The 56,553-nt window shown below is 62.4% G+C and carries 53 protein-coding genes, 1 other RNA gene and 1 riboswitch (1 of these 55 only partly in view); of the genes, 22 read left to right on the forward strand and 32 right to left on the reverse strand.

The genetic code is table 11. The annotated features are described in order from the left end of the window. Window positions 1-361: 361 nt before the first annotated feature. The 13 genes from cobT to KO539_RS21830 all read left to right on the forward strand — a co-directional run bounded on the left by cobT (window position 362) and on the right by KO539_RS21830 (window position 13,245). Window positions 362-1,402, forward strand: coding sequence for a nicotinate-nucleotide--dimethylbenzimidazole phosphoribosyltransferase (gene cobT / locus KO539_RS21770; RefSeq protein WP_219311685.1), 1,041 nt, complete (start codon window positions 362-364; stop codon window positions 1,400-1,402). A gap of 4 nt (window positions 1,403-1,406) precedes the next feature. Beyond that, window positions 1,407-2,213, forward strand: a complete 807-nt coding sequence (locus KO539_RS21775; RefSeq protein WP_219311687.1) for an adenosylcobinamide-GDP ribazoletransferase — start codon at window positions 1,407-1,409, stop codon at window positions 2,211-2,213. Between the two features lie 6 nt (window positions 2,214-2,219). Beyond that, window positions 2,220-2,774: a histidine phosphatase family protein gene (locus tag KO539_RS21780; protein WP_219311688.1), complete on the forward strand. Its 555-nt coding sequence runs from the start codon at window positions 2,220-2,222 to the stop codon at window positions 2,772-2,774. A gap of 44 nt (window positions 2,775-2,818) precedes the next feature. Then, window positions 2,819-3,061: riboswitch (cobalamin riboswitch) on the forward strand. A gap of 9 nt (window positions 3,062-3,070) precedes the next feature. Continuing rightward, a complete protein-coding gene (locus tag KO539_RS21785; protein WP_257626398.1) occupies window positions 3,071-5,050 on the forward strand; it encodes a TonB-dependent receptor domain-containing protein in 1,980 nt (659 codons plus the stop codon). Window positions 5,051-5,138: 88 nt separating this feature from the next. Next, complete coding sequence (locus tag KO539_RS21790) at window positions 5,139-6,164, forward strand: iron ABC transporter permease (RefSeq protein WP_219311690.1); 1,026 nt, start codon at window positions 5,139-5,141, stop codon at window positions 6,162-6,164. A gap of 7 nt (window positions 6,165-6,171) precedes the next feature. After that, on the forward strand, window positions 6,172-6,945 hold the full coding sequence (locus KO539_RS21795; protein ID WP_035824908.1) for an ABC transporter ATP-binding protein: 774 nt from the start codon (window positions 6,172-6,174) through the stop codon (window positions 6,943-6,945). Then, the gene (gene cobO, locus KO539_RS21800; protein ID WP_219311693.1) at window positions 6,942-7,568 is read left to right on the forward strand and encodes a cob(I)yrinic acid a,c-diamide adenosyltransferase; all 627 of its coding nucleotides are present in this window, start codon (window positions 6,942-6,944) and stop codon (window positions 7,566-7,568) included. The genes KO539_RS21795 and cobO overlap by 4 nt, the downstream gene beginning before the upstream one ends. Window positions 7,569-7,575: 7 nt before the next feature. Further along, the gene (gene cobU, locus KO539_RS21805; protein ID WP_176388135.1) at window positions 7,576-8,142 is read left to right on the forward strand and encodes a bifunctional adenosylcobinamide kinase/adenosylcobinamide-phosphate guanylyltransferase; all 567 of its coding nucleotides are present in this window, start codon (window positions 7,576-7,578) and stop codon (window positions 8,140-8,142) included. Continuing rightward, entirely contained in the window at window positions 8,136-9,089 is a 954-nt protein-coding gene (gene cbiB / locus KO539_RS21810; protein ID WP_219311695.1) for an adenosylcobinamide-phosphate synthase CbiB, read from the forward strand. Before cobU ends, cbiB begins: the two co-directional genes overlap by 7 nt. Beyond that, window positions 9,082-10,068 carry a threonine-phosphate decarboxylase CobD gene (gene cobD / locus KO539_RS21815; protein ID WP_219311697.1) on the forward strand — a complete coding sequence of 329 codons (987 nt, stop codon included), beginning with the start codon at window positions 9,082-9,084 and terminating at the stop codon, window positions 10,066-10,068. The genes cbiB and cobD overlap by 8 nt, the downstream gene beginning before the upstream one ends. After that, window positions 10,065-10,976 (forward strand): cobalamin-binding protein, encoded by a 912-nt coding sequence (locus KO539_RS21820; protein WP_219311699.1) that lies wholly within the window; start codon window positions 10,065-10,067, stop codon window positions 10,974-10,976. Before cobD ends, KO539_RS21820 begins: the two co-directional genes overlap by 4 nt. Further along, entirely contained in the window at window positions 10,973-11,794 is an 822-nt protein-coding gene (locus KO539_RS21825) for an ABC transporter substrate-binding protein (protein ID WP_219311701.1), read from the forward strand. Before KO539_RS21820 ends, KO539_RS21825 begins: the two co-directional genes overlap by 4 nt. Further along, window positions 11,791-13,245, forward strand: coding sequence for a cobyric acid synthase (locus tag KO539_RS21830; RefSeq protein WP_219311703.1), 1,455 nt, complete (start codon window positions 11,791-11,793; stop codon window positions 13,243-13,245). Before KO539_RS21825 ends, KO539_RS21830 begins: the two co-directional genes overlap by 4 nt. A 66-nt stretch (window positions 13,246-13,311) precedes the next feature. On the opposite strand, the gene KO539_RS21835 is transcribed toward KO539_RS21830, so the two are convergent. Beyond that, window positions 13,312-14,466 carry a hypothetical protein gene (locus KO539_RS21835; protein WP_219311705.1) on the reverse strand — a complete coding sequence of 385 codons (1,155 nt, stop codon included), beginning with the start codon at window positions 14,464-14,466 and terminating at the stop codon, window positions 13,312-13,314. 116 nt (window positions 14,467-14,582) lie between these two features. Then, the gene (locus KO539_RS21840; protein WP_219311708.1) at window positions 14,583-15,554 is read right to left on the reverse strand and encodes a helix-turn-helix transcriptional regulator; all 972 of its coding nucleotides are present in this window, start codon (window positions 15,552-15,554) and stop codon (window positions 14,583-14,585) included. A gap of 168 nt (window positions 15,555-15,722) precedes the next feature. Between KO539_RS21840 and KO539_RS21845 the strand changes: the two genes are divergently transcribed. The 6 genes from KO539_RS21845 to yacG all read left to right on the forward strand — a co-directional run bounded on the left by KO539_RS21845 (window position 15,723) and on the right by yacG (window position 21,143). Then, on the forward strand, window positions 15,723-17,195 hold the full coding sequence (locus KO539_RS21845; protein ID WP_225243832.1) for a DHA2 family efflux MFS transporter permease subunit: 1,473 nt from the start codon (window positions 15,723-15,725) through the stop codon (window positions 17,193-17,195). A gap of 73 nt (window positions 17,196-17,268) precedes the next feature. After that, complete coding sequence (locus tag KO539_RS21850; RefSeq protein WP_219311710.1) at window positions 17,269-18,465, forward strand: type II secretion system F family protein; 1,197 nt, start codon at window positions 17,269-17,271, stop codon at window positions 18,463-18,465. 107 nt (window positions 18,466-18,572) lie between these two features. Next, the gene (locus KO539_RS21855) at window positions 18,573-19,442 is read left to right on the forward strand and encodes an A24 family peptidase (protein WP_219311712.1); all 870 of its coding nucleotides are present in this window, start codon (window positions 18,573-18,575) and stop codon (window positions 19,440-19,442) included. 22 nt (window positions 19,443-19,464) lie between these two features. Further along, the gene (gene coaE, locus KO539_RS21860; protein WP_219311714.1) at window positions 19,465-20,115 is read left to right on the forward strand and encodes a dephospho-CoA kinase; all 651 of its coding nucleotides are present in this window, start codon (window positions 19,465-19,467) and stop codon (window positions 20,113-20,115) included. A 62-nt stretch (window positions 20,116-20,177) separates the two neighbouring features. Further along, the gene (gene zapD / locus KO539_RS21865; RefSeq protein ID WP_035824877.1) at window positions 20,178-20,933 is read left to right on the forward strand and encodes a cell division protein ZapD; all 756 of its coding nucleotides are present in this window, start codon (window positions 20,178-20,180) and stop codon (window positions 20,931-20,933) included. Between the two features lie 18 nt (window positions 20,934-20,951). Then, window positions 20,952-21,143, forward strand: coding sequence for a DNA gyrase inhibitor YacG (gene yacG, locus KO539_RS21870; RefSeq protein WP_034748814.1), 192 nt, complete (start codon window positions 20,952-20,954; stop codon window positions 21,141-21,143). A gap of 13 nt (window positions 21,144-21,156) precedes the next feature. On the opposite strand, the gene KO539_RS21875 is transcribed toward yacG, so the two are convergent. The 6 genes from KO539_RS21875 to secA form a co-directional block, all read right to left on the reverse strand. Beyond that, the gene (locus tag KO539_RS21875; protein ID WP_219311716.1) at window positions 21,157-21,573 is read right to left on the reverse strand and encodes a hypothetical protein; all 417 of its coding nucleotides are present in this window, start codon (window positions 21,571-21,573) and stop codon (window positions 21,157-21,159) included. Between the two features lie 12 nt (window positions 21,574-21,585). Further along, on the reverse strand, window positions 21,586-21,795 hold the full coding sequence (locus KO539_RS21880) for a hypothetical protein (RefSeq protein ID WP_035824872.1): 210 nt from the start codon (window positions 21,793-21,795) through the stop codon (window positions 21,586-21,588). A gap of 122 nt (window positions 21,796-21,917) precedes the next feature. Beyond that, window positions 21,918-22,340, reverse strand: coding sequence for an NUDIX domain-containing protein (locus KO539_RS21885; RefSeq protein ID WP_219311718.1), 423 nt, complete (start codon window positions 22,338-22,340; stop codon window positions 21,918-21,920). After that, entirely contained in the window at window positions 22,337-23,218 is an 882-nt protein-coding gene (locus KO539_RS21890) for an ATP-binding protein (protein ID WP_219311719.1), read from the reverse strand. Before KO539_RS21890 ends, KO539_RS21885 begins: the two co-directional genes overlap by 4 nt. Then, window positions 23,215-24,453: a bifunctional glutamate N-acetyltransferase/amino-acid acetyltransferase ArgJ gene (gene argJ / locus KO539_RS21895; protein WP_219311721.1), complete on the reverse strand. Its 1,239-nt coding sequence runs from the start codon at window positions 24,451-24,453 to the stop codon at window positions 23,215-23,217. Before argJ ends, KO539_RS21890 begins: the two co-directional genes overlap by 4 nt. A gap of 155 nt (window positions 24,454-24,608) precedes the next feature. Continuing rightward, window positions 24,609-27,377 (reverse strand): preprotein translocase subunit SecA, encoded by a 2,769-nt coding sequence (secA, locus tag KO539_RS21900; protein ID WP_035824866.1) that lies wholly within the window; start codon window positions 27,375-27,377, stop codon window positions 24,609-24,611. Between the two features lie 279 nt (window positions 27,378-27,656). Between secA and KO539_RS21905 the strand changes: the two genes are divergently transcribed. Continuing rightward, complete coding sequence (locus tag KO539_RS21905) at window positions 27,657-28,169, forward strand: DciA family protein (RefSeq protein ID WP_092612982.1); 513 nt, start codon at window positions 27,657-27,659, stop codon at window positions 28,167-28,169. 125 nt (window positions 28,170-28,294) lie between these two features. Here the strand turns inward: KO539_RS21905 and lpxC are convergent, their stop codons facing one another. From lpxC to KO539_RS21920, 3 genes are all read right to left on the reverse strand, one after another. Further along, the gene (gene lpxC, locus KO539_RS21910; protein WP_219311723.1) at window positions 28,295-29,230 is read right to left on the reverse strand and encodes a UDP-3-O-acyl-N-acetylglucosamine deacetylase; all 936 of its coding nucleotides are present in this window, start codon (window positions 29,228-29,230) and stop codon (window positions 28,295-28,297) included. Window positions 29,231-29,305: 75 nt separating this feature from the next. Continuing rightward, window positions 29,306-30,148 (reverse strand): DMT family transporter, encoded by an 843-nt coding sequence (locus tag KO539_RS21915; RefSeq protein WP_219311961.1) that lies wholly within the window; start codon window positions 30,146-30,148, stop codon window positions 29,306-29,308. 165 nt (window positions 30,149-30,313) lie between these two features. Next, complete coding sequence (locus KO539_RS21920; RefSeq protein ID WP_219311725.1) at window positions 30,314-31,084, reverse strand: helix-turn-helix transcriptional regulator; 771 nt, start codon at window positions 31,082-31,084, stop codon at window positions 30,314-30,316. Between the two features lie 104 nt (window positions 31,085-31,188). Here KO539_RS21920 and KO539_RS21925 point away from each other — a divergent pair, with 104 nt between their 5' ends. Further along, window positions 31,189-31,956, forward strand: coding sequence for a class I SAM-dependent methyltransferase (locus KO539_RS21925; protein ID WP_219311727.1), 768 nt, complete (start codon window positions 31,189-31,191; stop codon window positions 31,954-31,956). 70 nt (window positions 31,957-32,026) lie between these two features. Here the strand turns inward: KO539_RS21925 and KO539_RS21930 are convergent, their stop codons facing one another. From KO539_RS21930 to rnpB, 17 genes are all read right to left on the reverse strand, one after another. After that, window positions 32,027-32,533, reverse strand: coding sequence for a peroxiredoxin (locus tag KO539_RS21930; RefSeq protein WP_099379775.1), 507 nt, complete (start codon window positions 32,531-32,533; stop codon window positions 32,027-32,029). A 183-nt stretch (window positions 32,534-32,716) separates the two neighbouring features. Then, a complete protein-coding gene (gene ftsZ, locus KO539_RS21935; protein ID WP_034784974.1) occupies window positions 32,717-33,925 on the reverse strand; it encodes a cell division protein FtsZ in 1,209 nt (402 codons plus the stop codon). A 154-nt stretch (window positions 33,926-34,079) separates the two neighbouring features. Beyond that, a complete protein-coding gene (gene ftsA / locus KO539_RS21940; protein WP_010394955.1) occupies window positions 34,080-35,312 on the reverse strand; it encodes a cell division protein FtsA in 1,233 nt (410 codons plus the stop codon). 42 nt (window positions 35,313-35,354) lie between these two features. Next, window positions 35,355-36,167, reverse strand: a complete 813-nt coding sequence (locus KO539_RS21945) for a cell division protein FtsQ/DivIB (protein ID WP_035824841.1) — start codon at window positions 36,165-36,167, stop codon at window positions 35,355-35,357. A 1-nt stretch (window position 36,168) separates the two neighbouring features. Further along, window positions 36,169-37,137 (reverse strand): D-alanine--D-alanine ligase, encoded by a 969-nt coding sequence (locus tag KO539_RS21950; protein WP_369681707.1) that lies wholly within the window; start codon window positions 37,135-37,137, stop codon window positions 36,169-36,171. 1 nt (window position 37,138) lies between these two features. Next, window positions 37,139-38,542, reverse strand: coding sequence for a UDP-N-acetylmuramate--L-alanine ligase (gene murC, locus KO539_RS21955; protein WP_034748872.1), 1,404 nt, complete (start codon window positions 38,540-38,542; stop codon window positions 37,139-37,141). 10 nt (window positions 38,543-38,552) lie between these two features. Further along, window positions 38,553-39,647, reverse strand: a complete 1,095-nt coding sequence (gene murG, locus KO539_RS21960) for an undecaprenyldiphospho-muramoylpentapeptide beta-N-acetylglucosaminyltransferase (RefSeq protein ID WP_219311729.1) — start codon at window positions 39,645-39,647, stop codon at window positions 38,553-38,555. Further along, the gene (ftsW, locus tag KO539_RS21965) at window positions 39,644-40,855 is read right to left on the reverse strand and encodes a putative lipid II flippase FtsW (protein WP_035824835.1); all 1,212 of its coding nucleotides are present in this window, start codon (window positions 40,853-40,855) and stop codon (window positions 39,644-39,646) included. The genes murG and ftsW overlap by 4 nt, the downstream gene beginning before the upstream one ends. After that, window positions 40,855-42,411 (reverse strand): UDP-N-acetylmuramoyl-L-alanine--D-glutamate ligase, encoded by a 1,557-nt coding sequence (gene murD / locus KO539_RS21970; protein WP_219311731.1) that lies wholly within the window; start codon window positions 42,409-42,411, stop codon window positions 40,855-40,857. Before murD ends, ftsW begins: the two co-directional genes overlap by 1 nt. Continuing rightward, the gene (gene mraY / locus KO539_RS21975) at window positions 42,411-43,586 is read right to left on the reverse strand and encodes a phospho-N-acetylmuramoyl-pentapeptide-transferase (protein ID WP_035824830.1); all 1,176 of its coding nucleotides are present in this window, start codon (window positions 43,584-43,586) and stop codon (window positions 42,411-42,413) included. The genes murD and mraY overlap by 1 nt, the downstream gene beginning before the upstream one ends. A 2-nt stretch (window positions 43,587-43,588) precedes the next feature. Beyond that, window positions 43,589-45,019, reverse strand: coding sequence for a UDP-N-acetylmuramoyl-tripeptide--D-alanyl-D-alanine ligase (murF, locus tag KO539_RS21980; protein WP_219311963.1), 1,431 nt, complete (start codon window positions 45,017-45,019; stop codon window positions 43,589-43,591). A gap of 11 nt (window positions 45,020-45,030) precedes the next feature. Continuing rightward, the gene (locus KO539_RS21985) at window positions 45,031-46,539 is read right to left on the reverse strand and encodes a UDP-N-acetylmuramoyl-L-alanyl-D-glutamate--2,6-diaminopimelate ligase (RefSeq protein WP_219311733.1); all 1,509 of its coding nucleotides are present in this window, start codon (window positions 46,537-46,539) and stop codon (window positions 45,031-45,033) included. Between the two features lie 8 nt (window positions 46,540-46,547). Then, window positions 46,548-48,326 (reverse strand): penicillin-binding protein 2, encoded by a 1,779-nt coding sequence (locus tag KO539_RS21990; RefSeq protein WP_219311735.1) that lies wholly within the window; start codon window positions 48,324-48,326, stop codon window positions 46,548-46,550. Further along, window positions 48,326-48,595 carry a cell division protein FtsL gene (gene ftsL, locus KO539_RS21995; protein ID WP_034748894.1) on the reverse strand — a complete coding sequence of 90 codons (270 nt, stop codon included), beginning with the start codon at window positions 48,593-48,595 and terminating at the stop codon, window positions 48,326-48,328. The genes KO539_RS21990 and ftsL overlap by 1 nt, the downstream gene beginning before the upstream one ends. Then, window positions 48,592-49,563, reverse strand: coding sequence for a 16S rRNA (cytosine(1402)-N(4))-methyltransferase RsmH (gene rsmH / locus KO539_RS22000; protein ID WP_099403256.1), 972 nt, complete (start codon window positions 49,561-49,563; stop codon window positions 48,592-48,594). The genes ftsL and rsmH overlap by 4 nt, the downstream gene beginning before the upstream one ends. A 9-nt stretch (window positions 49,564-49,572) precedes the next feature. After that, complete coding sequence (gene mraZ / locus KO539_RS22005; RefSeq protein WP_035824821.1) at window positions 49,573-50,001, reverse strand: division/cell wall cluster transcriptional repressor MraZ; 429 nt, start codon at window positions 49,999-50,001, stop codon at window positions 49,573-49,575. Between the two features lie 662 nt (window positions 50,002-50,663). Further along, window positions 50,664-51,025: RNase P RNA component class A (gene rnpB, locus KO539_RS22010), an RNA gene on the reverse strand. A gap of 198 nt (window positions 51,026-51,223) precedes the next feature. Between rnpB and KO539_RS22015 the strand changes: the two genes are divergently transcribed. Further along, window positions 51,224-52,927: a thiamine pyrophosphate-binding protein gene (locus KO539_RS22015; protein ID WP_219311737.1), complete on the forward strand. Its 1,704-nt coding sequence runs from the start codon at window positions 51,224-51,226 to the stop codon at window positions 52,925-52,927. A 74-nt stretch (window positions 52,928-53,001) separates the two neighbouring features. Here KO539_RS22015 and KO539_RS22020 read toward each other — a convergent pair whose 3' ends face one another. From KO539_RS22020 to KO539_RS22035, 4 genes are all read right to left on the reverse strand, one after another. Further along, complete coding sequence (locus KO539_RS22020; RefSeq protein WP_219311739.1) at window positions 53,002-53,544, reverse strand: hypothetical protein; 543 nt, start codon at window positions 53,542-53,544, stop codon at window positions 53,002-53,004. 151 nt (window positions 53,545-53,695) lie between these two features. Next, a complete protein-coding gene (locus KO539_RS22025) occupies window positions 53,696-54,775 on the reverse strand; it encodes a porin (RefSeq protein ID WP_219311741.1) in 1,080 nt (359 codons plus the stop codon). Between the two features lie 975 nt (window positions 54,776-55,750). Continuing rightward, the gene (locus KO539_RS22030) at window positions 55,751-56,188 is read right to left on the reverse strand and encodes a nuclear transport factor 2 family protein (RefSeq protein ID WP_219311743.1); all 438 of its coding nucleotides are present in this window, start codon (window positions 56,186-56,188) and stop codon (window positions 55,751-55,753) included. Then, window positions 56,185-56,553, reverse strand: the 3' end of a protein-coding gene (locus KO539_RS22035; protein WP_219311745.1) for an SDR family oxidoreductase. It continues 399 nt past the right edge of the window; only the last 369 of its 768 coding nucleotides appear in the window; the start codon falls outside the window, past its right edge; its stop codon occupies window positions 56,185-56,187. Before KO539_RS22035 ends, KO539_RS22030 begins: the two co-directional genes overlap by 4 nt.

Genomic DNA, 56,553 nt, shown 5'->3' on the forward strand with positions numbered 1-56,553 from the left:
TCTTGTGAACATTTGATATTTTAAGTTAGACGCCAATCCGAAGATTGACGCTGCACTTACATCAAATGCCCACACTTATCGACTGTTAATTGTTAAAGAACTGTATTCGGTGCTACTTTCGCGCTATCGACAAAGCGTTGTGTTTGTCAGCTGCGAAGAAGGAAGAGTATGAAGCATTTCGCTAAATCCGTCAACTCCTTCTTTTCTCTCGTCTCACTCGGCATTTGCATGCGTCGTTCAGCGAGGGGGCAAATTATAGCCCTGGCCCGAACTCCCCGCAAGCGCTAATTTGCATCTGGGCAAATATTGCTGTGTGATATCGTAGTGCCGACCATACCCTGCCTCATCCATATAGATTCCCATGCCTATCCCACACATTACCTCTACCGCCAATCCCGCCCTGGCCAGCGCACTCGAACACGCCATCAATAGCAAGACCAAGCCGCTGGGCAGCCTCGGCATGCTGGAAACCCTGGCCCATCAGATCGGCCTGATCCAGCAAGGCACGCAACTGGCATTGCACCAGCCTGCCATCATCGTTTTCGCGGCCGACCATGGCGTCGTCGCGGAAGGCATTTCCGCTTATCCGCAAAGCGTGACCTGGCAAATGGTGGAGAACTTCCTCGGCAACGGCGCCGCCATCAATGTCTTCGCCCGCCAGGCCGATTGCGCTCTCTATATAGTAGACGCTGGCGTGAACCATGATTTCGGCCCGCGCGACGGCTTGCTTGACCGCAAGCAAGGCCCCGGCACCCGCAACTTCGCCCAGGAACCCGCCATGAGCCAGGAACAATGCCTGGCCGCCATGCAGGCGGGCATGGAGCTGGTCGCCACCCTGGATGGCAATGTGCTGGGCTTTGGCGAAATGGGTATCGGCAACACCACCGCTGCCGCGGCACTGATGCACAAGCTGACGGGCACGCCCGTCACCGATTGCGTGGGCGCCGGCACCGGCCTGTCGAAAGATGGCGTGTTGCATAAACAACGAGTGATCGAAGCGGCCGCCGCCCATCACGCGGCAGTCAATGAGCCGCTCGACGTGCTGGCCACCTTTGGCGGCTTCGAAATCGCCATGATGGCCGGCGCCATGCTCAAGGCGGCCGAACGGCGCATGATTTTGCTGATCGATGGCTTCATCGTCAGCAGCGCTTTGCTGGTGGCGGCCCGTTTGCAGCCGGCCATTCTCGATTACTGCGTGTTTTCGCACTGCTCCGATGAAAATGGCCACCGCCAGCTGCTGGAAAGCCTGGGCGCGCGTCCACTGCTGCACCTCGATTTGCGCCTCGGTGAAGGCACGGGTTCGGCGCTGGCCTTGCCGCTGCTGCACGCGGCCGTCAACTTCATGCGCGAGATGGCGACGTTTGCCTCGGCCCAGGTCAGCGAAAAGTCCACGCCAGACTAAGACGATGACCAATCCCGTTTCCGCCGCCATCCACCAGTGCCGATTGTTCTTCATCGCGCTGCAGTTCTTCACGCGCCTGCCAATACCGCGCTGGGTGGGTTTCGAGCCGGCCTGGCTGCAGCACGCCTCGCGCTACTTTCCACTGGTCGGCGTGGTGGTGGCGGCCATCAGTGGCGCCGTGTATCTGGTGGCCAGCTGGCTCCTGCCTTCGGCGGTGGCCGTGCTGCTGGCCGTCGCCGCCGGCATCTACCTGACGGGCGCCTTCCATGAAGACGGTTTTGCCGACATGTGCGACGGTTTCGGCGGTGGCATGACGCGCGAGCGGGTGCTGGAAATCATGAAGGATTCGCGCATCGGCGCGTATGGCGCCATCGGCATCCTCTGCCTGCTGGCGATCAAGTGTGCGGCGCTCGCTTCACTGCCGCCTGCAAAGGTGGTGGCGACATTATTCATCGCCCACCCGCTCTCGCGCCTGGCCGCCGTGTCGCTGATCTGGCTCATGGCCTACGCGCGCGACGAAGGCAAGGCCAAGCCGATGGCGCAAGAGATGAGCACCGCTGAATTCATCATCGCCACCCTCTGCGGCCTGCTGCCCGCCATCGCCTGCGGCCTGCTGGGCATATTTGACTGGGCCACGCTGGTCTTTGCCGTCGTGGCGGCGGCAGCTGCCGCATTCTGGCTGGGCCGCAAATGCCAGCGCCGCCTGCAAGGCTACACGGGCGACTGCCTGGGCGCCGTGCAGCAGGTGGCGGAAGTGGCGATTTACCTGGCCATCCTGTCCAGCTTTCAACCTCCATTGCGCTTCTACTAAACAAGCATGCGCCTGATCCTCGTTCGCCACCCCACGCCGCAAGTCACCAGCGGCACCTGCTATGGCCGCAGCGACGTGGCGGTGGCGCCGCACGAAATGGCCACGGTGCGCGCCAGCCTGCAAGCGACTTTGCCGGCCGGCGTACCGCTCTACGCCAGTCCGCTGCGCCGCTGCGCCGGCCTGGCGACAGCCTTGGCGCAAGACCTGCCTTCCAGCGTCCTGCGCCTTGACGCGCGGCTGGCCGAGATGGATTTCGGCGCGTGGGAAATGCAGCCCTGGCACGCGATTGCGCGCGCGGACATCGATGCCTGGGCGGCCGACCTGGCCTGGTACCGCCCCGGTGGAGGCGAGAATGTGCTGGCGATGGCCACCCGTGTCGATGCGTTTTTAGGCGACCTGTTGCGCGAACAACACGAAACGGCCATCCTCATCTGCCATGCGGGCACCATCCGCCTGCTGTCGGCACTGCAAGCCCGGCTGCCATTGGAGGAAGCGGCTCTGCTGGCCGCCCGTTCCGCCCATAAAATCGCCTACGGTGCGACGGTCGTCGTCGATTTCTGATATCGAATCGTCCAGCCAGCCATTTCAGTCCACGCCTGCTGCACGTATAATGGCGGGGTTTTGGTGCCCGCGTTCATGTCCATGAGCGCAGTTAAACGGGAAACACGATGCCGCAACCGCGGCGAACGTGTGCTGCCCCCGCAACGGTAAGCAAGTGTCGCCCCTCGCAACAGGAAGCGGGCGACAAGCTATCTCTGACAACCACTGTGCTTGCAATCATCGAGCATGGGAAGGTGGGATAGCCGCACTTGCCAGCCCGGATACCGGCCAGGACAGGTGGAAGTGTGCGAACGGGGATGTTCGCGATCCGAATGGCCCATGGCCATCTTCGATCGTCATCTTCAGTTCCCACTTCTGTTCAATCTGGCCTACGGGGACGTCGGCTGGTTGCATATTACTTACTGAAAACTATCATGACCCATGCTGTTTCCCGCCACGCGGCGCTCACGTCGCTCGCGCTAGCCATTGCCGCGCCTACCGCTTTCGCCCAAGCCACGCCGGACACCTTCGATCCCATCATCGTTACCGCCAACCGTTACCCGCAGCATCTGAGCGAAGTATTGAGCGATACGCAGACCATCAGCTCGGAAGACATCGCGCGCTCGGGCGCCGGTACGCTGATCGATCTGCTGCAAAAGCAGCGCGGCATTGAAGTCAATCGCTATGGCGGCCCAGGCACCGATTCGAGCGTCTTCATCCGCGGTGCGAACAGCAACCAGAATATCGTGCTGGTCGATGGTGTACGTATCGGCTCCGCCACATCTGGCACTGCCAGCTGGAGCGCCCTGCCGCTGTCAAGCATCGACCACGTTGAAATCGTCTACGGCCCACTGAGCACCATGTATGGCGCCGATGCGGTCGGCGGCGTGATCCAGATCTTTACCAAGAAAGGCGACGGCGCGACGCGCTTTTCCGCCTTCGCCGGCTACGGCCGCGACAACACCCGCCAGCTGGAAGCCAGCGTTGCCGGCTCTACCGGTGGCAACAACAGTTTCAGCTACGCGCTGACTGCGGGCAAGGAAAAATCGGATGGATATTCCGCCACCAAACCTGGTAATTTTTCCTATAACGGCGATAAAGACGGCTACGACAAGGAAAGCGTCAGCGGCCAGTTTGGCTACCAGATGGCCAAGGGACATGACGTCGGCCTGGTTTTCCTGAACAGCAAACTGGATGCACAATACGATGCGGGCTTGAACTTCGACGCGCGCAACGACAAGAAGCAGGAAAGCATTTCGGTCTTCACGAAGAACCAGTTCTTGCCGAACTGGACCAGCGAGCTGCGCTACGCAGAATCGAAGGACAAACTGACCGCAGTATCCGCCGCAGGCACCTCCGGCAGAAGCCAGTTCGACACCAAGCAAACTGACATCAGCTGGCAAAACGATATTCTCCTCGGCCGCGACACCCTGCAACTGCTGGGTGAATACCGTGACGAAGACGTCGTGAGCTCGCTCGAAGGCCTGTCCGGCGGACGCAATACAAAGTCTTTCGCGGCATCGTACAACCTGGTGCGCGGCGCTCACCTGGCCAGCATCAGCGGCCGTCGCGACGACAGCTCGGTGTACGGGACGCACAACACGGGCAGCGTCGCCTATGGCTACCGTTTCAGCAACGCTTTGCGCGCCAGCGCCAGCTATGGCACCAGCTTCCGCGCACCGTCCTTCAACGATCTGTACTACCCTGATTTTGGCATCCCCACGAACAAGCCAGAAAAAGGCCGCAATGCTGAAATTGGATTGCACTACAACGACGGCCAATCGCAACTGAGCGCGATCTACTATCATAACAAGATTACCGATATGATCAACTACGTAGCGGCTTGCCCAGTTATTGGCTGGAAACCAGGCTATGGCTGCAGCACGAATGTCGACAAAGCTCTGCTCGAAGGCGTGACACTGGCTGGCGCGCATAAATTCGGTGCCTTCAACGTCAGCGGCAATATCGACCTGCAAGATCCGCGCAATGAATCGCTCGACAAGCAACTGGTGCTCCGCGCGAAAAAACACGCCAATTTCGCTGTCGATTACACGACCGGTCGCTTGACCGCCGGTACGGAATGGCAGTTGTCGGGCAAACGTTTTACAGATCCCGCCAACACAAGCACCCTCGGTGGCTATGGCTTGCTGAACCTGTACACCACCTACCAGTTCGCGCGTGACTGGTCGGTGCTGGCACGCTGGAACAACATCACCAACAAAGACTATGAACTGAGCCGTTTCTACGCGACGCCACGCTCGAACCTCTTCGTTGGCGTACGCTACGGCATGAAATAAGCACCTAGTAATGATGTAAGCTGCGGGCGATGGCATGCCGCCGTCGCCAGCAGATGCAGTTCTGCAGTCCCCGTTTTTAAGGCAGTACATGCACCCATTTTTCCGCAATATGCGCCACCGCGCCACCGTGATCCTCACGGTGCTGATCGTGTGCGCGATTGCCAGCCTGATTTTCTCCGGCATGATCGGTTCGATCGCGATCCCGCTCGCCGACCTGCCTTCCGCCCTGCTCCATGTCGTGCAGGGCAAGACCGACACTCTCGCCGCCACCTTGCTTGACCTGCGCCTGGGCCGCGCGCTGACCGCCTTTGTCACGGGCGCGGCGCTGTCGCTGGCCGGCGTCATGATGCAGGCGCTGCTGCGCAATCCCCTGGCCGACCCGTATGTGCTGGGCATTTCCGCCGGCGCCTCCGTCGGCGCACTGGCCGCGCTGCTGTTCATGTGCGCGCTGTGGGTGGTCGATGCGGCCGCCTTTACCGGCGCCGTCGGCGTATCGATGCTGCTGTACTTTTTTGCCCGGCGCGACCTGCGCGGCGGCACGGCGGCCGAAGGGGGCGCCTCGCTTTTGCTGCTGACGGGCGTGATCCTGGCCTCGGCCTGCATGGCCATCGTCACCCTGATGCTGTCCATCGCCCCGGAAAGCCGCTTGCGCAGCATGGTGTTCTGGATGATCGGCGACCTGTCCGGCGCACCGGCGCGGCTGATGCCCTGGCTGGTCCTGGCCGGCGCCCTGGTCTTCGCCTTGCGCTACGCGCGCTCGCTGAACGTCATGGCGCTGCATGCAGAAGCGGCCAGCACCCTGGGCGTGCGCGTGGGCGCGCTGCGCAAGGGCCTGTTCTTCTGTTCCGGCCTGCTCACGGCCAGCGCCGTCACCAGCGCCGGCAGCGTGGGCTTCGTCGGCCTGATCGTGCCGCATGCGTTGCGCTTTGCCTGCGGCCCCGATCATCGCCTGCTGATACCGGCCGCCGCGCTGGCCGGCGGCACCTTCCTCGTGCTGGCCGATACCCTGGCGCGCACCGTGCTGGCGCCCTTGCAACTACCGGTCGGCGTGGTCACGGCCATGATAGGCGCGCCCGTCTTCCTGTACCAATTGCACCGCTTGCGCAGGGGATGAAACAAGCATGATACGTACTTACCAACTCGGCCTGAAGGCGGGCACGCGCTGTCTCGTGGAAAACCTCATCTGGCATATCAGAGATGGCGAATGCTGGAGCGTGATCGGCCGCAATGGCGCCGGCAAAAGCACCTTGCTGCGCACCCTGGCCGGCTTGCGCGAACCGGATGCCGGCCACGTGACGATACAGGGCCGCGCCCTGATCGACTGGCCGCTCGACGCACTTGCGCGCGAACGGGCTTTCCTCGCGCAGGCGCGCCACGATGCGTTCTCGTACCGCGTCATCGAAACCGTGCTGTCGGCGCGCCACCCGTATCACGACAACCATTACTGGGAAGGCAGCGACGACCAGCGCATCGCCCTGGCGGCGCTGGCCTCGATGGAAGTGGAACACCTGGCCGAGCGCGATGTGCGCAGCCTGTCCGGCGGCGAACGTCAGCGCGTGGCGATTGCCGCCATGCTGGCGCAGGATACACCCTTGCTGCTGCTCGATGAACCTGCCAACGCGCTCGACCTGGCGCACCAGGTCAGCGTCATGGGCCTGCTGGCTAAACTGTGCCGCGAACAGAATAAAACCGTGGTGATGGTGGGGCATGACCTGAACCTGGCGCACAGCGTTTCGACCCATGCGCTGCTGCTGATGGGCGATGGCGGCTGGCTGGCCGGTCCCGTGGCCGACGTGATGCAGGCATCCATCCTGGGCGACTACCTGGGCCACCCGATCGAGATCATCGAGCACGGCAAACGCAAGATATTCATACCAAAAGAGGATCAACAATGAACGATAACATCGACGCGGACACCGCCGCCATCAACGAGCGCCACCGCGTGCGCATGGAGAGAAAAAAGGCCATCATCGATGCGGCCATCGCCAAGGCCGACAAGGAAATCGGCATCATCATCGTCAACACGGGCAATGGCAAGGGCAAGAGCTCGAGCGGCTTCGGCATGGCCATCCGCGCCATGGGCCACGGCATGAAAGTCGGCGTGGTGCAGTTCATCAAGGGCGCCATGTCGACGGGCGAAGAAAAATTCCTGCGCCGCTTCCCCGATGAAATCAGTTTTCATGCGATGGGCGAAGGCTATACCTGGGAAACGCAGAACCGCGAGCGCGACATCGAAAAAGCCGAACTGGCATGGGAGCAGGCGAAGACCTTCCTGGCCGACCCCAGCTACGGCCTGGTGCTGTTCGACGAACTCAATATCGCGCTCAAGTACAACTATCTCGACGTGCATAAAGTCATTGCCGACCTGTTGGAACGCCCGGCCATGCAGCACGTGGTCATCACGGGCCGCGGCGCGCCGGACGAACTGATCGCAATCGCCGACACCGTCACCGAAATGGCCGTCGTCAAGCATGCGTATGCGGCCGGCATCGGCGCACAAATCGGCACCGAGTGGTAACAGCGCCATGACGCGCACCCTGGTCTTCGGCGGCGCCCGTTCCGGCAAGAGCGCCTATGCGGAAAAGCTGGCCCGCGAGTCCGGCAAGGAGGTACTCTACCTCGCCACCGCGCAGGCGGGCGACGGCGAGATGGCCACGCGCATCACGCATCACCGTGCGCAGCGCCCGGCCGGGTGGGTGACTATCGAAGAACCGCTGCGCCTGGGCGACGCCATCCTGCGGGAAGCCCGGCCCGGCCGGTTGCTGCTGGTCGACTGCCTGACCCTGTGGCTGACGAACCTGATGTTTTCCAGCGGCGAGACGTATCCGGACGTGGGCGACATCGCGCTGCCCGAACTGTTCCACAGCGAGCGCGCGCACCTGCTGTATGCGCTGGCGGAAATCGAAGACACAGCTTGCGACATTGTGCTCGTATCAAATGAAGTGGGCATGGGCATCGTGCCCTACGGCGCCATTTCGCGCTGCTTCACCGATGAAGCGGGCCGCTTGAACCAGGCCGTGGCGGCCGTCTGCGACAAGGCCGTGTTTGTCGCCGCCGGCTTGCCCCTGTACCTGAAAGGTGGCCCATGCTGAGCGGGCTGTCGCTGCCCATGCTGACCGCCTTGATGACGGCCGGCGTGCTGCTCGACCTGCTGCTGGGAGAAACGCGCCGCTGGCATCCGCTGGTGGGTTTTGGCCGCTTCGCCAACGCTCTGGAACGCCTGCTGAACCGGGGCCGTGGGCGTTTGCTGCGCGGTGCGCTGGCGTGGTTGCTGGCCGTGCTGCCCATCAGCTATGCCGCCTACTGGCTGTGCGGCCTGGCCGGCGCCGCCCTCCACGTCTTCTTGCTCTATCTTTGCCTGGGCCTGCGCAGCCTGCGCGACCACAATCAACCGATTGCCGACGCCCTGGCCATCGATGACCTGGACAACGCGCGCCTGCTGACGGCGCGCATCGTCAGCCGCGACACGGCCAACGCCGATGCGGCCAGCCTGGCCAAGGCCAGCACCGAATCCCTGCTGGAAAACGGCAACGACGCCGTGTTTGGCACCCTGTTCTGGTTTGCCGTGGCGGGCGGCCCCGGCGCCGTGCTATTCAGGCTGGCCAATACGCTCGACGCCATGTGGGGCTACCGCAACGAGCGCTACGACTGGTTCGGCTGCTGCGCCGCGCGCATCGACGACGTCTTGAATTACCTGCCGGCGCGCCTGACGGCCCTGTCGTATGTCATGCTGGGCAAGAACATGGCCGACAAAAAACGCGCCTGGCACTGCTGGCGCACGCAGGCGCCCAACTGGGGCAGTCCGAACGCGGGCCCCGTGATGGCCAGCGGCGCCGGGGCCCTGGGCCTGGCTTTGGGCGGCGACGCCATTTACGACGGCGAGCTGGAACGCCGCCCGCCTTTGGGCAGCGGTCGTCCCGCCGAAGCGCGCGACATCGACCGCGCCTGGCGCCTGGTGGCCGAGACGGCCGTGTTGTGGCTGATCTGGATGGCGCTGCTGGCGGGCCTGTTCTATCTGAAGGGGAAATACCTTGCTTGAACATGGCGGCAACCTGCGCGACGCCGCGCGCGAATATGGACGGCCCATCGCCGGCTGGATCGACCTGTCGACGGGCATCAACCCGCACTGGTATGCAGCGCCAGCACCCGACGCCAACGCCTGGCACCGGCTGCCGGAAGCCGATCCCGCGCTGGCCGCTGCCGCCTGCGCGTACTACGACGCGCCGGCCATGCTGCCGGTCGCCGGCACGCAAGCCGCCATCCAGGCCCTGCCCCGGCTGCGCGCACCGTCGCGCGTGGTGGTGGCCGCGCCGTCGTATGCGGAACACGCGCACCACTGGGGCCAGCACGGTCACGACTTGCGGCAAGTGCCGTATGCGCAGCTGGCCGATGCCGTCGACCACTGCGAGGTATTGGTCATCTGCAACCCGAACAACCCCACCGGTGAGCGCATCGCTCCCGCACTGCTGCTGGAATGGGCGGGCAAGCTGGCCGCGCGCGGCGGCTGGCTGGTGGTCGACGAAGCGTTTGGCGACACGGAAGCGCACGCCAGCCTCGGGGCGCACACAGGCCAGCCGGGCCTGATCGTGCTGCGCTCGGTGGGCAAATTCTTTGGCCTGGCGGGACTGCGCCTGGGTTTTGTCACCGCCCATCCCGCCCTGCTGGTGCAACTGGCCGACATGCTGGGACCGTGGAGCGTCAGCGGCCCGGCACAGCAGGTGGCGCTGGCTGCGCTCACCGACACGCACTGGCAGGAAGCGATGCGCGAACGCCTGCGCGGCGAAGGCGCCCGCCTGCATCAGCTGTTGGCCGCACACGGCATCGCCAGCAGCGGCACGGCGCTGTTTCAGTGGTGGCCGGAAGAACACGCCGAAGCCTTCTGGCGCCACATGGCTGAAGCAGGCATCTGGGTGCGCCTGTTCCGCCACGCGGCCCACGGCATCCGCCTGGGCCTGCCCCCCGACGAACACGCCTGGCTGCGCCTGCAGCAGGCCCTCACCACATGGAAGCACATATGAACCACTTGAAAACCGCACTGCTGCTGGCCGGACTGGTCTCGCTGCAAACACACGCCGCCATCACCGTGCGCGACGACGACGGCAATACCGTCACTGTGGAAAAGCCGGCGCAGCGCATCCTGGCGCTGGCGCCGCATGTGACGGAGCTACTGTTCGCGGCCGGCGGCGGCGAGAAGATCGCCGGCATCGTCAGCTACAGCGACTATCCGGAAGCGGCAAAGAAGATCACGCAAGTGGGCGACAACCGCCAGTACGACATGGAGCGCATCATCGCCCTGAAACCGGATCTGATCGTCGTGTGGATGCATGGCAGCGCCGAACGCCAGATCGCCATGCTGCGCCAGCTGAAGGTGCCCATCTATCACAGCGAACCGCGCAAGCTGGCCGACATCCCCGACAGCATGGAGCGCCTGGGCCAGTTGATGGGCACGGAGAAAACCGCCAAACCGGCCGCCGCCCAGCTGCGCGCCAAACTGGCCAGCTTGACGGCGCAATACGCGCAGCGCCCGCCCGTGCGCGTGTTTTACCAAGTGTGGGATAAGCCTTTGTACACCTTGAGCGGCGCGAGCATCATCAGCGACTCGATGCGCCTGTGCGGCGGCCAGAATGTATTCGCCGCGATGAAGGTGGTGGCGCCTGTCGTCACCCCGGAAGGCGTGCTGCAGGAAGACCCGGAAGTCATCTTCGGCACCAGTGAAAAAAGCGATCCGCGCAGCGAAGGCGGCCTGGCCATGTGGCGCGCCTTCCCGTCGATGACGGCCGTGCGCAAAAATAACCTGTTCCGTCTGAATGGCGATTTGCTCAACCGCGCCGGCCCGCGCATGATCGAAGGCACGGCCGCCATGTGTGAACAGCTGGAGGTGGCGCGCCAGCGCCGCACCGCTCCTGCAGCCAAGGCGGCGCCGTGAGCCACGCGGTGAGCCACTACCAGCGCATCGCATGTTTGTCGACGGAAGCCGTGGAGACGCTGTATGCGCTGGGCGCGGAAGACACGATCGCGGGCATCTCCGGCTTTACCGTGCGCCCACCCCGCGCGCGCGAGGAAAAGACCAAAATCAGCGGCTTTTCGTCCACGAACCTGGAACGTATCCTGGCAGTGAAACCGGACCTCGTGATCGGTTTTTGCGACATGCAGGCCGATATCTGCCGCGACCTGGTCAAGGCCGGCATCGAAGTGCACCAGTTCAACCAGCGCACGGTGGAGGGCATCCTGCGCATGATCGCCGTGCTGGCCGCGCTGGTGCAGCGCGAAGAAGCGGGCAAAGTACTGATCTCCAGCCTGCGCGCCGACATCGCCGCCGCCCGCACCCGCGCCGCCGCCTGGGCGCGCAAGCCCGTGATGTACTTTGAAGAGTGGAACGATCCCCTGATGAGCGGCATCGGCTGGGCGGCGGAATTGATCGAGATCGCCGGCGGCACGGACGCTTTCCCGGAGTTGTCCGCACATCCCGGCGCGAAGGAACGCATCATCGCCGATCCTTTGGCCGTCGTGACGCGCGCGCCCGACATCATCCTCGCCAGCTGGTGCGGCAAGAAGTTCCAGCCGGCGCAGCTGGCGGCACGCCCGGGCTGGGATGCGATTCCCGCCGTGAGAAACCAGATGCTGTTCGAGATCAAGTCGCCCGACATCCTGTCACCCGGCCCTGCCGCGATTACCGAAGGGCTGCGCCAGATCAGCGACATCATCGCGCAGTGGCAGGAGAATCAGAAAGAGCAGCAGGCATGAAGAGTCCCTTTCCCGCCCTGATGGTGCAAGGCACGACGTCCGACGCGGGCAAGAGCACCGTCGTCGCGGCCTTGTGCCGATTGTTGAAACGCCGTGGCGTGACGGTAGCGCCGTTCAAGCCGCAAAACATGGCCTTGAATAGCGCCGTGACGAGCGATGGCGGCGAGATCGGCCGCGCGCAAGCCCTGCAAGCGCTGGCCTGCGGCATCGCGCCGCACACGGACATGAATCCGGTGCTCTTGAAACCGTCATCGAACACGGGGGCACAAGTGATCATCCACGGCAAGGTGCGCGCCGAGATGGATGCGCGCGACTACCAGCAATATAAAACCATCGCCATGGGCGCCGTGCTGGAATCATACGCGCGCTTGCGCCAGCAGTACGACTCCGTCGTCGTCGAAGGCGCTGGCAGCCCGGCAGAAGTGAACCTGCGCGCGCGCGACATCGCCAACATGGGCTTCGCCGAAGCCGTCGACTGCCCTGTGATCCTGGTGGCCGACATCGACCGTGGCGGCGTCTTCGCACACATCATCGGCACCCTGGCGTGCCTATCCGACAGCGAGCGGGCGCGTATCATCGGCTTCGTCATCAACCGCTTCCGCGGCGATATCTCGCTGCTACAACCGGGCATCGAGTGGCTCGAGCAGCAAACGGGCAAGCCCGTGCTGGCCGTGCTGCCCTATCTGCACGGCCTGTTTCTCGACGCGGAAGACGCCGTCGAAGCGATGCAGGCCGAACGGGGCGCCTTCAAGGTGGTGGTGCCGCAACTGCCGCGCATCAGCAACCACACGGACTTCGACGCGTTGCGCGCCCACCCCGAGGTCGACCTGCAATTCATCCAACAGGGGCAGCCGATTCCAGCGGCCGACCTGGTGATCCTGCCTGGCAGTAAAAACACGCGCGGCGACCTGGCCTGGCTGCAGCAGCAAGGCTGGCCCGCCTATCTGGCCAAACACCTGCGCTACGGCGGCAAGGTGCTGGGCATCTGCGGCGGCTTCCAGATGCTGGGGCAAAGCGTGCGCGATCCGCTGGGCGTGGAAGGCGCGGTAGGAGACTCAACGGCGCTGGGCCTGCTCGACATGGTGACGGAACTGACAAGCGAAAAACGCCTGGAACAGGTGAGCGGCCGCTGCGCGTTTGCCGGCGCGGCCGATGCGCCCGTCGCAGGCTATGAAATCCACATGGGACTCTCGCATGGCGCGGCGCTGGCGCAGCCGGCCTTTGTCATCGATGGGCGGCCGGAAGGCGCCGTGTCGGGTGACGGCCAAATCCTCGGCAGCTATTTGCACGGCATGTTCGATACGCCCGCCGCGTGTTCGGCGCTACTGCGCTGGGCCGGGCTGGACTCCGGCCACACGGTGGACACGGCCGCCCTGCGCGAGGCCAGCCTGGAGCGGATTGCCGACGCGGCGATGCCGTTGATGGATGCGCTGGAACGACTGCCACGCTGATAGTGGTGTCGGGTTACGCCGTACCGGCTAACCCGACCTACTCACACAGGCACGTGGCAGCACCCCTTAATTTTTCAGGCACGTGCCCATATACGAGCGGTCGGTCGAGAATTCGACCGCCATGCTCGACGACACCGGCATGAACATCGAATAATCCGCCGGCACGTCGGCGGGGTCCTTGAACACGGCGATGCCATCGAAATCGACGGCCTGCGCGCCCAGGCCCAGCTTGTTGACGGTGATGGTTTCGGCGTGCGTCTTGCCGGCAGTGTTGTTGCTGATGGTGGCGGTGCTGCCGGCCACCACGATCTTCGCGCTGATGCCCGGCGCAGCGCAAGCATAACTGCCGGCGATTTCGGTGCCGATCTTTTGCTGTTTGGCCGCCACGATGGTGCCCACGCGCAGCACGTTCTGCTGGTTGCGGCTGTAGCGGTCGATGAACAGCGCCAGCCCACGGTCGCCAGCGTGCACGTGCACGATGCCGAAGTCCTGGTCACCCTGGCGGGCGACGAGCAAGCCATTCTTCGCATCCTTGACCAGGGTCAGGCTGGCGTTTTCCGCTTCCAGCTGCGGCGATACCGCGGAACACACGCCTTGCGCATTGAACACGCCGCCATTGCACAGTTGCGCGCTGCCATCGGCCGCCACCTTGAGACTGCCTTTCGGATTGAAACGGTCGCCGCCGTTCGAGGCATTGCGCATGGCGCCCAGGAAGATATAGCTGCCGGCCAGCTTGGCCACGTCCGTGACGGCATAGCCGCTGCCGCTGACATTGGAATTCATGTTGCCCAGTTTCACAGTCCCTGTCAGCAAGCGCGTGCGTGCGTCGACACTCAGGCTCAGGTCGGTGCCGGCATAGGTCGTGATATTGCCGGTGGTGGTGGCGCTGAACGTGCCGCTGCGGTCGACCAGGCCGAACTGCGTCGACAGCACCTTGACGTTGAAGGTTTTTTTGGCACTGTCGAACGTGATGCGCCACGTGTCGCCGATATCGGCGGCCACGTCATACACGCTTTCATCGGCGCTGGCGCCGGCGATGACGCTCAGGCCAGCCTGCTTGGCCACGGCTTCCGATGCCACCGTCACGCTGTCGACGGGAACGACGGGAGGCGTGACCACGACGGGCGGCGTGACGGGTGCTTCCGGCGTGCCGCCATCGCTGCCGCCACCGCATGCGGACAGGGCCGCGCCAAACAAAACGATCGAAATTGCATTCTTCATCAGTGACCTTCCAGGATTGCGGGACAAATTGCGAATGACACAGGACTCGCAACGACAACGCTCATGCTAGATCCGGCTGGAAGTTATTACTATAGGACAATTGTTCTATGGACTTTCTACGGCAACATCTCGGTCAGCACAGTCAGCGCCGCCGCCAGCGCCGTCTTGTTGCCGACATCGAGCTTGGCATATACGCTGTGTAACTGATTCCTGACGGTGGCCGGCGATACCCCTTGTTGCCGGGCAATATCCTTGTAACTGAGGCCGGTGGCCGCCAGGCGCGCCACAGCGCTTTCGACGCCGGTCAGCGACCGCCCCGCCGGGCGCTGCGCCAGTTGGATATACAGGTAGCCGCCCAGTTCCGTCACTTGCGCCACCAGGGTTTTGCCCGTGTAGCGGCCGAGGCCAGGGCGCCGCAATTCTGTAACAAAGTCCGCCGGCAACATGGGCGGGTCCCATTCGGGCCACTCCCGCTGCAGCATGTCGGCGGCAATCGGCTCCATATATTGCAGGCAGCCGTTCAGGCTGGCCAGCAAGCGGACACTGCCGGGTGACGGCTGCGTATCCGTTGCCAGGAACAAACGGCTGTTGATCGCCTGCGCCTGGGTCAGGTGCGGCAACAGCAGGTTGCCCAGTTCAATCTCAGTAGCGGAATAGGCGCGTTCCGGCCCTGCCCGCCACAAGGCAATCAAGTCCAGGTTGGCATGGTGGGTGGCCGGTGAGATCAGCACCATGCTGTGGGCAATCGCATACTTCCTGCAGTAGGCATGCAAGTCCAGGTAGCGCCGATCGATCTCGGCCGACGCCATCGTCACGCAGCGGCCGCGCGAACGGCAGGCATCGGCCAGGATCGTGTCCGGGCTGACGAGCGCCTTGCGGTCCGCCAGTTTCTCTATCGGTTGCTGATACATGTGCAGGCTGTGCAGCGAAATCGCCATGTCAGGAGAAAAAGAGGCGGCGATGATGGCGGCGGAATCGAAGGAAAGCGCCTGCCTCAGCATGTCGAGCGCCTGTCCCTGGAACTCGCCCGTCGTGCATTCCTGCGCACTGCCATACAGATTCAGGATCAGGTGATTCAATTCTCTCATCGTACCGAGTCCGTTTTCATCCAGGAATGGCGGCATTGTGCTGCGCGGCAAGAGGCATGTCAACATAGCAATTATGGCCAAGCAGAGGGCACGGACGGCACGCCTGCGCCATTTATGTGACAATTCGTCGTACTGTCGGCTCCGTTTTTCCTCCTCAGGCTCGCATCCATGACCAGTTCCCCGATTAAAAGCTACCTTCCCTGGGTGGTCGCCACCGCCCTGTTCATGGAGCAACTCGACTCCACCATCGTCAACACCGCCATCCCCGCCATGGCCGCCAGCCTGAACGTGACGCCACTGAGCCTGAAGGCCGTCGTCACCAGCTACATCCTGAGTCTGGCCGTGTGCATTCCCATCAGCGGCTGGATGGCCGACCGCTTCGGCACGCGGCGCGTGTTTTCCGCCGCCGTTGCCATCTTTACCCTCGCCTCCATCCTGTGCGGCCTGTCCGTGAATGCGCCCATGCTGGTGGCTGCGCGCCTGCTGCAAGGGGTGGGCGCGGCCATGATGATGCCGGTGGGCAGGCTCACCATCATCCGCACCTTTCCCAAGTCGCAACTGCTGGCGGCCATGAATTTCGTCATCATCCCCGCCCTGATCGGTCCCCTACTGGGACCCACGGTGGGCGGGCTGATCGTGCACTGGCTGTCGTGGCGCGAGATTTTCTTCGTCAACGTGCCTGTCGGCCTGGTGGCGCTGTACCTGGCGCACCGCTACATGCCCGACTACTACGGCGACAAGCCCCGTCCACTGGACCTGATCGGCCTGGTGCTGTTCGGCACGGGCATCGCGCTGCTGTCATGGCTGCTGGAAATCTTTGGCGAGCACCGCATCGACGGCACCTCGTTTGCCGTGCTGCTGTTCATTTCCATCAGCCTGCTGGCCGCGTATGCCTGGCATTCGAGCGAAGTGCTGCACCCGCTGCTGCGCCTGACCCTGTTCAAGATCCGCACCTTCCGCGTCTCCGTCGTGGGCGGCTTCGTCACGCGCCTGGGCGTGGGCGGCCTGCCCTTCCTGTTGCCGCTGCTGTACCAGCTGGGCCTGGGCTTGCCCGCATGGCAATCGGGCTTGCTGATGATGCCGTCGGCCGCGGCCGCCATGGGCATGAAATTCATTTCCGCGCGCGTGCTGGCACGCTTCGGCTATCGCCAGGTACTGATCGTCAACACCGTGCTGATCGGCGTCACCATCGCCATGTTTTCACAGGTAAGCGTGGGCACGCCCCTGTACGTGATCGTCGCCATCAGCCTGTGCATGGGATTTTTCAATTCGCTGCAGTTCTCCAGCATGAACACCATCGCGTATGCCGACGTCGACAAGAGCGATTCGAGCATGGCCAGCACCATCGCCAGTTCGATGCAGCAACTGTCGATGAGCTTTGGCCTCGCCTTCGGTTCGCTGATCACAGGCTGGTACCTGGGCGACATGCCGCAGTCGGACCGCGCCATGCTCAGCACGGCCCTGCACCATACTTTCCTGACCCTGGCCGCGCTGACGGTGCTGTCTTCGCTGACCTTCTGGACCTTGCGCCGCGACGATGGCGAAAGCATCAGCAAGGGCACGGACAGCGACGAGGACGATGCGGCCGACGTGAAAGCCCAGGCCGTTGTCCAGACGGAAGTGCAAACCACGAAAGGCTGAGCCACATCAAGCTTGCCGCCAGCGCCGCTGGCGCTTTGGCCTGCCACTGCTACCGTGACGGCAGGAGGTGCACATGGCGGCCGAGCGGCGCTTTGCGTGGAAGGGCACGGACCGCCATGGCAAGGCGGTCGATGGCGTCTTGCGCGCCGCCGACGCCAGCGCTGCCAAGGCCGCACTACGACGCGAGGGCATCCTCGCCAAGCGGGTGCAGGCTGCGCGCAGCGCGCCCGGCAAGGCCATCACAAGCAAGGATATCGCCCTGTTCACGCGCCAGTTGTCGACCATGATGGCGGCCGGCGTGCCGCTGCTGCACGCCTTCGACATCGCCGGCAAGGGCCACGCCAAACCGGCCGTCACCGAGCTGATGCGCGACTTGCGTCACGACATCGAAGCGGGCAGCAGCCTGCAGCAGGCATTTCGCCAGTTCCCGCTGCTGTTTGACGAGCTGTACTGCAACTTGCTGGCGGCCGGCGAACAGGCGGGCATCGTGCAGGAATTGCTGGCGCGCCTGGCCACGCACCAGGAAAAAGCCATCACCCTGCGGCGACAAGTGCGCGGCGCGCTGATGTATCCGCTCGTCATCGTACTCGTCGCCATCGTCGTCACGGCCATCATCATGAGCGTGGTCGTGCCCGCGTTCCGCCAGGTCTTCGACAGCTTCGGCGCACCGTTGCCATTGCCTACCCTGCTCGTCATGGGCGTGTCCGCCTTTGTTGTCCGCTACTGGCTGGCCTTGCTGGCGGCGCTCGTGCTCGCTTGCCTGCTGCTGCACCTGGCCTGGCGCCGCTGGCCCGCCTTGCGGCGCGACACGCAACTGCGGGCGCTGCGCCTGCCCGTCTTCGGTCCCCTCCTGCGCAAGGCGGCAATCGCCCGCTGGACGCGCACCCTGGCGGCCATGTTCGCCGCCGGCGTGCCGCTGCTCGAATCGCTCAGCCTGGTGGGCGCCGCCTCCGGCCACACGCTGTACCAGGAAGCGACGACACGCATCGAACGCGAAATCCGCGCCGGCGGCAGCCTGGCCCTGGCCATGGAACACAGCGCCGTATTTCCACCCTTGCTGACGCAGTTGGCCCTGATCGGCGAGGAATCGGGCGCGCTCGACGCCATGCTGTCGCGCGCGGCCGATATCATCGAGGCCGATATCGACGCCACGGTGGCCACCCTTTCCACGCTGCTGGAGCCGGCGCTGATGGTCGTGCTCGGTGTGCTGGTCGGTTCCCTCGTGATCGCCCTGTATTTGCCGATTTTCAAGCTGGGGGCGGTGATTTGAGCATACACCCTGCGCAAAACGTCCCCATGCATCGGCAGATGTTTTACACTGCGGCAGTGCCAGGCAATGTTTGCGCGGCAACACTCATCACCTCAGACTAGTCCACCATGCTACAAGATACCCTGCTGTTCGCCGCGCCCGGCAATCTGCCCGTCGCCCTCGTCGCCGCCCTGTTCGGCCTGATCGTCGGCAGTTTCCTGAACGTGGTGATCCACCGCGTGCCGAAAATGATGCAGCGCGAATCCGATAATTACGTGGCGGAAGAAAGCGGCTTGCCCTTGCCGCACACGGACCGCTACAACCTGATGCTGCCGCACTCGAACTGTACCGCTTGCGGCCACCGCATCACGGCCATGGAAAACATCCCCGTCATAAGTTACCTGCTGCTGCGCGGCAAGTGCAGCGCGTGCAAGGCGCCCATCTCCGTGCGCTACCCATTAGTGGAAGTGCTGACGGGGGCCCTGTCGGCCCTGTTGATCTGGCATTTCGGCAGCGGCTGGACCGGTCTCGCCACGCTCGTGTTTGCCTGGCTGCTGATCGCCATGACCTTCATTGATGCCGATACGCAAATGCTGCCCGACGACCTCACCTTTCCTCTGCTGTGGGCGGGACTGCTGGTCAATATCAACGGCACTTTCGTACCGCTGCAAGACGCCGTCATCGGCGCGGCCGCCGGCTACCTGGCCCTGTGGGGCGTGTACTGGGCCTTCAAGCTGGCGACAGGCAAGGAGGGAATGGGCTATGGTGACTTCAAATTGCTGGCGGCGCTCGGTGCGTGGCTGGGCTGGACCATGCTGCCGACGATCATCCTGTTGTCGTCGCTGGTGGGCGCCGTGGTCGGCATCGGCCTGATCGTGTTTGCCAAGCGCGGGCGCGACAAGCCGATTCCGTTCGGCCCCTACCTGGCGGCGGCGGGCCTGATCGCCCTGCTGTACCGCACGCCCCTGTCACAACTGACGCTGGGCCTGGCCGGCTGATGGCCTTCCTTTGGAAACATACATGCACATACAAAACGCCCCCTATTTCAGCGTCGGACTCACCGGCGGCATCGGTTGCGGCAAAAGCACGGTGGCCGACATGTTCGCCGCTCGCGGCGCTTCCATCGTCGACACCGACCAGATCGCGCACAGCCTGACGGCGCCAAACGGTGCGGCCATGCCGGCCCTGGTGGCGGAGTTCGGCGCCGACTATGCGGACGCGCGCGGCGCCCTCGACCGTACCAAAATGCGCAACCTCGTGTTTGCCGACGCCGCCGCCAAGGCGAAACTGGAAGCCATCCTGCACCCGCGCATCCGCCAGGCTACCCTGGCGGCGGCCGAAGCAGCGACGGGCAGCTACGTGATCTTTGCCGTGCCCCTGCTGGTCGAGTCGGGCGGCTGGGTGGAGCGGGTCGTCAACCGGGTGCTGGTCATCGATTGCCTGGAAAGCCTGCAAGTGTCGCGCGTGATGGCGCGCAATGGCTTATCGGAAGAACAAGTCAAAGCCATCATGGCCACGCAGGCAACGCGCGCCATGCGCCTGGCGGCGGCGGACGATGTGATCGACAACAATGGCGATTTGGCGTCCCTGGAACCGCAGATTGCCCAGTTGCACGATTTATATCTGGCATTTTCAAAAAGAATGGCCGGAATGGCCCCGCAACGTTTGTAATTTGTCGACGCTTGGTTCAAAATCACGGGATTGTTTGCAGGTCCTTACTTAAGGGAATTATTTTGATTGTCTACGAATACCCTTTCAACGAACGCATACGTACCTTGTTGCGGCTGGAAGACCTGTACGACAAATTCAAGTTCTTCATCCAGCAAGAACATGCAATGCAGCACCATGTTGCCTTGGCAACTATTTTCGATATGCTCGAAGTGGCCGGCCGCGCCGACCTGAAGTCCGACCTGCTGCAGGAACTCGAGCGCCAGCGCCAAAGCCTGCTCGGTTACCGCAGCAATCCGAATGTGGAACCGGAAACCCTCGATGCCATCTTGGCTGAACTCGACAGTGTCAGCGGCGCCCTGGTGGCGGCGCAAGGCAAGACGGGACAGAATATCCGCGACAATGAATGGCTGATGAGCATCCGCGGCCGCACCATCATCCCGGGCGGCGCCTGCGAATTCGACTTGCCATCGTACTTTGCCTGGCAAAAACGCAGCTCGGAACAGCGCCTGACCGATATCCACGCGTGGTTCGCCCCGCTGGCGCCGCTATTCGATGCGCTGGCCCTCGTGCTGCGCCTGCTGCGCGATTCCGGCGGACCCGTTAAACTGATCGCCAATGGCGGCAGCTACCAGCAAATGCTGCAAGGCAAGGTGTACCAGATGCTGCGCCTGAGCCTGGATGAAAACAGCGGCGCCATCCCGGAAATTTCCGCCAACAAATACATGCTGTGGGTACGCTTCACAACCCAAGGCGGCGACTTGAAACCCAAGCCGCTGGAAGAAGATGTCCCGTTCGAGCTCACGCTCTGTAATTTTTAACTGTTACTTATTTGCCCCATCATGACCGTCGTTAACTGCCCTACCTGTGCCGCCAAAGTCGAATGGACTGAAGCCAACAAATTCCGCCCCTTCTGCTCGGAACGCTGCAAGCAGATCGACCTGGGTGCCTGGGCCGAAGAGAAATACACGATCCCCGCCGCCGACCCGTTTGAAGATCCCCTCGCGGACGAAGACAACAAGCCGCAGTAAGCCACCATAAGCCTCAATTAAACGGATTTTCCAGGCGCAGCCCCTGCGCCGCGAAACTGTCGAGCCTGCCGCTGACCACCGTCAAGCCATAGGCGATGCCCATCGCCGCAATCTGCCTATCGACGCCGTGCGCGTGGCCACGGCCATGCAGCCGCGCGCACACGAGCGCGCAATCGAGGTCGAATTCCAGCAACCGCGGCGCATATTCCGCCAGCACGGCTTCCAGCCAGCCTTCCAGCGCCAGTGCTTCCAGCGCCGCCTCGCGCCGCCAGCTGCACTGTATCCCTGCGCGCAATTGTGCGATCACCTGCACCGGCACATAGCGCATCTCCGGCGCCACCTGCTCGAAAAAACCGGCCACGCCCGCCGGCACGGCGCTGCCCTTGCGCGCAGCAACGATCACATCGGCATCGAGCAGATAGCCGGGCATCAGCGTGGCGATTCAGGAGCGGCGCTCGAAATCCGCATCCAGCCCCACGTCGGGCATGCTGCGCAAAATATCGTCGAGCGGGCGCTTCGGCAGGGGACGCAAGGCGCTGCGCAGGATGTCGCGGTGCTCGTCCTCGATGCTGCGCCCATGCGCGCGGGCACGCTTGTGCAAGGCGGCGATCAGCAATTCATCGGTATCGGTAAAGGTCAGTGTCAGCGGCATGCGAGACTCCCCGGTGCGTGATGAAAGCACTGTAGCGCAAAGCGCGCGCGATACAAGGAAAGTAAGAGGAAAGCTTGCGCCAGCACGCAGCATGCTGCTGCCCGCTGGCACAAGTGCGGGGATCAGGCGGGCACGAGGGATTCCCGGCGTACCTCATCCAACCATTCCAGCAAGGGAATGGTGGCCGGCAGCAAGGGTTCCACGCCAACCATGCCCTGCCAGGCGAACGCCTGCCCTTCCAGGCTTTGCGGCTCGCCCCGCCATTCGCGGCTGATATAGAAATGCAGGCGCACATGGGCGTGCGGATACACATATTCGACGCCGCACCAGGCTTCGGCACTGTCGATATGCAGCCCCAGCTCCTCGACAAACTCGCGTTTCAAGGCATCAAAAATGGCTTCGCCCGGTTCGACTTTACCGCCAGGGAACTCCCAATAGCCGTCATATGGCTTGCCGGCCGGGCGCTGGCCCAGCAGCACGTCGCCATTCGGCTTCATCAGGATGCCGACGGCGACGTCCACCGGTTTGATTTTCACGTCGCTCATTGCGGCATCTTTCCCGCAGGAAGTTTCCCCGCATAATCGCGCGCGAATTGCCAAGCGACACGGCCCGAACGCGAACCGCGCTGCAAGGCCCAGCGCAGGGCGTCGCCGCGCGCTTGCGCGATCTGTTCCTGGGTGCAGCCGAACGAAGCGAGCCAGTGCGCCGCGATATCGAGGTAATCGTCCTGCTTGAACGGGTAGAACGACAGCCACAGGCCGAAGCGCTCGGACAGCGAGATTTTCTCTTCCACCGTCTCGCCCGGATGCAGATCGCCATCGTCGTCCGTCTTGTAGCTGGTGTTGTCCGACATCCGTTCCGGCATCAGGTGACGGCGGTTCGACGTGGCGTAGATCAGCACATTGTCCGATTGCGCGGCGATGCTGCCGTCGAGCGCCACTTTCAGCGCCTTGTAGCCGCTCTCGCCTTCTTCAAACGACAGGTCGTCGCAAAAGATGATGAAGCGTTCGGGGCGCGCCGCCACCAGGTCGACGATGTCGGGCAAGTCGGCCAGGTCGGCCTTGTCGACTTCGATCAGGCGCAGGCCCTGGTCGGCGAACTGGTTCAGACAAGCCTTGATCAGCGACGACTTGCCCGTACCGCGCGCGCCCGTCAGCAGCACGTTGTTGGCCGGACGGTTACTGACGAACTGGCGCGTGTTCTGCTCGATCTGCGCCTTTTGCGTGCCGATATTGTGCAAGTCATCCAAGGCGATGTTCGACACGTGGGCCACGGCCTGCAAATAAGGCAGCGCGCCCTGGCGCCGGCGCCAGCGGAAGGCAAAGCTGTTCCAGTCGGTGGCCGGCAAGGCCGGCGGCAAGATCGACTCGAGGCGCGCCAGCACCCGCTCGGCGCGGATCAGGAATTGATCGAGACTGGTCATGAGCGGTAGTCGGCGTTGATCGACACGTAGTCATGCGACAGGTCGCACGTCCACAGGGTCGCCGTGGCATCGCCGCGCGCCAGCTTGACGCGGATGGTGATTTCGCTTTGCTGCATCACGCGCTGGCCATCCTGCTCCTGGTAGTCCGGGTTGCGGCCGCCGTTCTTGGCCACCCACACGTCGTCCAGGTACAGATTCAGCTGGCCCACGTCCAGGTCGTCCACGCCGGCGTAACCGATGGCGGCCAGGATGCGGCCCAGGTTCGGGTCGGAGGCGAAGAAGGCCGTCTTCACCAGTGGCGAATGGGCGATGGAATAGGCGATCTTGCGGCACTCTTCCACGTTGCGGCCGTCTTCCACGGTCACCGTCATGAACTTGGTCGCGCCTTCGCCGTCGCGCACGATGGCTTGTGCAAGAAAAGTAGACAGTTCGGTGACGGCGGCCGCCAGTGCCGCATAGTGCGGCGAGTCGATGGAATCGATCACCAGGCTGCCGGCGCCGGTGGCCACCAGCATGAACGAGTCATTGGTGGACGTGTCGCCGTCGATGGTGATGCAGTTGAACGACTTGTCGGCCGCCTGTTTCACCAGCTGGTCCAGCACCGGTTGCGCCACGGTAGCGTCAAACGCGAGGAAACCGAGCATGGTGGCCATGTTCGGCTTGATCATGCCGGCGCCCTTGCTGATGCCCGTCAGGGTCACCGCGTGGCCACCGATGGTGACGCTGCGCGAACCGGCTTTCGGCTGCGTGTCGGTGGTCATGATGGCTTCGGCGGCCGAGAACCAGTTGTCCGAGGTCAGCGCTGCCACGGCTTGCGGCAAGCCGGCGACCAGGCGCTGCACGGGCAAGGGTTCGAGGATCACGCCGGTGGAAAACGGCAGGATTTGCTGCGGCGTGCAGCCCAGCAGCTCGGCCAGTGCGGCGCAGCTGGCCTGCGCGTCGGCCAGGCCCGATTCGCCCGTGCCCGCATTCGCGTTGCCCGTATTGACCAGCAGCGCGCGGATAGTCGCGGCGCCGGCCGTCACTGCCGCCAGGTTGGCTTTCGAAATTTGCACGGGCGCGGCGCAAAAGCGGTTCAAGGTGAACACGCCGGCCACGGTGGCCGTCGGCGCCAGTTTCAATACCAGCAAATCCTTGCGGTTGGGTTTCTTGATGCCGGCTTCGGCAACACCGATTTCAATGCCGGCGACGGCTTTCAAGTCGGCGGCGACGGGCTTGGGAGAATTGACGGCCATGGTGAGTTCTTCTGCGAGGGAAAATGGAAGCGCTATTGTAGCGCCTTCGCGGCGCCGGTGAACATGCATGCCGACAGATGCGCGCGCGTCAATTGAAACGGCATAAAAAAACGGAGACCGCGGTCTCCGTTTTTGCTCAAGCTGTCAAACCGGCTTTACGCCAATTTTCCATGACAAGCTTTGTACTTCTTGCCGCTGCCGCAAGGGCATGGGTCGTTACGGCCCACTTTGACGCCCATGCTCACGCTCATGTCGTCGACGTTGTCCATGTTGCCGCCGGCCACAGGCGCCAGCAGTTCTTCCGGCGCCGCGTTCGGGTCGAATTCAGCGTGCTGGTAATGCACGTTTTCCACGTGCGACTGCTGCATCGCCTGTTCGGCCGCATCGACTTCTTCACGCGACTGGATGCGTACCGTCATCACATGTTTCGTGACGTCGTTCTTGATCATGTCGAGCATCTGGCCAAACAGTTCAAACGCTTCACGCTTGTATTCCTGTTTCGGGTTCTTCTGCGCATAACCGCGCAGATGAATACCCTGGCGCAGGTGATCGAGCGCCGCCAGGTGTTCGCGCCAGTGGCTGTCCACGCTTTGCAGCATGACATTGCGTTCGAAGCCGCCAAACGATTCCTTGCCGACGATGTCGATCTTCGACTGGTACACGGCATCAGCCGCGGCCAGCACTTTGTCCAGGATCTCTTCGTCCGTCAGGGTCGCATCGGCTTCCAGCATTTGCTGCAGCGGCAAGTCGAGCTGCCATTCGCCGGCCAGGGTGTTTTCCAGGCCCTTGATATCCCACTGCTCTTCCACCGATTCATGCGGCACGTACTCGTGCACCAGGTCGGTGAACACGCCATGGCGCAGGGAAGCGATCATGTCCGAGATATCGGTCGTTTCCAGCAGCTCGTTACGCTGCTGGTAGATGACCTTGCGCTGGTCGTTGGCGACGTCATCGTATTCCAGCAATTGCTTGCGGATATCGAAGTTGCGCGCCTCGACCTTGCGCTGGGCCGATTCGATCGAACGCGAGACGATGCCTGCCTCGATCGGTTCGCCTTCCGGCATTTTCAGGCGATCCATCACGGCGCGCACGCGGTCGCCGGCGAAGATGCGCAGCAGCGCGTCGTCGAGCGACAGGTAGAAACGCGACGAACCCGGATCGCCCTGGCGGCCGGCACGGCCACGCAATTGATTGTCGACGCGGCGCGATTCGTGGCGCTCGGTGCCGATGATGTGCAAGCCGCCCGCATTGACCACGTGGTCGTGCAAGGATTGCCACTCATCGCGCAAGGTCTGCGACTGGGCTGCCTTGTCGGCGTCGCTCAGTTCAGCATTGGCTTCGATGAACTTGATCTGGTTTTCGACGTTACCGCCCAACACGATGTCCGTACCGCGACCGGCCATGTTGGTGGCGATGGTGATGGCTTTCGGACGGCCTGCCTGGGCGATGATTTCCGCTTCGCGCGCATGCTGCTTCGCGTTCAGCACGTTGTGCGGCAAATTGGCCTTGGTCAGGATGCCCGACAGCAGTTCCGAGTTCTCGATCGAGGTCGTGCCGACCAGCACGGGCTGGCCGCGCTCGTAGCAGTCGCGGATGTCGTTCAACATCGCGTTGTATTTTTCCGCCGACGATTTGTAGACCTGATCCTGGCGGTCCTTGCGCTGCAGCGGACGGTTTTGCGGGATCACGACCGTTTCCAGGCCGTAGATTTCCTGGAATTCGTATGCTTCGGTATCGGCCGTACCGGTCATGCCGGCCAGCTTGGCGTACATGCGGAAGTAGTTCTGGAAGGTGATCGAGGCCAGGGTCTGGTTCTCGTTCTGGATCTTGACGCCTTCTTTCGCTTCGACGGCCTGGTGCAAGCCATCGGACCAGCGGCGGCCCGTCATCAGACGGCCCGTGAATTCATCGACGATCACCACTTCATTGTTCTGCACCACATAGTGCTGATCCTTGAAGTACAGCGCATGTGCGCGCAGGGCCGCATACAGGTGGTGCACGAGGGTGATGTTGGCCGAATCGTACAGCGACGCGCCTTCCGGCAGCAGGCCCATTTCCATCAGGATGCCTTCGGCCTTTTCATGGCCGGCTTCCGTCAGCAGCACCTGGTGCGCTTTTTCATCCTTGGTGTAGTCGCCCGGCACGTCAACCTTGCCCTTGCCGTCCGGCGTTTCTTCGCCGATCTGCAAGGTCAGGCGCGCAGGCACTTCATTAATCTTGTGATACAGGTCCGTATGGTTTTCGGCCTGGCCCGAAATGATCAGCGGCGTACGCGCTTCATCGATCAGGATCGAGTCGACTTCATCGACGATGCCGAAGTTCAGGCTGCGCTGCACGCGTTCGCGCGCTTCGTAGACCATGTTGTCGCGCAAGAAGTCGAAACCGAATTCATTGTTGGTGCCATACGTGATGTCGGAGTTGTACGCCTGCTGCTTGGCGCTGTGCTCCATCTGCGACATGTTCACGCCAGTCGACAGGCCCAGCCATGCATACAGGCGGCCCATGGTCTCGGCATCGCGCTGCGCCAGGTAATCATTGACGGTGACGATATGCACGCCCTTGCCCGACAGAGCATTCAGGTAGGCTGGCAAGGTTGCCATCAGGGTCTTGCCCTCGCCCGTGCCCATCTCCGCGATCTTACCGAAATGCAAGACCATGCCGCCGATCATCTGCACATCGAAATGGCGCATGCGCAGGACGCGCTTGCTGGCCTCGCGGCAGACGGCAAAGGCTTCCGGCAACAAGGCATCGAGCGATTCGCCAGCGGCGATGCGTTCCTTGAAGGCAGGCGTCTTCGCTTGCAGCTCGGCATCCGACAGCTTTTCGATGGCCGGCTCGAGCGCATTGATCTCGCGTACCGTTTTTTGGTATTGCTTGAGCAGCCGCTGGTTGCGGCTACCGAAAATCTGGGTCAGTAATGACATGCTTGAATTCTTGAAAAAACGCCGTTAAAAAAAGCTCGGTAGGGAACAACGAGGGAGTAATCGCGTCACCGCACGGAGTTCGACTATGGCAAAAGACGATGATTTTATCATGCGTTCCCGACATGGTTGGGGTAATGCGCCATATAACAATAGCTTAATGACAAACAAATGGCAGAAATTGCGGACATTTTCCATACTGTAAGGCAATACGGCCCGCCCGCCCACGCCGCACCCGCCGCCGCACTCGTCATGCGCGGGCGAGTGTGCTATGTTTCGGCCATGCGAACTCCCACTTATTCTCCGGCGCCGCGCCGCGGCTACGGCTTTGCCCGTTCAGGCCCGGCCGTCACGGGCGCAACCGATTTTCTGCGCGGCAACGCCACGATGGCCTCATTGATGCCCACCGTCACGCGCCTGGCCGCCCTGCAAAAGGATTGCGCCAAGGCCTTGCCGGCCATGTTCGAGCATTGCGACATCCTGCAATTCGAAGGCGGCCAACTGGTGCTGGCCACGCCGAACGCGGCGCTGGCGGCCAAGCTCAAGCAGCAATTGCCGAAGTTGCAAGGGGAGCTGGAAAGAAAGGGCTGGCAGATTTCAGGCATCAAGCTGAAAGTGCAAGTCATCAAGAGCATCGCACCCATCGTGCATACGCGGGCGCTGGTCTTGCCGGAAAAAGCCATGTCGGCCCTGGAAGAGCTGAGCACGGCCCTGCCCGCGTCGAAGCAGAACGAGCAATTGATCGCGGCGCTGCGCAACATGGTCCGCCACCACCGCGAACCTGGGAACACCTGAGAAAAAGTCCATGGCGGCGTTGCATTGCCTGGCCGTACTATTCGTACTGCCTGCGGCAATGCGCCTTGCCCTGAACATTTTTCAGGCGTTCCCGTTAAAGAGCCACATAAAAACAGCAGAAATCGTCAGGTCAAAGACCACTCACGCTCCATTTGACGCAGGTAAGACTGCGGCGCCGCCTCGTTCGTCGCGAACGAGACGATTTCATACGCTTCCGGCTGCTCCAGCAGTGCCAGCAGCAGCTGGTTGTTCAGCGCGTGGCCCGACTTGTGCGCCGTGTAGTACGCGAGCAAGGGGTGGCCCACCAGGTACAGGTCGCCGATGGCGTCGAGGATCTTGTGGCGCACGAACTCGTCTTCATAGCGCAAGCCGTCGGCGTTGAGGATGCGGTACTCGTCCATGACGATGGCGTTTTCCAGCGAACCGCCACGGGCCAGGCCCATGCCGCGCAAGCTTTCCACGTCCTGCATGAAACCAAAGGTGCGTGCGCGCGCCACGTCGTGCACGTAAGACACGTCGCCAAAATCGACCGAGGCGCGCTGCATCGTGCCATCGACGGCCGGATGGTTGAATTCAATAAAAAAATCGAGCTTGAAGCCGTCGTACGGCGACAAACGCGCCCATTTCTCCGCGTCGCCCTTGCCGTGACGCACTTCCACGGGCTTGATGACCTTGATGAATTTCTTCGGCGCCGACTGCTCTTCCACGCCAGCCTGCTGCAGCAGGTAGACGAAGGACGAGGCGGAACCGTCCATGATGGGAATTTCTTCCGCATTCACGTCGATAACCATATTGTCCACGCCCAGGCCGGCCGCGGCCGACATCAGATGTTCCACGGTGGACACCCTGGCGCCATCCTTGATCAGCACGGAAGCCATGCGCGTATCGCCCACGGCCATGGCGCTGGCGGGGAACTCGACGATGGGATCGAGGTCGATGCGGCGAAACACGATGCCCGTGTCGATCGCGGCAGGACGCAGGATCAGCTCGACCTTGGTGCCGGAGTGCAAACCGACACCGATGGTGCGGACCTGTTGTTTGATGGTGCGTTGTTTTAACATCTGTCGATTATATCTATTTGCCAGATTTTCGTTGCGGTGCGGCATGGCTGACGCCAGAAATACCACAGCCGTTACTCACGGATGCTCGCTCTCGGCGTGCACAGCCTCCCTGCGCACCAGGTAAATGCCGCTGCCGATGATGATGGCCGCACCGATCAAGGTGTAGTGGTCGGGCAAGGCGCGCCACAGCAGCCAGTCCAGGGCCATGCCCCAGGCCAGGGCCGAGTATTCGAACGGCGCCACGCTGGACGCCTTGCCATGGCGAAACGCCTCCGTGATGGCCAGCTGGCCCAGGAAGCCGCTCAGTGACAAGCCTGCCAACAGCCACCAGTCTTCGCGGCGGATACTCACCCACTCGTGCGCCGACAGGGCCACGCCGCCGAGGGCCATCATCACCATCAGCCAGAAAACCATGCTTTCGCTGGCATCCGTGCGGCTGAGGATACGGCCCGTGACGGCGGAAATGGCGTAACAGGCGGCAGAGCCCAGCACGGCCAGCCCGGCCAGCGAAAAGAAGCCCGAGCCGTCGGGGCGCAGCGCCACCAGCACGCCCAGCAAGCCCACGGCGATGGCGCACCAGCGCGCCAAGTCGACTTTTTCCTTCAGGATAAACACCGACAGGATCGTGATCAGCAAGGGGGCGACAAAGAACAGCGCATACGTCTCGGCCAGCGACATGCGCTTCAAGCCATACGCGAACAGGGTGATCATCAGCACGCCCAGGGCGCCGCGCAGCACGTGCAGCGGCCAGCGTACCTTCAGCAAATTCTTGAAGGCGCCGCGGTACAGCAGGTACAGGCAGACGAGCGGCAAGGACGACAGCGCGCGCAAAGCCGTCACCTGCATGGGCGGATAATGGGCGGACAACAGCTTCATGGCTGTGTCCATCAGGGAAAACATGGCGACGGCGACCAGCATCACATAGATGCTGCGCAGGTTGGGATTGCGGGGTAGCAGGACAGACTCCTGGCGAAAGAACGGGACCGTCATCATGGCGACGGCCGGAGCCAGGACAGCTTGGCAAGGCCAAGCCATCAAGCCGATTATAGCAAGCGCGGCCGTTTTACATTTTCAAAGGAGCAACTACACAGGCAACAGCATCACCAGTTTCAATTCATGCTGGCGCGCCAGGTGCAAGGTCACCTGGTTGAATACCAGCAAGCCCTGCAGCGGATGCTCGAACTGGCGCAAGCCGCCATCGCGGCCTTGCACCTGCTGCGCGCCCCACCATTGGCGAAATTCAGGGCTGGCGCCGGCCAGTTCGGCGATCAGGCCGGCCAGCGGCGCCTGGTCCGCCTGCCGGCCGATATCGGCGCGGAACTCCGCCACCAGCCGCCGCGCCCGCTCGGGCCAGCCGATGACCAGGTCGCGCGCGCCCGCGTCCAGGAACATGAAGCGCAGCTGGTTCGGCGCGGCCGCGTCACTGCGCAGCCAGCCCGTAAACAAGGTGGATGCCGCCCCGTTCCACGCCACGGCATTCCACTCGCGGTCGAGAATGTATGCGGGCGCGTCGATGGCAGCCACGATGGCGGCCAGTTCGGCGCTGGCAGGTCCCCCACCCTCGCCCGTGCCATGGCTGGGGTCATGCTTGTCGGCCACCTCGAACAGATAGGCGCGTTCCGCCGCGCTCAGCTGCAGCACCTGCGCCAGGCGGGCCAGCATCTTGGCCGACGCCGACACGGGCCGGCCCTGCTCCAGCCACGTCAGCCACGTGGGACTGACGTCGCACAGCTGCGCCAGCTCTTCACGCCGCAGGCCCGGCGTGCGCCGCCGGCCGCCACCGGGCAAGCCAGCCATGGCGGGGGTGACGGCTTCGCGCCGGGCGCGGATGAATTCAGCGAGTTTGTTCGACATGGCAAGGCTGCATGGTAGTAGATATACCAGTATAAGTTATGGTCTTGTTACAGGATAATTTTATCCCTATTCTGCAGGAACTCACCCATCAACAGGAGAAAACCATGCAGCAGCACGATGTCGTTAACGAACAGTTTGGCAAGACAGCCAATGCCTACCTGAGCAGCGCCGTCCACGCGCAAGGCGCCGACCTGGTGCTGATGCAGGAATGCGCGCGCCGCCACGGCAAGCCGGTGGTACTCGACCTGGGCTGCGGCGCCGGCCATGCCAGCTTTGCCGTCGCTCCCGTGGCGCAATCGGTGGTCGCCTACGACCTGGCCCAGCCCATGCTCGACGTGGTGGACTGCGCCAGAGTGCAGCGCGGCTTGCACAACATCAGCACGCAACAGGGCGACGTGGCCCGCCTGCCGTTTGCCGACGCCAGCTTCGACATGGTCGTCACGCGCTTTTCCGCGCACCACTGGAACGACGTGGCTGCGGCGCTGGCGGAAGCGTGGCGCGTGCTGCGCCCGAACGGCACCTTGCTCGTGATCGACATCGTCGCGCCGAAAACGGCCCTGTACGACAGCACCTTGCAGGCCGTGGAAATGCTGCGCGACGCATCCCACGTGCGCGACTACCGCACGTGCGAATGGGGCGCCAAATTCAACAACGCGGGTTTTAGCCACAGCTTGCGCAGCGTGTGGAAACTGACGATGCAGTTCGACGAATGGGTGGCGCGCATGCGCACGCCAAACGAGCGCGTGGCGGCCATCCGCAACCTGTTCGATGGCGCGCCCGAGGAAGCGAGAACATATTTCGCGCTGCAGGACGATTATTCGTTCAGCATCGATGCGGCCATGTTCGAGGCGACGAAACCGTCGGTACAGTAAACGTCAAAACGGCGCCGATGGCGCCGTTTTTTGAAAGGGGTCAGACCCGCCGGGTCTGACCCCATATAACTTAAGCCAGCTGGCCCAGCAAGGTTTCCGCATTCGACACTTCAAACTTGCCGCCTTGCTCGATGTTCAATTGCGTCACGACGCCATTGTCGACCAGCAGCGAGTAGCGCTGCGAGCGCGTGCCCATGCCGTGCTTGGAGAAATCGGCGTCCAGGCCCAGTGCCTTGCTGTAGGCGGCATTACCGTCAGCCATCATGCGCACGATGCCGGTGGCTTTCTGATCGCGGCCCCAGGCGCCCATCACGAACGCGTCGTTGACGGAGATGCACCAGATTTCATCGACGCCTTTGGCTTTCAGGTCGGCAGCGTGCTGCACGTAGCCTGGCACGTGCTGTGCGGAGCAGGTCGGGGTGTAGGCGCCTGGCAGGCCGAAGATGGCGATCTTCTTGCCCTTGACCAGATCTTGCACGTTGAACGTGTTCGGGCCCAGTGCGCAACCTTCGGTTTCGCTTTCGATGAATTCGGCCAGGGTGCCTTCTGGCAGGGTGTCGCCGATCTTGATGGTCATGTTGACTCCTTGTGTACTGTCGGTTGAGGATGCTGCCGGCATGATGCCGACACTGCGCGATAGTATGCCTGACTTGCCGTATTTGTGCAGAAAATGGCCGGAAAGGCAAAGTCAAAAGTCAAAAGCCGGCAAAAAAAACGGCGACCCTCAGGCCGCCGTCATCTTTACTGACATCAGATCACCTTAATCCGCTTGTTTGCGCAGGAAGGCTGGAATGTCGTACGTCTCCATGCCATTCTTTTCCATCGCGCGCACTTGCTCGGAAGCCGATTCGCGGCGCCATACTGCCGGCGCCTTCATGCCGTCGAAACCGGCTGCCGGCGTGGCCACGCCAACCGTCGTCGTCGCCGCTTGCGCGCTACCCATGGCAGCCGACGGGGTCAAAGGGCTGTTGTGGGTGCCGGTGCGCAGCACTTGCTGCGGTACCAGCTGGATGTTTTTCTTCGCGCGGCCCAGACCCGTGGCCACCACGGTCACGCGGATGTCGTCGCCCATGGCGTCGTCGTAGGCGATACCCTGCGCGATCGACGCGTCCGGCGCGGCAAACGCGCGCACGGCAGCCATGACTTCCTTGATCTCTTTACCTTTCAAGCCACGGCTGGCCGTGACGTTGACCAGCACGCCGCGCGCGCCGGACAGATCGATACCGTCGAGCAGCGGCGAAGCGACAGCCTGTTCGGCGGCGATGCGCGCGCGGTCGACGCCGGATGCCGTCGCCGTGCCCATCATGGCCTTGCCCTGCTCGCCCATGATGGTTTTCACGTCGTTGAAGTCGACGTTGATATGGCCAGGCACGTTGATGATCTCGGCAATGCCGGCCACCGCGTTGTTGAGCACATCATCGGCGTGCTGCATCCATTCCAGCATGCTTTCGTCTTCGTAGATCTCTTCCAGTTTTTCATTGAGGATGATGATCAGCGAATCGACGTGCAAGGACAGCTGCTCCAGGCCTTCGTCGGCGATGTCCATGCACTTCTGGCCTTCGTACGAGAACGGTTTCGAGACCACGGCCACCGTCAGCGCGCCCAGTTCCTTGGCCACTTCGGCCACGATAGGAGCGGCGCCCGTGCCCGTGCCGCCGCCCATGCCGGCGGCGATGAAGACCATGTGCGCACCGCGCAGGGAATCGGCGATGCGCGCGCGCGATTCTTCGGCCAGCTGGCGGCCGACGGCAGGCTTCATGCCGGCGCCCAGACCGGTATCGCCGATCTGGATGATGTTGTGGGCCTTCGATGTCGACAGGGCCTGTGCGTCGGTGTTGGCGGCAATGAACTCCACACCCGACATGCCTTTGTTGATCATGTGTTGGACTGCATTGCCACCCGCACCGCCGACGCCGACGACCTTGATGACGGTACCTAAAGCTGTGTTATCGACCATATCGAACTCCATGATGTGCTCCTATCAGATGCGGTTTCCAAGCGCCAGGCCTCATATTGGTAGGAGAACTGGAGATTGAAAACTGCGGTTAAATATAAAATAAAGTTATGTGTGTGTACCTGCGATGCTGCCAAAAAACCTGTACTGCCGGGCGCAAATCATGCCCTTAAAAATTCCCTAAAAACCATTCCTTCATGCGCTGCCAGACTGCCTTCACCGAGCCGTCCTGACGCGTCACGATGTGGCCGCGCAGGTATTGCTTCTTCGCTTCCAGCAGCAGGCCCAATACCGTGGCATAGCGCGGACTGCGCACCACGTCGGCCAGCTGGCCCCGATACTCGGGCGTGCCAAGGCGCGCCGGTTTCAGGAAAATATCTTCCGCCATTTCCACCATGCCGGGCATGATGGAGGTGCCGCCCGTGAGCACGATGCCCGACGACAGCACGCCCTCGTAGCCGGATTCGCGCACCACCTGGTGCACCATGGCGAACAGTTCTTCGACGCGCGGTTCGATTACTGCCGCCAGCGCCTGGCGCGACAGGTTGCGCGGGCCGCGGTCGCCCAGTCCGGGCACTTCCAGCGATTCGCCGGGATCGGCCAGGACCTGCTTGGCCACGCCATAGCGGATCTTGATTTCTTCCGCTTCCGCGGTCGGGGTGCGCAAGGCCATGGCGATGTCGTTGGTGATCTGGTCGCCGGCGATGGGGATGACTGCCGTATGGCGGATCGCGCCATCGGAAAATACCGCCACATCGGTCGTGCCGCCGCCGATGTCGATCAGCACCACGCCCAGTTCCTTCTCGTCGGGCGTGAGCACCGCATCGGCGGACGCCATCGGCTGCAGGATCAGGTCCGACACTTCCAGGCCGCAGCGGCGCACGCACTTGACGATGTTCTGCACCGCCGACACGGCGCCGGTGACGATATGCACCTTCACCTCCAGGCGGATGCCGCTCATGCCGATAGGCTCGCGCACATCTTCCTGGCTGTCGACGATGAACTCTTGCGGCACCGTGTGCAGCAATTGCTGATCGGTCGGAATGTTAACCGCTTTTGCCGTCTCGATGACGCGCGCCACGTCGGTCGCCGTCACTTCCTTGTCCTTGATGGCCACCATGCCGCTGGAATTGAAGCTGCGGATATGGCTGCCCGCAATGCCCGCGTACACATTGCGGATCTTGCAGTCGGCCATCAGCTCGGCCTCTTCCAGCGCGCGCTGGATGGACTCCACCGTGGCCTCGATATTGACCACCACGCCTTTTTTCAGGCCCTTCGATTCGTGCTGGCCCAGCCCGATCACTTCGTGGCGCCCGTCGGACATCACTTCGGCTACCACCGCCACCACTTTCGAGGTGCCGATGTCGAGGCCGACGATCAGGTTTTTCGCGTCTTTTGTCATTTCTGTCGCCTACTGTATGGGCTATAAATTAAAATTATTCGGTTAAGTCGGTTTTTTAACCGGACTACTGTTTTTCTTCTTCATGACTGGCTTGCCATCCTTGCCTTCGGCCGGTATCACCAGGCCGGCGGAACTGAGCGCCAGGCCATTCTGGTAGCGCATATCGATCGTGTCGATATTTTCCAGCCGGCTCGCCAGCTGCGGGTAGATGCCCACCAGCCGGTCGACCCGCGCCTTCAGGGTCGTATGATTCTGTTCGCGTCCCAGCGCCACGCTCATGCCGTTATCCAGTTTCACCGTCCACGCATAGCGGCTCGACAGCGACAGGGTTTCCGGCACCATCTTCAGCGGCGCAAACCACTTTGCCAGCTGCACGTAGGTGGCCAGTACTTCCTTTTCGCTGCCATCGGGGCCGGCAAACGCTGGCAATTCATGGTCGTCTTCCGCTTCGGCCACATTGGCCGTAAACACGTCGCCCTTGACCGACAGCAAACGCCCGTCCTCGCCCCAGGTGCCCAGCGCTTCGTGTTCTTCCAGCGCCACGATCAGCTGGTTCGGCCACTCGCGCCGCACGCTGGCACGGCGTACCCAGGGCACCGATTCAAACACGCCGCGCACGCTTTCCAGGTTGGTCGTGAAGAAGTTGCCCTTGATGCGGCCCAAGGTGCCGCTGCGCAGGGTCAGGTAATTCACGTGGCGCAGGCCCTTGTCGTCCGCGCTTTCCACCTTGATCGTGCGCAGGTCGAACATGGGACGCTGCGACACCCACCAGACGCCGGCCGCCACGCACACGACCAGAACCGCGGCCAGCAAGCCGTTGGCAGTCGTATTGAGGCTTTTAGCGTCATGCCACATATCAGTGCTGTCCCTTGTGCATTTTCAGACGCGCGCCAGCGACGATTTCCAGGCACAGGTCTTCATAGCTGATGCCCACCGCGCGCGCCGCCATCGGCACGAGCGAGTGACCCGTCATGCCGGGCGAGGTATTCACTTCCAGCAGGAACAGCTTGCTGTCGGCCGCGCGCATCAGCACGTCGACCCGTCCCCAGCCTTCGCAGCCGAGGGCGCGGTAGGCTGCCACGGCGATGCGTTCCATCTCCGCCACGATCGCCGGGTCCAGCTGCGGCGGGCAGAAATACTGCGTGTCATCCGTGAAGTACTTGTTCTGGTAATCGTAATTGCCTTGCGGCGCGACGATCTCAATCGGCGGCAGCGCGCGCGCCGTGGCGCCCTTGCCCAGGATCGCGACGGTGAATTCGCGGCCCGTGATGAATTCCTCGGCCAGCACCGAATCATCGAGACCGGCGGCGATATCGTAGGCTGCCTGGAAGGCCGATGCTTCGTTGACGGTGGTGATGCCGATGCTCGAACCTTCGTGCGGCGGCTTGACGATCAGCGGCAAGCCCAGTTCCGCGGCGACCTTGGCCAGGTCGGAGCTGTCATCGAGCACCGCGTATTGCGGCGTCGGCAGTTGATGCATCAGCCAGATCATCTTGGTGTAAACCTTGTCCATGCCCACCGCGCAAGCCATCACGCCGCTGCCCGTGTAGGGAATGCCCAGCTGTTCCAGCGCGCCCTGCAGGCTGCCGTCTTCGCCGAAGCGGCCGTGCAGCGCGATGAAGACGCGGTCGAATTGTTCAGCGGCCAGTTCGGCCAGGCTGCGTTCACCCGTGTCGAACGCGTGCGCGTCCACGCCACGGCTTTTCAGTGCCGCCAGCACGCCCGTGCCGGACATCAGCGACACTTCGCGCTCGGCCGAACTGCCGCCGAACAGGACGCCGACCTTGCCCAATTGTTTTACGTCGATAGCTGAAGCTTGGTTCACGTCAGGCCTTTACAGTGTTGGATGGATACGTAGTCAGTTGTTGCGGGATGCCGCTGATCGAGCCCGCGCCCATGGTCAGCACGACGTCGCCGTCGCGCGCCACGCTCATGATGGTGTCGGCCATGTCCTTCATGGATTCGACGAAAATCGGTTCGATCTTGCCGCGCGCGCGCAGCGCATGCGCCAGGGCGCGGCCGTCGGCGGCGACGATAGGCGCTTCGCCTGCCGCATACACTTCGGACAGCAGCAATACGTCGGGCGCACCGAGCACTTTCACGAAATCTTCGAACAGGTCGCGTGTGCGGCTGTAGCGGTGCGGCTGGAACGCCAGCACCAGGCGGCGGCCCGGATAGGCGGCGCGCGCGGCGGCCAGGGTCACTTCCGTTTCCACAGGGTGATGGCCGAAATCGTCGACCAGCGCGAAGCTGCCGCCGTTCGGCAGCGCCACGTCGCCGTAGCGCGTGAAGCGGCGGCCCACGCCGGAAAATTCCGCCAGGCCTTGCTGCGTGGCGCTGTCGGCGATGCCGATTTCGCGCGCGATGGCGATCGCCGAGCAGGCATTCTGCACATTGTGCATGCCCGGCTGGTTCAGCACCACGTCGAGATCCGGATAGCCTTCCTGCAGCACCGTGAAATGCATTTCCAGGCCCACGGCACGCGCGTTGATGGCGCGCACTTGCGCGTCTTCCGCGAAACCGTAGGTGGTGACCGGCTTGGTGACGGACGGGATGATGGCGCGTACGTGCGGATCGTCGATGCACAGCATGGCGCGGCCATAGAAAGGCAAGCGGTGCGTGAACTGCACGAAAGCCTGCTTGAGCTTTTCGAAATCGTGCTCGTAGGTGTCCATGTGATCGGCGTCGATATTCGTGATCACTTCGATCATCGGCGTCAGATTCAGGAACGAGGCGTCCGATTCATCGGCTTCGGCCACCAGATAGTCGCCCGAGCCCAGCTTGGCGTTCGCGCCGGCGCTGGTCAAACGGCCGCCGATGACGAAAGTAGGGTCGAGACCGCCCTGCGCCAGCACGGAGGCGACCAGGCTGGTGGTCGTCGTCTTGCCGTGCGTGCCGGCAATCGCAATGCCGCGTTTCAAACGCATCAACTCGCCGAGCATCACGGCGCGCGGCACCAGCGGAATCTTGCGCGCGCGCGCGGCCGCCACTTCCGGGTTGTCTTGCGGGACGGCGCCCGACGTCACCACCGCATCGGCGTCGCCGATGTTCTCGGCCGCGTGACCGAGCATGACGGTCGCGCCCAGGCTCGCCAGGCGCTGCGTCGCCGCATTGCTGCCCAGGTCCGAACCCGACACCTTGTAGCCGAGGTTGACCAGCACTTCGGCGATGCCGCTCATGCCGCTGCCGCCAATGCCGACAAAGTGGATATTGTTTACTTTATGCTTCACAGAGCTAACCTCATGCCAGTTTTTCCAATACGTGTGCGATCGCCTCATTGGCGTCGCGCTTGCCTGCTGCCAGTGCCGCTTGCGCCATGTGCTGGCAGGTATCCCGCGTCAAGGACGCCAGCAAGGTGCTCAGCGACGCGGCACTCATTTCCGTCTGCGGCAGATGAATCGCCGCGCCTTGTTTCGCCATCCATTGCGCGTTGTCGCGCTGGTGGCTGGTGGTCGACGCCACCAGCGGCACGAGCACGCTGGCCACGCCGGCCGCCGTCAATTCCGACAGGGTGATCGCGCCTGCGCGGCAAATCACCAGGTCGGCCTCGGTATACGCCTTGGCCATGTCGTCGATGAAGTCGACCACATTGGCTTGCACGCCCGCCTGCGCATATGCGGCATGCAGGGCGTCGATATTCTTCTTGCCCGACTGGTGCGTCACCAGCGGACGCTCGGCTTCCGGCATCAGCGCCAGCGCGGCAGGCAGATTATCATTCAGCGCTTTCGCGCCCAGGCTGCCGCCCACCACCAGGATGCGCAACGGTCCGCTGCGGCCCGCGAAGCGCGCGGCTGGCGGCGCCATGGCGAGGATCTCGGCGCGCACGGGATTGCCCGTGACGACGGCCTTGCCGGCGGCGCTGCCGAAATCGGCGGGGAAACCAAAGCACACCCGCTGCGCCAGCGGCACCAGGGTCTTGTTCGACAACAGCAGCGCCGCGTCGGCATTGACCAGCACCAAGGGCACGCCTTTGAGGCGCGCCATCAGTCCGCCCGGCACGGTGACGTAGCCGCCCATGCCCATCACCACGTCAGGCTTGCGGCTGGCGATGAAACGGCGGATGGCAAAGAAACTGGCCAGCATTTTGAAGCCGCCCTTGAGCGTGTGCGCCAGGCCCTTGCCGCGCATGCCCGAGAACGCGATGGCGTCCATGGGAATGCCGCTCTTCGGCACCAGGTCCTGCTCCATGCCATGGGTCGTGCCCAGCCAGCTCACTTCCCAGCCGCGCGCGCGCATCGTCTGCGCAATCGCCAGGCCCGGGAAAATATGGCCGCCGGTGCCGGCCGCCATGATCATCAGTCTTTTTGTCGTTTTCAAGTTCGTCACGTTATTCATAGCCGGCCCCCGCGCATCAGGATCCGGTTTTCGTAGTCGATGCGCAGCAGGATCGCCAGGCCGATACAGTTAATCAGTACGCCCGTGCCGCCATAACTCATCAAGGGCAAGGTCAGGCCCTTGGTCGGCAGCAGGCCCAGGTTCACGCCCATGTTGATGAAGGTCTGCACGCCGATCCAGATGGCGATGCCCTTCGCCGTCAGTCCCGCGAAGGTCTGGTCGATGGCGATCGCCTGGCGGCCGATGTCGAACGCCCGCTTGATAATCCAGTAAAACATGCCGATCACGACCAGCACGCCGACCAGGCCCAGTTCCTCGCCGATCACGGCCAGCAAAAAGTCCGTATGCGCTTCGGGCAGGTAGTGCAGCTTTTCCACGCTGCCGCCCAGTCCCACGCCAAACAGCTCGCCGCGCCCGAAGGCGATCAAGGAGTGCGTCAGCTGATACGCCTTGTTCAGCGCATTGTCTTCCTGCCACGGATCGAGATACGCAAAAAACCGCTCGCGGCGGAATTTCGACAAGGCGATGATGGTGACGAAGATCGCCGTCAGCATGGCGCCGATGCCGCCGAACCAGATGGCGTTGACGCCGCCCAGAAACAGGATGCCCATGGCGATGCAGACGATCACGCCGAAAGCGCCCAGGTCGGGCTCCATCAGCAGCAGCAGGCCGACGAAACTGACGGCCAGCGCCATCGGCATGAAACCCTTGGTCAGCTTGTGCATGTATTCCTGCTTGCGCACCGTGTAGTCGGCCGCGTACAGCACCATCACCACTTTCATCAGCTCGGAAGGCTGCGGCCGCAGGCCCGGCAGGTTCAGCCAGCGGCGCCCGCCATTGACCGAGACGCCCAGGCCCGGTATCAAGACCATCACCAGCAGCACCAGGGTGCCGATGAACAGCCACGGCGCCATCTTTTGCCAGGTGGCGACGGGGATGCGGAACACCAGCGCGCCGACAATGATCGAAATACCGATGAACAGCGCCTGGCGCACGACGAAATAATTGTTCGTGTAGGCGGCGAACTTGCGCGCGTCCGACAGCGAAATCGACGCCGAATACACCATCACCATGCCCAGCAACATGAGCAGCAGGACCACCCACACCAGCGGCTTGTCATAGTCCATCATCTTCGACTGCCGCGCGCGGCTATCCAGCGGCTTGGCAGCCGAGCCGGAACCAAAGCTGAAGGGCAGTTGAAAGGCCATCAGATATCCTGTCCGTTTTCCAGGGCGATGTCGCGCACGGCGTCGACAAACACCTGCGCGCGGTGCGCATAGTTCTTGAACATGTCCAGACTGGCGCACGCGGGCGACAGCAGCACGCAATCGCCGGCCAGCGCCAGGCTGCTGGCGCGCTTGACGGCTTCCGGCAAGGTGGCGCAGTCGACGATGTCCACGCCGGACGGTTCGAGCGCCGCGCGCAAGGCTGGCGCATCGCGCCCGATCAGCACCACGGCGCGCACGTAGCGCGACACGGGTTCAGCCAGCGGCGAGAAATCCTGCCCCTTGCCGTCGCCGCCGGCGATCAGCACCAGGCGCTGTTCCGCGCCGCCAAACGCCTTGCCCAGGCCAAACAGGGCGGCTACCGTCGCGCCCACGTTCGTGCCCTTGCTGTCGTCGTAATACTCGACTTCACCCACGGCCGTGATCAGTTCCACGCGGTGCGGCTCGCCCTGGTATTCGCGCAAGCCATGCAGCAGCGGCGCGAATGGCAGGCCGATGGCGCGGCACAGGGCCAGCGCCGCCAGCGCATTCGCGGCATTGTGCTGGCCACGGATTTTCAGCGCGTCGGCCGGCATCAGTTTTTTCGCCATCGTCGGCACCGGTTCCGGCGCCGGGTCGTTTTTCCTGCGTTTTTTCTCGATCACTTCTTCGCTGGGCACGGCCTGCGCCAGCCAGAAGATGCCCCGTTCATTCACCAGGCCAAAGCTGTCGACTTCCGCCGGCTCGCCCGTGCCGAAGGTGATCGTCTCGGCCAGCGGATCGGCCATGTGCATGACTAACGCATCGTCGCGGTTCAGAATGCGCACGGTCTGCTCGCCGAAGATGCGCGCCTTGTCGGCAGCGTAGGCCGCCATGTCGCCATGCCAGTCCAGGTGGTCCTGCGACAGATTCAAGACCGTGGCCGCATCGGCCTGCAGGCTGAACGTCGTGTGCAGCTGGAAGCTCGATAGCTCCAGGATCCACGCCTGCGGCAAGGTGCTGGCCACGGCTTCGGCGGCTTCTTCTCCTTCAGCCACAGGCTGCGGCGCCGGTTCGGCGTCGAGCACTTCGCGCAGCACGTCGAGCGCGGCCGGGCTGATATTGCCGGCTACGCGCGTGAGCAATCCCGCACGTTCGCACAGCAGACCTACCAGGCTGGTGACGGTTGTCTTGCCATTCGTGCCCGTGATGGCGATGACTTTCGGCGCATAGCCGCGTTCCGCCTTGAGTGCGGCCAGCGCCTGCGCGAACAGTTCGATCTCGCCCCACACGGGGATATTTTTTTCAGCTGCGGCCGGCGCGACGAGCGCCAGTTCGCGGCCAGGTGCCAGGCCGGGGCTGACGGCGACGAAGTCGACGCCATCGAGCAGGTCGGCCGTGAAGGCGCCGGCGATGAACTGCGCCTGCGGCACGGCGGCCTGCAAGGCTGCCAGGCGCTCCGGGGTTTCCCTTGTATCGGCCACGCGCACGCAGGCACCGCTGCGGGCCAGCCACAGGGCCATGGCCAGGCCTGACTCCCCGAGGCCCAGTACCAGTGCGGTTTTAGCGTCGTACATCATCAGCGCAGCTTCAAGGTGGTCAGGCCGAGCAGCACCAGCATCATGGTGATGATCCAGAAACGCACGACAACCTGCGTCTCTTTCCAGCCTTTTTGTTCAAAATGGTGATGCAATGGCGCCATCAGGAAGACGCGGCGGCCAACGCCAAAGCGCTTCTTGGTGTACTTGAACCAGACGACCTGGATGATCACGGACAGCGTTTCGACGACGAAGATGCCGCCCATGATGAACAGGACGATTTCCTGGCGCACGATGACGGCGACGGTACCCAATGCGCCGCCCAGTGCCAGCGCGCCCACGTCGCCCATGAACACTTTCGCGGGGTGCGTGTTATACCAGAGGAAAGCCAGGCCGGAGCCGGCCAGCGCGCCGCAGAAGATCACCAGCTCGCCGGCGCCAGGAATGTGCGGGATGAACAGGTAGCGCGCATACGTGGCGTTACCCGTCAGATAGGCGAACAGGCCCAGGGCCGTGCCCACCATCACGGTCGGCATGATGGCCAGACCATCGAGGCCGTCGGTGAAATTGACGGCGTTGCTGGTGCCGACGATGACGCAATAGGTCAGCGCGATGAAGCCCCACACGCCCAGCGGATAGCTGATGGTCTTGAAGAACGGGACGATCAGGTCGGCCTTCGGCGGCAAGTCCATGGCGAAGCCCGATTGCACCCAGGCGTAGATCAGATTCCACACCTGGCCGGCATTGGGCTCGGAAATCGAGACGGAAAACGCCAGGTAAAAGGCGGCGGCGAGGCCGATCAGCGACTGCCAGAAGTATTTCTCGCGCGAGCGCATGCCTTCCGGATCCTGGTGCACCACCTTGCGGTAGTCGTCGGCCCAGCCGACGGCGCCAAAGCCCAGGGTGACGATCAATACGGGCCAGATGAAGCGGTTCGACAGGTCGGCCCACAGCAAGGTGGAAATGCCGATGGCGATGAGGATCAGCACACCGCCCATGGTGGGGGTGCCGTGTTTTTTCAGATGCGTTTGTGGGCCGTCCGTACGCACGGCCTGGCCGACCTTCATGCGCGTGAGCATGCGGATCACGGCGGGACCGGCGCACAGGCCGATCAGGATCGCCGTCAAGGTGGCGAAGACGGCGCGGAACGTGATGAAGTTAAAGACCCGCAGTGGGCCAATGTCGTCCTGGAAATAATGAGCGAGCCAGAGCAGCATGATTAGTGAGCTTCCTTGTTATTGTTGTTTGAACCAATCAAATGCTGCACGGCCCGTTCCATCTTCATGAAACGGGAGCCCTTGATTAATACTGTTGCATCCGAACGGCCGGACAAATGCGCATCGAGCGCCGCCAGCAAACCGTCGAACTGTTCGAAATACTCCACGACCGTGCCTGATTCCTGGCTCGCGGCTTCCTGCGCCGGATTGACCAGATGGCGCGCCAGGCAGCCCGTCGCCAGCACGTGTTCGATGCCTTTGGCGGCGGCGTAGGCGCCGATCTCTTCGTGGAACTGCTGCCCCTGCGTGCCGACTTCGCCCATCTCGCCCAGCACCAGGATGCGCGGTGCCGCTGCCTGCGCCAGCACATCGATGGCCGCGCGCGCCGAATCAGGATTGGCGTTATACGTGTCATCGATGATGGTGGCGCCGTTGGCGGCACGTTTTTTCTGCAGGCGGCCATTCACGGGAGAAAACGCCTCCAGGCCCTGCTTGATCTGTTCTGGCGCGATGCCGGCGCCGATCGCGCATGCCACGGCCGCCAGCGCATTGCGCACATTGTGTTCGCCCGCCGCCTGCAAGCCGACAAAGAACTGGCGCAAGCTGCCGTCCGGTGCACGTACGCTGACGAACAGGTCGCTGCCAAAATCCTCGGCCGCGCGGTGCGTGCAACTGACGTCCGCCTCTTTCGACAGGCCGAAGGTGATGACGGCGCGCGCGCCGGCCAGCTCGCGCCACACGGGCGTATATTCATCGCCATGCGGGAAGACGGCCACGCCGTCATGCGCCAGGGCTGCCAGCGCGGCGCCGTTCTCGCGCGCCACGGCTTCCACCGTATGCATGAATTCCTGGTGTTCGCGCTGCGCGTTGTTGACCATCGCCAGGGTCGGCGCGGCGATTGCCGCCAGGCGGGCGATCTCGCCCGGATGGTTCATGCCCATCTCGATGACGGCCGCCTTGTGCTGCTCACTCAGGCGAAACAGGGTCAATGGCACGCCGATTTCATTATTCAGGTTGCCGCGCGTGGCCAGCCGGCCCTCTTCGCCAAAGGCCGCCGCCAGGATGGCCGAAATCATTTCCTTGACGGTGGTCTTGCCATTGCTGCCGGTGACGCCGATGACGGGTAAATTGAAACGGCCGCGCCAATGGTTGGCGATGCGGCCCAGCGCCACGAGGGTATCGGCCACCACGATGGCCGGCACCTTGCCGCTGTCCCAGCCTTCAGGCAGGCGCTCGACCACCACGGCGGCGACGCCGCGCGCGGCCACTTGACCGAGGAAATCGTGGGCGTCGAAACTCTCGCCGCACAGGGCGACGAACAGCGAACCGGCTGGGGCGCTGCGGCTGTCGGTGGACACGCCATCAAAAACGACGTCGCCCGTCAGCTGCGCGCCTTGCAGCGATGGCATCAATTCTGCCAGGCTTGCGTGCATCAGGCGATCCATCAGTTCGTCCTCATCATCGTCAGGCGCGCGGACAGGGCCAGCTGCGCATGGTCGGCATCGGAGAACGGCAGTTTCTTGCCCTTGATTTCCTGGTACGGCTCATGGCCCTTGCCCGCCAACAGGATCACGTCCGGCTTGGCCGCGTGCTTGATGGCCGACAAAATGGCGCCGGCGCGGTCTTCGATGGCTTGCGGCTGCGGACCGTCGGCACGCATGCCGGCGACGATCTGCGCGATGATGGCGTGCGGGTCTTCGCTGCGCGGATTGTCGCTGGTGACCAGCACATGATCGGCCAGCTGCGCGATGGCGCCCATCTGCGGACGCTTGCCCGGATCGCGGTCGCCGCCGCAGCCGAACACGCACCACAGCTGTCCGCCCCGCTCCTGCGCCACCTGGCGCAAGGCAGCCAGGGTTTTTTCCAGCGCGTCCGGCGTATGCGCATAATCGATGACGACCATCGGCGCTTCCTGGCCGCCCACCTGCTGCATGCGGCCCGGAGCCGGCTGCAGCGATTCGATGCCATCGATGGCGGCGCGCAGGCCAACGCCGTGCGCCAGCAAGGCGCCCAGCACGGCCAGCGCGTTGCTGATATTGAAGTGGCCCACCAGCTGCGTCTTGATCAATGCCACGCCCAGCGCGCATTCCAGGTGGAAGTCGGTGCCGGCATGGCGGCTGCGGAACTGGCTGGCGCGCAGCATCAGCACGCCCGGCAAATCGGGCAAGCTGGCCGCATCCTGCAAGGTGTAGCCGATGACGGGATACTCGCCGGCCAGCTTGCCGTCCACGTGGCGCGCCAGGCGCAGGCCCATGGCGTCGTCCAGATTGATGACGGCCGTTTTCAGGCCTGGCCAGTCGAACAGTTTGACCTTGGCCGCCTCGTAGGCCGCCATGTCGCCATGGTAGTCGAGGTGGTCGCGCGTCAGATTGGTAAACATGGCGACGTCGAAATGCATGCCGGCCGCGCGGTCCTGATCCAGGCCGATCGATGACACTTCGATGGCAACGGCCTTGGCGCCGGCGTCGCGCATGGCGGCCAGTTTGCGCGCCAGCAGCACGGCATCCGGCGTGGTGTAGCCGGTGACGTCGAATTCGATGGCGCCGCGCGGCTTGCACAAGCCCACGCCCAGGGTCCCGATGACGGACGAGGTTTCACCCAGGCGCGCCAGGGCTTGCGCCAGCCACAGCGCGCACGAGGTCTTGCCATTCGTGCCCGTCACGCCGGCGCTGAACATGGCGCTGTCGGGCATGTCGTAAAAGGCATGCGCCACGGGGCCAGCCAGGCGTTTCAGGTCGCTGACCAGCAAGTGCGGCACGGCCCATGCGGCGGACCACTCGACGGCATCATGCACGATGGCGGCGGCGCCCTGCTCGATGGCGGCGTCGATGAAATGCGTGGCGCCCGCATAGGCGAAAAACACGTCGCCACGCTGCACGCGGCGCGAATCGGACGTCAGCTGCCCGGACGGGGCGGCCGCTTTGATCCACAAACTGATGTCTTGTATGGTCATGAGTGACTTCACATGGCCTCCGGGCCGGCATTGGCCGGGACCACGATTTCGGTAACGGAGGAATCGGGCGGTACGTTCATCGCGCGCAGCGCGTTGGTCGCAATCGCCGCGAAAGCGGGAGCGGCAACCTGGCCGCCATAGTGGGCGGGGCCGGTCGGTTCATCGATCATCACGGCAATGATGAAGCGCGGCGCCGACATCGGCACCATGCCCACGAAAGAGCCGATGTATTTGCGCGGCATCGCATAGCGGCCGTTTTCCACTTTATAGGCGGTACCCGTCTTGCCGCCCACGCGGTAGCCGGCGACCTGGGCGCGCTTGGCCGAGCCGTGCGCGCCGGAGACCACCAGTTCGAGCATGGCGCGCATGTCGGCGGCCGTCTTCGGCTTGATCACTTGCTGGCCCACGGGCAGCTCATTGACCTTCTGGAATGACAGGGGAATCGTGTCGCCATCACGCGCGAACATCATATAAGAGCGCGCCAGCTGGATCAGCGAGACGGAAATGCCGTTACCGTAGCTCATGGTCGCCTGCTCCACCGGGCGCCACGATTTATACGGACGCACCCTGCCGGCCACGGCGCCAGGGAAGCCCCATTTCGGCTGCTGGCCGAAGCCCACCTTGGTAAACATTTCCCACATTTCCTGCGACGGCATGCCCAGCGCGATTTTCGAGGTGCCGATGTTCGACGACATCTCGATGATTTCGGAGACATTGATCACGCCGTGCGGCTTGGTGTCGGTAATGGTGCGGTCGGCGATGGTGTAGCGGCCCGGCCCCGTGTCGATCAGGGTGCCCGGCTTGACCCGGCCCGTATCGAGCGCCAGCGAGACGGTGATCGGCTTGAGGGTCGAACCGGGCTCGAAGGTATCGGTCATGACGCGGTTGCGCAGCTGCTGGCCCGTGAGCTTGCGGCGGTCGTTCGGGTCGTAGCTGGGGTAATTGGCCAGGGCCAGCACTTCGCCCGTATGCACGTCGAGCACCACGGCGCCGCCGGCCTTGGCATTGAATTTTTCCACCGCCTCCTTCAACTGCGTGAAGGCGATGTACTGGATCTTGCTGTCGACGGACAGGGTCAGGTCCTTGCCGTCATGCGGTTCGTGGATGAAGCCGATGTCTTCGACGATGTGGCCCAGGCGGTCCTTGATCACGCGGCGGCTGCCAGTAGTGCCGACGAGGGTTTTCTGCTGCGCCAGTTCCATGCTTTCCTGGCCCACGTCTTCCACGTTGGTAAAGCCCACCACGTGGGTCATCACTTCGCCCTGTGGATAGAAACGCTTGTATTCCTTGCGCTCGTCGATGCCATCGATACCCAGCTTGGAAATCTTGTCGGCCACGTCCATCTCGACCTGGCGTTTCAGGTAAACGAAGCTGCGGTCCGAATCGAGCTTCTTGCGCAATTCGTTGACGTTCATTTCCAGCAGGCCGGCCAGCGCATTGATTTTTTCGGGCGACGCCTGCAGCACGTCGTCGGGAATGGCCCAGATGGCTTTCACGGGGACGGACGAGGCGAGCACCTGGCCGTTGCGGTCGGTGATCTTGCCGCGCGTGGCCGGCAATTCCAGGGTGCGTTCATAGCGCGCCTTGCCCTGCTTTTGCAGGAACTGCGTCGACACGCCCTGCAGCCACAGCGCGCGCGCGCCCAGGCCGGCGAAAGCGAAGAACAGCAGGAACAGCACGACGCGCGAACGCCAGACGGGCAGACGCACCGCCAGTACGGGGTTCTTCGAGAATGGCACGCCTTTCGATGCCGCCACCCGGCCGTTGCTATTACCGCCCAACTTCATTATTCGCCCTCCGTCAGGTATTGCGTACGCGCCGCCGTCAGCGGCGTCATGCTCAGGTCGCGCCGCGCGATCGATTCGATGCGTTCATGCTTGCCCAAAGTGGACTGGTCCAGCTGCAGTTGCGCCCAGTCGATGTCGAGCTGGCGCGACAGCGCTTGCGCGCGCTCCAGGTCGATCAGCAGGTGGCGCGACTGGTACTGCGCGTTCACCAGCGACAGGCCGCAGCACACCAGCAGGGCCGACAGCACGACACACAGCTTGCCAGTCATCGGGCGCCGCCACTGACTGGAATGGGCAGACGCTGCGCCACGCGCATCACGGCCGAACGCGAGCGCGGGTTGCCCTCGATCTCGGCGTCGGACGGTTTCATCTTCGAAATCAGCTTCATTTCCGGCTGCGGCAAGTCGACCGCGCGGATCGGCAGGCGGCGGTCAGGCTGCTCCACGTTCGCCTTCGAGGCGAAGAAGCGCTTGACCATGCGGTCTTCCAGCGAGTGAAAGCTGATCACGGCCATGCGCGCGCCGGGCGCCAGGCAAGCATACGCCTGGTTCAGGCCGATCTCGAGATCCTCGAGCTCTTTGTTAATGAAAATGCGTATGGCCTGAAAGGTGCGGGTAGCGGGGTCCTTACCCTTCTCGCGGGTCTTGACGGCGCCTGCCACGATGCCGGCAAGCTGTCGTGTGCTTGAAATTGGCTGGACTGCCCGGCCAGCAACAATCGCCTTTGCAATCTGAAAAGCAAACCGTTCTTCCCCATAATCGCGTATCACTTTCTCTAAATTCTGCTCGGTTTCCACCGCCAGCCATTCGGCTGCGGAGATGCCGCGCGTGGTATCCATGCGCATGTCCAGCGGTCCGTCATTGCGGAAGCTGAAACCGCGCGCCGCGTCGTCGACCTGCGGCGACGAGATGCCCAGGTCGAGCAAAATGCCGTCCACCTGCTGCACGCCACGTTCGGCCAGGCTGGCCGTCATGGTGGCAAAGCTGTCATGGACGATCTGGAAACGGGGGTCGGCGATCTGTTCGGCCGTGGCGATCGCTTGCAAATCCTTGTCGAAGCCGATCAGGCGCGCGTCGGGCGCCAGGCGCGACAAAATCAATCGGCTATGGCCGCCGCGGCCAAACGTGCCGTCGACGTAAACGCCGTGCGCGCGGTCGCCCGACAGGTCAAGCGCATCGACCGCTTCATCGAGCAGCACCGTGCGATGCTGAAATTCCGGCACCGTGAGTTGTGTCATTACGGAGCCTTAGAAAGAAAAATTGGAAAGTACATCGGGGGTGCCGGCATCGATCGCCTGCTGTTCTTTTTCAGCCAATTTGGCGGCATCCCATATTTCAAAGTGGCTGCCCATGCCGATCATCATGACTTCGCGCGCCAGCCCGACGGCGTTGCGCAATTCGGGCGAGATCAGCACGCGGCCGGCCGAGTCGAGCTCGACGTCGACGGCATTGCCGAGGAAGATGCGCTGCCAGGCGCGCGCCGACATGGGCCAGGCGGCGATTTGCTGGCGGTGGCTTTCCCACACGGGACGGGGGAAAAACAGCAGGCAGCCATCGGGGTGTTTGGTCAGGGTCAAACGGCCTTCGCATTGAATCGCCAGCGCGTCACGGTGCTTGGCAGGGATAGACATCCTGCCTTTGGCATCGAGATTGATTGCGGACGCGCCTTGAAACACGGAAGACCTTTTTTGAGCTTGGGTTGCGACGCTTGCGCATCACGATGAAAAGGGAAAATTTCCCACAAAAACACACTTTTTCACACAGTTGCCCACTTTAGAGGAAGCAAAGATAGTGGTCAAGCGGTTTCCGATTGGCAAAACAGGAATTTTATTAATGAAATTAAGGACTTAGCGCATATCGTTGAAGGAGTCTCAAATAAAAATATATCGATAAATTAGATACTTATGAAAGATAGTGAATGTGGTACCTCATCTGCACACATGTGTTTTCCTACCGTAAACATCGAAAAAAACGAAATCAAAAAATTGAATTTTTTACAGTTAGTTGACACATGACAATAATTTCGTCATCCGGGCACAACAGCAATCAGCCGCTGCGAAAGACTTGGTTTAAAGCAAAAGAAAATCATCCTTGGCGCGTATCGCCCCTGTTTTCAGGGGCTGACCTGTCGCAGGAAAACTATTTTTGCAATGCAGCAATTAATTGTATGCAAGAAACTTTAACCAATTGTTCACTTTTAGTTGTATATACAACTTTATCGTAAATGCTATACTTTTAGAAACAAAAAAAGCCCCGTTGCGGGGGCTTTTTGGGTGGCGCGCGGCAGGCAAAACGCCGCGGCCGGGATGCCCCCTGGCAAGCCAGGGAACGGGAATTCAAGTGAAGCAGGCCGGTAGGCCGGATTTTGTTACGGCACCTTCCCTTGCAGGTTGGCGCTATGACAGTCATTCCTCTAGGCGCCAGATTACTCGGGCGCTCAAGCTTTCTACCCGCACGCTCCGCGAGCAGCATCATCGCGTGCCTATTTGAAATTGCACCAGGTGGAGGTTACCGCGTTTCACCGTAACTTAATACGCTCGTCTCTGTGGCCCTATTCCTCGCCTTATACTCCCCCAACATACAAGTACGCCAGGTCGGCTTTCAGCGGACGGCCGTTAACCGTCACCCCGCTCTATGGAGTCCGGACCTTCCTCCCGCCAGCGCATTGCTGCGCCGGCCAGCGACTGTCTGGCCTGCTTCACCCGCCATTGTACCGCGCCGCAGCATGTTTCTGCAAAAGCGCGGCACACCAGTCGGGGGATTGTGTAATTCGGTGTCGCCATTTCAAAAGCCGGGCCAAATTGCCTCACATAGAATGAGGCAAGCTGCTTGCATGCAGGCGCATGCGCACCGCTTGCCCCATTTCTTTGCCACCCACTAGAATATAAAGAGCCGAACATGACGCAACAACCCCGTACCGGCGGCCAGATCCTGGTCGATGCCCTGCAGATCCACGGTGTCGACACCGCCTTTGGCGTGCCTGGCGAAAGCTACCTCGACGTGCTCGACGCCCTGCACGATTCGGGCATCCGCTTCATCATCAACCGCCAGGAAGGCGGCGCCGCCTTCATGGCCGAAGCCTACGGCAAACTGACGGGCAAGCCGGGCATCTGCTTCGTCACGCGCGGACCGGGCGCCACCAACGCCTCGATCGGCGTGCACACGGCCTACCAGGATTCCACGCCGATGATCCTGTTCATCGGCCAGGTGGGCAATGATTTCGTCGACCGCGAAGCGTTCCAGGAAATCGACTACCGCCGCATGTACGGCCAGATGGCCAAGTGGGTGGCACAGATCGACCGCGCCGAACGCATCCCCGAATACCTGGCGCGCGCCTTCCAGGTGGCCACCAGCGGGCGCCCCGGCCCCGTCGTGCTGGCCCTGCCGGAAGACATGCTGATCTCCCTGGCAACCGTCGCCGACACGCGCGCCTACCAGCCGGTGCAGGCGGCGCCGTCCGGCGCCCAGCTGCAGCAGTTGCGCAGCATGCTGGCGACCGCCAGGCAGCCGCTGGTCTTGCTGGGCGGCACCACCTGGACGCCGCAGGCCTGCGCCGACCTGCAACAGTGCGCGGAAAGCAACCACCTGCCCGTCGCCTGCGCCTTCCGTTTCCAGGACTTGCTCGACAATGCCCACCCGAACTACATCGGTGACGTCGGCATCGGCATCAATCCGAAACTGGCCGCGCGCATAAAAAATGCCGACCTCGTCATCGCCATCGGTCCGCGCCTCGGCGAAATGACGACGGGCGGCTACACCCTGTTCGACTCGCCCGTGCCGCGCCAGCGCCTGGTGCACATCCATACGGATGCCGAGGAACTGGGCAGCGTCTACCAGGCCGAACTGATGATCAACAGCGGCATGCCGCAAGTGTGCGCCATGCTGGCCGCCATGGCGCCCGTCGACGCGTCTGCCTGGCAGCATACGCCAGCCGAAGCGAAGGCCGAACTGGCCGTCTACCAGGAGCAGCCGCCCATCTTCCAGGATGGCCAGGCGCCACTGAACCTGTGGCAAGTCACGCAAGAAATCATGGCGCAAGTGCCGGCCGACACGATCCTGACGAACGGCGCCGGCAATTACGCCTCGTGGGCGCACCGTTTTTATCGCTACGGCGGCCTGCGCACGCAACTGGCGCCGACCAACGGCGCCATGGGCTACGGCGTGCCGTCGGGCGTGGCGGCGAAGATCGTGCACCCAGAGCGTACCGTGATCACCTTTGCCGGCGATGGCGAATACATGATGAACGGCCAGGAACTGGCCACCGCCGTGCAATACCAGGCGGGCGTGGTCATCATCGTCTTCAATAACCAGATGTTCGGCACCATCCGCATGCACCAGGAACGCGATTACCCGGGCCGCGTGTCGGGCACGACCCTGCACAACCCGGATTTCGCGGCGCTGGCGCAAGCGTATGGCGCGCATGGCGAAGTAGTGAATACGACAGAAGCGTTCGCCCCTGCCCTGCAACGGGCGCTGGCGCACGCTAGGGCGCACAATCTGCCGGCCTTGATCGAACTGCGCTACGACGGCAATTTGATCACGCCGAACGCAACGCTTGCCACCATCCGCGCCACGGCGGAAAAGGCGCAGGCGGCAAAGTAAGCCCCTGGCAACGCTGAAAATGACAAAGGCCCGGTCGATACCGGGCCTTTGTTGTTTTTGACAGCGGTAATCGCTCAGGCAGCGGGCGCTGGCGCGCTTTCCTCGGCAGGCACTGTCTCGGCCGGCGCTTGCGGCATCGGCGGGCATGGCGTGCAGTTTTTCAGGGGACGGCTGAAATCGCGCACGCGGCTCAGCTTCATGGGCATGCGCACATTGCCGCCACAATAATCGCCTTCCAGGGTCAGGGTCTGCCCATCCTTCGAAAACTTGCCGACGATGGTGCGTTCTTCGCTGTCGGCGCCGGCGATGGTGAAGTCGAAGGCGCCCGTGGCGGCGTCCAGATTGACGTCGTTGGCCACGATGGGCCAGCTCAGGGCGCCTGCCGTGAATTCATAGATGACGGAATCGGCCTCGGCAAAGCGGTGCAGGGTGACGCGCTGGCCGCCGATTTCGCCGCTATCTTTTTGCAGGCACAGGTCGGAATAGACGGCCACGCCGTAGCGTTCCAGTCCGGCCGGTTTCTTGCCCTTGACGGCGGCAACAGCGGCGCCCGTGGCGCCCGCGAGCAGCAGCACGGCCAGCAAGGCGGCCAGGCGTGGCGAGGTGTATGAATACATGGCATTCCTTTACTTGAGTAACGGCGCCATTATAACTGGCGCCGCCAATGCAAAAACGCGCCGCCAGGACTAGCCTGGAGACGCGTTTCCTTGCTTATCAGCATCCCCGAAGGGATGCTGGCAGCGGTACTAAGCTTCGCTTGCGCGAATATTAGAACGAGTGACGAACACCAACGTTGAACGCTTGGTCGCCCGAACCAACATTGCTGTTGTTACCAACGGTGTAACCAGCGTTGTTTTTGTTCGAGATTTTAGCGTACGAAGCGTAGGTGCTGGTGCGCTTCGACAGAGCGTACGAGTAGCCCAGTGCGAACTGGTTCGCATCGGCGTTGATGCCCGATTTGTCGTTGACGTGGATAACCGAAGCCATCACGGTGCCAGCTGGACCAACTGGTACGGTTGCGCCGATCAGAGCGGTGGTGCTGTCGTCGCTAAAGCCGCCACGCGATGCGGTGTTGTAGAAATCAACATTGCCGTTGTTACGCAGCGAGCTGTTTGCACCTTTGTTGACGCCGTATGCAGCATACGCTTTCACAACGGTGAAATCGTAGTTAGCGGCTACCAGCCAGTTACGTGCGCTGCCAGCATCGCTGATTGCGGTTTCGTTGCTGGTGGTGTTGTAAGCAACACGTGCGTTCAAAGGACCGTTGGCGTAGCCAACCGATGCGCCCATTTGACGACCGATTTTGCTGGATACCAGGCTCTCTGGGCCGTTGTTGCCGGCGCTGTAAGCAACGTCAGCGTCAAAGCCGCTGAAGTTTGGCGAGGTGTACAGCACGGTGTTGCTGGTACGGGTCGTGGCTGCTGGGAACAAGTTCTTGGCCGAACCCGAGTAACCAACTGCGAATGGATCAGCAACTTTCGACAGGGTGTTGTACCAAGGGGTGTATTGACGACCCAGGGTTACGGTACCAGCCGTTTTGCTGCTCAGGCCAACGTAGGCTTGACGACCAAACAGAGCATCGCCTTCTTGCGAACCGGAATCAACTTTGAAACCCGATTCCAGAACGAACAGTGCCGACAGGCCGCTGCCCAGATCTTCGGTGCCTTTGAAGCCGATACGCGAAGCCGAAGCAATGCCGCTATCGATTTTGTTGACGGTGCCGGCTTTGCCGCCGCGCTCGCTGACGAAACCAGCGTCAACGGTACCGTAGATAACAACGCTCGATTGAGCTTGGGCTACGCCAGTGGCTGCTGCCAGAACTGCCAGGGTGATCAGAGTTTTTTTCATTGCGATTTCCTTTAATTTTGAAGCAAAAAGTAATACAGCCTATGCATCTCGAGCTGCGCTCTAACAGAGCGCTTTTTATGAGTGAGGGCAAGGTCTCCACCTGCCACATTGCTGTTCCGGTCAGGGGAACAATTCATATCGGTATCGGCACGCTATTGCACCGATAAGCTTGAAGGCTGCAGAGCGACCGTATTTTCATGCGCCGGTTCGGTGCTCAAAGGGCACCGGAAGCGGCACTATAACGACCGTTTCACATTCCATCAAGTTCCAACATGTTACTTCCGGTACCAGGCCGAGTGCTTTTTCAGGCATCCCGGTCATCGCCAACCGTACTACGCGATAGAGCCAGTGCCCCTTGCCAACCAATGCATTGGCCTGATTGACCATTCCATCATAGCGCATGCCTTGTCGACACCCGTTGTATTAGTGCAACAGTATCAGGCGCATGATTAAAACATCAACATGCTTTACCCATCATTTGGCCTGCATGATTTACGCGACAAAGCGCACAATTTGTCAGGCGATAATGGATAAACGGTACGAAGCATACACGGCATCGCCATTGTTTGCTGCCGGACGCCCGAAAACGGGAAATAATGCGCCCTGTTTTGGTGCGTTGCCGCATGATTCAGGGGCGTAGACGCGATTTCCGACGTCGGCATGCGCATCGAAAAAATGGGCAGAGTAGCAACACAATTACTGACTTTCCGGTAATTTAAATTGCTCACATAGAAATGTTTTTCAAGTTTTCCAGCACGCGCGCCGGGTACCGGGCGGGAACGGATGAGGACGACTCTTGCTTGCAAATTGCGCATCAGTTGAAACAATTTCTTACAATGTTGCCTTCTCAATATTTTGATATATTTGTGTCTAAAAAACGACACATTGAGCGAAATCAAGTTTTCACCGGTCCAATTCCACACAATTTACTTTTTCTTTTTAGCATTTTTTGCTTAAAAGCATCAACAAACACGCTTAGCGCTGGCTTGCGCGCCGGAGCATGCGCATGAAACCACCGAGCACAGGCAGTTTTTCATACAATTCTTCCGCCGCATCCCAATAATCGCGGTGCAATACCACCCTCCCCTGCGCATCGAAACGCAGATGTGTTGCTCCACGGATACATTGTTCGCCAGCCACCAGGCGTTTCATGCGAAAGCGAAACTCCCACGTGAGGAAGGCTTGCTGCCCCTGCCCCAGGCTTTCCAGCACGACAAACCGGGGCGCATCGACTTGCACGAACATGTGCTCGAAGATGGCCAGGATGGCGGCATGGCCCACCACCTCATTGAACGGGTCCTTGAAATGGGCCTCTGGCGCGTACACGGCACCCAGCTGAGCCAGACTCTCGATGCTCAGGTGCTCGTAAAACGCCACCAGGCGCGCCAGCGCACCTTCCATGGTGGCGCTCATAAGCCCGTCACCTTGCGGATCAGCCAGAAATAGGCGCGGTACGGCAACAGCCGCGCCAGGCGCATGGTATTGGTAAAGCGCTTGGGAAAGTGAATGTGGAACTGGCCCCGCTCGATGCCGTCGAGCATGGCGGCTGCCGCGTCCCGCGCCGTCATCAGGGCTGGCATGGTGAAATCGTTGTTCGCCGTCAAGGGCGTGGCGACAAAACCAGGGTTGATTTGATACACGCCGATGCCGCGCGGATGCAAGTCCAGGTACAGCGACTCCGTCAGGTTGATCAGTGCCGCCTTGCTGGCGCCGTACGCGAGCGCCTTGGGCAAGCCGCCATAACCGGCCACCGAGCCGACGATGCCGATGCCGCCGCT

Source organism: Janthinobacterium sp. NKUCC06_STL, from assembly GCF_019345455.1.
GTDB classification, from domain to species: Bacteria; Pseudomonadota; Gammaproteobacteria; order Burkholderiales; family Burkholderiaceae_D; genus Janthinobacterium; species Janthinobacterium rivuli.

What these genes read in the sequence shown, in the direction of transcription:
- cobT (WP_219311685.1), top strand. Translation starts at nt 362, where the DNA reads ATGCCTATCCCACACATTACCTCTACCGCCAATCCCGCCCTGGCCAGC.
- KO539_RS21775 (WP_219311687.1), top strand. Translation starts at nt 1,407, where the DNA reads ATGACCAATCCCGTTTCCGCCGCCATCCACCAGTGCCGATTGTTCTTC.
- KO539_RS21780 (WP_219311688.1), top strand. Translation starts at nt 2,220, where the DNA reads ATGCGCCTGATCCTCGTTCGCCACCCCACGCCGCAAGTCACCAGCGGC.
- KO539_RS21785 (WP_257626398.1), top strand. Translation starts at nt 3,071, where the DNA reads ATGTTCGCGATCCGAATGGCCCATGGCCATCTTCGATCGTCATCTTCA.
- KO539_RS21790 (WP_219311690.1), top strand. Translation starts at nt 5,139, where the DNA reads ATGCACCCATTTTTCCGCAATATGCGCCACCGCGCCACCGTGATCCTC.
- KO539_RS21795 (WP_035824908.1), top strand. Translation starts at nt 6,172, where the DNA reads ATGATACGTACTTACCAACTCGGCCTGAAGGCGGGCACGCGCTGTCTC.
- cobO (WP_219311693.1), top strand. Translation starts at nt 6,942, where the DNA reads ATGAACGATAACATCGACGCGGACACCGCCGCCATCAACGAGCGCCAC.
- cobU (WP_176388135.1), top strand. Translation starts at nt 7,576, where the DNA reads ATGACGCGCACCCTGGTCTTCGGCGGCGCCCGTTCCGGCAAGAGCGCC.
- cbiB (WP_219311695.1), top strand. Translation starts at nt 8,136, where the DNA reads ATGCTGAGCGGGCTGTCGCTGCCCATGCTGACCGCCTTGATGACGGCC.
- KO539_RS21820 (WP_219311699.1), top strand. Translation starts at nt 10,065, where the DNA reads ATGAACCACTTGAAAACCGCACTGCTGCTGGCCGGACTGGTCTCGCTG.
- KO539_RS21830 (WP_219311703.1), top strand. Translation starts at nt 11,791, where the DNA reads ATGAAGAGTCCCTTTCCCGCCCTGATGGTGCAAGGCACGACGTCCGAC.
- KO539_RS21835 (WP_219311705.1), bottom strand. Translation starts at nt 14,466, where the DNA reads ATGAAGAATGCAATTTCGATCGTTTTGTTTGGCGCGGCCCTGTCCGCA.
- KO539_RS21840 (WP_219311708.1), bottom strand. Translation starts at nt 15,554, where the DNA reads ATGAGAGAATTGAATCACCTGATCCTGAATCTGTATGGCAGTGCGCAG.
- KO539_RS21845 (WP_225243832.1), top strand. Translation starts at nt 15,723, where the DNA reads ATGACCAGTTCCCCGATTAAAAGCTACCTTCCCTGGGTGGTCGCCACC.
- KO539_RS21850 (WP_219311710.1), top strand. Translation starts at nt 17,269, where the DNA reads ATGGCGGCCGAGCGGCGCTTTGCGTGGAAGGGCACGGACCGCCATGGC.
- KO539_RS21855 (WP_219311712.1), top strand. Translation starts at nt 18,573, where the DNA reads ATGCTACAAGATACCCTGCTGTTCGCCGCGCCCGGCAATCTGCCCGTC.
- coaE (WP_219311714.1), top strand. Translation starts at nt 19,465, where the DNA reads ATGCACATACAAAACGCCCCCTATTTCAGCGTCGGACTCACCGGCGGC.
- KO539_RS21875 (WP_219311716.1), bottom strand. Translation starts at nt 21,573, where the DNA reads ATGCCCGGCTATCTGCTCGATGCCGATGTGATCGTTGCTGCGCGCAAG.
- KO539_RS21880 (WP_035824872.1), bottom strand. Translation starts at nt 21,795, where the DNA reads ATGCCGCTGACACTGACCTTTACCGATACCGATGAATTGCTGATCGCC.
- KO539_RS21885 (WP_219311718.1), bottom strand. Translation starts at nt 22,340, where the DNA reads ATGAGCGACGTGAAAATCAAACCGGTGGACGTCGCCGTCGGCATCCTG.
- KO539_RS21890 (WP_219311719.1), bottom strand. Translation starts at nt 23,218, where the DNA reads ATGACCAGTCTCGATCAATTCCTGATCCGCGCCGAGCGGGTGCTGGCG.
- argJ (WP_219311721.1), bottom strand. Translation starts at nt 24,453, where the DNA reads ATGGCCGTCAATTCTCCCAAGCCCGTCGCCGCCGACTTGAAAGCCGTC.
- secA (WP_035824866.1), bottom strand. Translation starts at nt 27,377, where the DNA reads ATGTCATTACTGACCCAGATTTTCGGTAGCCGCAACCAGCGGCTGCTC.
- KO539_RS21905 (WP_092612982.1), top strand. Translation starts at nt 27,657, where the DNA reads ATGCGAACTCCCACTTATTCTCCGGCGCCGCGCCGCGGCTACGGCTTT.
- lpxC (WP_219311723.1), bottom strand. Translation starts at nt 29,230, where the DNA reads ATGTTAAAACAACGCACCATCAAACAACAGGTCCGCACCATCGGTGTC.
- KO539_RS21915 (WP_219311961.1), bottom strand. Translation starts at nt 30,148, where the DNA reads ATGCTGGTCGCCGTCGCCATGTTTTCCCTGATGGACACAGCCATGAAG.
- KO539_RS21920 (WP_219311725.1), bottom strand. Translation starts at nt 31,084, where the DNA reads ATGTCGAACAAACTCGCTGAATTCATCCGCGCCCGGCGCGAAGCCGTC.
- KO539_RS21925 (WP_219311727.1), top strand. Translation starts at nt 31,189, where the DNA reads ATGCAGCAGCACGATGTCGTTAACGAACAGTTTGGCAAGACAGCCAAT.
- KO539_RS21930 (WP_099379775.1), bottom strand. Translation starts at nt 32,533, where the DNA reads ATGACCATCAAGATCGGCGACACCCTGCCAGAAGGCACCCTGGCCGAA.
- ftsZ (WP_034784974.1), bottom strand. Translation starts at nt 33,925, where the DNA reads ATGGAGTTCGATATGGTCGATAACACAGCTTTAGGTACCGTCATCAAG.
- ftsA (WP_010394955.1), bottom strand. Translation starts at nt 35,312, where the DNA reads ATGACAAAAGACGCGAAAAACCTGATCGTCGGCCTCGACATCGGCACC.
- KO539_RS21945 (WP_035824841.1), bottom strand. Translation starts at nt 36,167, where the DNA reads ATGTGGCATGACGCTAAAAGCCTCAATACGACTGCCAACGGCTTGCTG.
- murG (WP_219311729.1), bottom strand. Translation starts at nt 39,647, where the DNA reads ATGAATAACGTGACGAACTTGAAAACGACAAAAAGACTGATGATCATG.
- ftsW (WP_035824835.1), bottom strand. Translation starts at nt 40,855, where the DNA reads ATGGCCTTTCAACTGCCCTTCAGCTTTGGTTCCGGCTCGGCTGCCAAG.
- murD (WP_219311731.1), bottom strand. Translation starts at nt 42,411, where the DNA reads ATGATGTACGACGCTAAAACCGCACTGGTACTGGGCCTCGGGGAGTCA.
- mraY (WP_035824830.1), bottom strand. Translation starts at nt 43,586, where the DNA reads ATGCTGCTCTGGCTCGCTCATTATTTCCAGGACGACATTGGCCCACTG.
- murF (WP_219311963.1), bottom strand. Translation starts at nt 45,019, where the DNA reads ATGCACGCAAGCCTGGCAGAATTGATGCCATCGCTGCAAGGCGCGCAG.
- KO539_RS21985 (WP_219311733.1), bottom strand. Translation starts at nt 46,539, where the DNA reads ATGACCATACAAGACATCAGTTTGTGGATCAAAGCGGCCGCCCCGTCC.
- KO539_RS21990 (WP_219311735.1), bottom strand. Translation starts at nt 48,326, where the DNA reads ATGAAGTTGGGCGGTAATAGCAACGGCCGGGTGGCGGCATCGAAAGGC.
- ftsL (WP_034748894.1), bottom strand. Translation starts at nt 48,595, where the DNA reads ATGACTGGCAAGCTGTGTGTCGTGCTGTCGGCCCTGCTGGTGTGCTGC.
- rsmH (WP_099403256.1), bottom strand. Translation starts at nt 49,563, where the DNA reads ATGACACAACTCACGGTGCCGGAATTTCAGCATCGCACGGTGCTGCTC.
- KO539_RS22015 (WP_219311737.1), top strand. Translation starts at nt 51,224, where the DNA reads ATGACGCAACAACCCCGTACCGGCGGCCAGATCCTGGTCGATGCCCTG.
- KO539_RS22020 (WP_219311739.1), bottom strand. Translation starts at nt 53,544, where the DNA reads ATGTATTCATACACCTCGCCACGCCTGGCCGCCTTGCTGGCCGTGCTG.
- KO539_RS22025 (WP_219311741.1), bottom strand. Translation starts at nt 54,775, where the DNA reads ATGAAAAAAACTCTGATCACCCTGGCAGTTCTGGCAGCAGCCACTGGC.
- KO539_RS22030 (WP_219311743.1), bottom strand. Translation starts at nt 56,188, where the DNA reads ATGAGCGCCACCATGGAAGGTGCGCTGGCGCGCCTGGTGGCGTTTTAC.